This window comes from Maricaulis sp., assembly GCF_030149515.1.
Lineage (GTDB): Bacteria > Pseudomonadota > Alphaproteobacteria > Caulobacterales > Maricaulaceae > Maricaulis.
This window is the reverse complement of sequence record NZ_JASBRI010000013.1, coordinates 56,124-110,600: the sequence shown is the minus strand read 5'-3', so window position 1 is coordinate 110,600 and position 54,477 is coordinate 56,124. Positions and strand designations below refer to the sequence as shown.

The 54,477-nt window shown below is 65.4% G+C and carries 60 protein-coding genes and 1 tRNA gene (2 of these 61 running past the window's edge); 32 read left to right on the top strand and 29 right to left on the bottom strand.

Features of this window, described 5'->3' with window-relative positions; translation table 11 throughout:
• Positions 1-490: the 3' end of a porin gene (locus tag Q1U94_RS05780; protein WP_300542647.1), read on the top strand. Its footprint begins 737 nt before the window's first position; the window shows 490 of its 1,227 coding nt (coding positions 738-1,227); its start codon lies off the left edge, out of view; the stop codon is at positions 488-490.
• 153 nt (positions 491-643) lie between these two features.
• Positions 644-1,036: an NtrZ family periplasmic regulatory protein gene (locus Q1U94_RS05775; protein WP_300542646.1), complete on the top strand. Its 393-nt coding sequence runs from the start codon at positions 644-646 to the stop codon at positions 1,034-1,036.
• On the opposite strand, the gene Q1U94_RS05770 is transcribed toward Q1U94_RS05775, so the two are convergent.
• Positions 1,008-1,643, bottom strand: a complete 636-nt coding sequence (locus Q1U94_RS05770; RefSeq protein WP_300542644.1) for a thiamine phosphate synthase — start codon at positions 1,641-1,643, stop codon at positions 1,008-1,010. The two genes, Q1U94_RS05775 and Q1U94_RS05770, sit on opposite strands and share 29 nt — an antisense overlap.
• Here Q1U94_RS05770 and Q1U94_RS05765 point away from each other — a divergent pair.
• Complete coding sequence (locus tag Q1U94_RS05765) at positions 1,642-2,319, top strand: YggS family pyridoxal phosphate-dependent enzyme (RefSeq protein ID WP_300542643.1); 678 nt, start codon at positions 1,642-1,644, stop codon at positions 2,317-2,319. The two genes, Q1U94_RS05770 and Q1U94_RS05765, sit on opposite strands and share 2 nt — an antisense overlap.
• Positions 2,320-2,323: 4 nt before the next feature.
• On the opposite strand, the gene Q1U94_RS05760 is transcribed toward Q1U94_RS05765, so the two are convergent.
• Entirely contained in the window at positions 2,324-2,824 is a 501-nt protein-coding gene (locus tag Q1U94_RS05760) for a L,D-transpeptidase family protein (protein WP_300542642.1), read from the bottom strand.
• A 255-nt stretch (positions 2,825-3,079) separates the two neighbouring features.
• Between Q1U94_RS05760 and Q1U94_RS05755 the strand changes: the two genes are divergently transcribed.
• Positions 3,080-3,766 carry a response regulator transcription factor gene (locus tag Q1U94_RS05755; RefSeq protein WP_300542640.1) on the top strand — a complete coding sequence of 229 codons (687 nt, stop codon included), beginning with the start codon at positions 3,080-3,082 and terminating at the stop codon, positions 3,764-3,766.
• Between the two features lie 9 nt (positions 3,767-3,775).
• On the opposite strand, the gene xth is transcribed toward Q1U94_RS05755, so the two are convergent.
• The 6 genes from xth to Q1U94_RS05725 all read right to left on the bottom strand — a co-directional run bounded on the left by xth (position 3,776) and on the right by Q1U94_RS05725 (position 10,414).
• Entirely contained in the window at positions 3,776-4,588 is an 813-nt protein-coding gene (xth, locus tag Q1U94_RS05750) for an exodeoxyribonuclease III (RefSeq protein WP_300542639.1), read from the bottom strand.
• A gap of 24 nt (positions 4,589-4,612) precedes the next feature.
• Positions 4,613-5,221, bottom strand: a complete 609-nt coding sequence (locus tag Q1U94_RS05745) for a hypothetical protein (RefSeq protein ID WP_300542637.1) — start codon at positions 5,219-5,221, stop codon at positions 4,613-4,615.
• Positions 5,222-5,524: 303 nt separating this feature from the next.
• Entirely contained in the window at positions 5,525-6,205 is a 681-nt protein-coding gene (locus Q1U94_RS05740; RefSeq protein ID WP_300542635.1) for an outer membrane lipoprotein carrier protein LolA, read from the bottom strand.
• 46 nt (positions 6,206-6,251) lie between these two features.
• On the bottom strand, positions 6,252-7,094 hold the full coding sequence (locus Q1U94_RS05735) for a hypothetical protein (protein WP_300542634.1): 843 nt from the start codon (positions 7,092-7,094) through the stop codon (positions 6,252-6,254).
• A gap of 96 nt (positions 7,095-7,190) precedes the next feature.
• Entirely contained in the window at positions 7,191-7,895 is a 705-nt protein-coding gene (locus tag Q1U94_RS05730) for a glutamine amidotransferase (RefSeq protein ID WP_300542633.1), read from the bottom strand.
• 113 nt (positions 7,896-8,008) lie between these two features.
• Positions 8,009-10,414: a DNA translocase FtsK 4TM domain-containing protein gene (locus Q1U94_RS05725; protein WP_300542631.1), complete on the bottom strand. Its 2,406-nt coding sequence runs from the start codon at positions 10,412-10,414 to the stop codon at positions 8,009-8,011.
• A 107-nt stretch (positions 10,415-10,521) separates the two neighbouring features.
• On the opposite strand from Q1U94_RS05725, the gene Q1U94_RS05720 reads away from it, so the two are divergent.
• Positions 10,522-11,796, top strand: a complete 1,275-nt coding sequence (locus tag Q1U94_RS05720) for a UbiH/UbiF/VisC/COQ6 family ubiquinone biosynthesis hydroxylase (RefSeq protein WP_300542629.1) — start codon at positions 10,522-10,524, stop codon at positions 11,794-11,796.
• Here Q1U94_RS05720 and Q1U94_RS05715 read toward each other — a convergent pair whose 3' ends face one another.
• The 5 genes from Q1U94_RS05715 to Q1U94_RS05695 form a co-directional block, all read right to left on the bottom strand.
• Positions 11,797-12,315 (bottom strand): DsrE family protein, encoded by a 519-nt coding sequence (locus tag Q1U94_RS05715; protein WP_300542627.1) that lies wholly within the window; start codon positions 12,313-12,315, stop codon positions 11,797-11,799.
• Positions 12,316-12,401: 86 nt separating this feature from the next.
• A complete protein-coding gene (locus tag Q1U94_RS05710; RefSeq protein ID WP_300542626.1) occupies positions 12,402-12,704 on the bottom strand; it encodes a DUF971 domain-containing protein in 303 nt (100 codons plus the stop codon).
• Complete coding sequence (locus Q1U94_RS05705; RefSeq protein ID WP_300542624.1) at positions 12,704-12,904, bottom strand: Trm112 family protein; 201 nt, start codon at positions 12,902-12,904, stop codon at positions 12,704-12,706. The genes Q1U94_RS05710 and Q1U94_RS05705 overlap by 1 nt, the downstream gene beginning before the upstream one ends.
• Before the next feature lie 10 nt (positions 12,905-12,914).
• Positions 12,915-13,829, bottom strand: a complete 915-nt coding sequence (gene trxA / locus Q1U94_RS05700) for a thioredoxin (RefSeq protein WP_300542622.1) — start codon at positions 13,827-13,829, stop codon at positions 12,915-12,917.
• A 61-nt stretch (positions 13,830-13,890) separates the two neighbouring features.
• Positions 13,891-14,412, bottom strand: coding sequence for a prolyl-tRNA synthetase associated domain-containing protein (locus Q1U94_RS05695; RefSeq protein WP_300542620.1), 522 nt, complete (start codon positions 14,410-14,412; stop codon positions 13,891-13,893).
• A gap of 121 nt (positions 14,413-14,533) precedes the next feature.
• On the opposite strand from Q1U94_RS05695, the gene Q1U94_RS05690 reads away from it, so the two are divergent.
• A tRNA-Gly gene (locus tag Q1U94_RS05690) sits at positions 14,534-14,608 on the top strand.
• A 46-nt stretch (positions 14,609-14,654) separates the two neighbouring features.
• Here the strand turns inward: Q1U94_RS05690 and Q1U94_RS05685 are convergent.
• From Q1U94_RS05685 to Q1U94_RS05675, 3 genes are all read right to left on the bottom strand, one after another.
• Positions 14,655-14,816, bottom strand: a complete 162-nt coding sequence (locus tag Q1U94_RS05685) for a hypothetical protein (RefSeq protein WP_300542618.1) — start codon at positions 14,814-14,816, stop codon at positions 14,655-14,657.
• A 194-nt stretch (positions 14,817-15,010) separates the two neighbouring features.
• Positions 15,011-15,397 (bottom strand): helix-turn-helix transcriptional regulator, encoded by a 387-nt coding sequence (locus Q1U94_RS05680; RefSeq protein WP_300542617.1) that lies wholly within the window; start codon positions 15,395-15,397, stop codon positions 15,011-15,013.
• A gap of 7 nt (positions 15,398-15,404) precedes the next feature.
• Positions 15,405-16,391, bottom strand: a complete 987-nt coding sequence (locus tag Q1U94_RS05675) for a LysR family transcriptional regulator (RefSeq protein WP_300542616.1) — start codon at positions 16,389-16,391, stop codon at positions 15,405-15,407.
• Between the two features lie 77 nt (positions 16,392-16,468).
• Between Q1U94_RS05675 and Q1U94_RS05670 the strand changes: the two genes are divergently transcribed.
• The 4 genes from Q1U94_RS05670 (at position 16,469) to Q1U94_RS05655 (ending at position 23,666) form a co-directional block, all read left to right on the top strand.
• On the top strand, positions 16,469-17,107 hold the full coding sequence (locus Q1U94_RS05670; protein WP_300542615.1) for a hypothetical protein: 639 nt from the start codon (positions 16,469-16,471) through the stop codon (positions 17,105-17,107).
• Positions 17,104-17,706 carry a GNAT family N-acetyltransferase gene (locus Q1U94_RS05665; protein WP_300542614.1) on the top strand — a complete coding sequence of 201 codons (603 nt, stop codon included), beginning with the start codon at positions 17,104-17,106 and terminating at the stop codon, positions 17,704-17,706. Before Q1U94_RS05670 ends, Q1U94_RS05665 begins: the two co-directional genes overlap by 4 nt.
• Positions 17,703-18,248, top strand: coding sequence for an isochorismatase family protein (locus tag Q1U94_RS05660; protein WP_300542612.1), 546 nt, complete (start codon positions 17,703-17,705; stop codon positions 18,246-18,248). Before Q1U94_RS05665 ends, Q1U94_RS05660 begins: the two co-directional genes overlap by 4 nt.
• A 540-nt stretch (positions 18,249-18,788) precedes the next feature.
• Complete coding sequence (locus Q1U94_RS05655) at positions 18,789-23,666, top strand: NAD-glutamate dehydrogenase (protein ID WP_300542611.1); 4,878 nt, start codon at positions 18,789-18,791, stop codon at positions 23,664-23,666.
• Here Q1U94_RS05655 and Q1U94_RS05650 read toward each other — a convergent pair.
• The 7 genes from Q1U94_RS05650 to htpX form a co-directional block, all read right to left on the bottom strand.
• Positions 23,657-24,505, bottom strand: coding sequence for a dienelactone hydrolase family protein (locus tag Q1U94_RS05650; protein ID WP_300542609.1), 849 nt, complete (start codon positions 24,503-24,505; stop codon positions 23,657-23,659). The genes Q1U94_RS05655 and Q1U94_RS05650 overlap by 10 nt on opposite strands.
• Positions 24,506-24,599: 94 nt before the next feature.
• Positions 24,600-26,195 (bottom strand): bifunctional phosphoribosylaminoimidazolecarboxamide formyltransferase/IMP cyclohydrolase, encoded by a 1,596-nt coding sequence (purH, locus tag Q1U94_RS05645; protein WP_300542607.1) that lies wholly within the window; start codon positions 26,193-26,195, stop codon positions 24,600-24,602.
• A 57-nt stretch (positions 26,196-26,252) separates the two neighbouring features.
• On the bottom strand, positions 26,253-28,160 hold the full coding sequence (locus tag Q1U94_RS05640) for an SDR family NAD(P)-dependent oxidoreductase (protein WP_300542606.1): 1,908 nt from the start codon (positions 28,158-28,160) through the stop codon (positions 26,253-26,255).
• Positions 28,157-29,923, bottom strand: coding sequence for a heparinase II/III family protein (locus Q1U94_RS05635; protein ID WP_300542605.1), 1,767 nt, complete (start codon positions 29,921-29,923; stop codon positions 28,157-28,159). Before Q1U94_RS05635 ends, Q1U94_RS05640 begins: the two co-directional genes overlap by 4 nt.
• 5 nt (positions 29,924-29,928) lie before the next feature.
• Positions 29,929-30,588: a ribulose-phosphate 3-epimerase gene (gene rpe, locus Q1U94_RS05630; protein WP_300542604.1), complete on the bottom strand. Its 660-nt coding sequence runs from the start codon at positions 30,586-30,588 to the stop codon at positions 29,929-29,931.
• 70 nt (positions 30,589-30,658) lie between these two features.
• A complete protein-coding gene (locus Q1U94_RS05625) occupies positions 30,659-31,957 on the bottom strand; it encodes a transcription antitermination factor NusB (protein ID WP_300542602.1) in 1,299 nt (432 codons plus the stop codon).
• A gap of 52 nt (positions 31,958-32,009) precedes the next feature.
• Entirely contained in the window at positions 32,010-32,906 is an 897-nt protein-coding gene (gene htpX, locus Q1U94_RS05620) for a zinc metalloprotease HtpX (RefSeq protein ID WP_300542601.1), read from the bottom strand.
• Between the two features lie 59 nt (positions 32,907-32,965).
• Between htpX and Q1U94_RS05615 the strand changes: the two genes are divergently transcribed.
• The 3 genes from Q1U94_RS05615 (at position 32,966) to Q1U94_RS05605 (ending at position 34,205) form a co-directional block, all read left to right on the top strand.
• On the top strand, positions 32,966-33,193 hold the full coding sequence (locus Q1U94_RS05615; RefSeq protein WP_300542600.1) for a DUF1674 domain-containing protein: 228 nt from the start codon (positions 32,966-32,968) through the stop codon (positions 33,191-33,193).
• A complete protein-coding gene (locus tag Q1U94_RS05610; protein ID WP_300542599.1) occupies positions 33,183-33,614 on the top strand; it encodes a hypothetical protein in 432 nt (143 codons plus the stop codon). Before Q1U94_RS05615 ends, Q1U94_RS05610 begins: the two co-directional genes overlap by 11 nt.
• A gap of 72 nt (positions 33,615-33,686) precedes the next feature.
• Complete coding sequence (locus Q1U94_RS05605; protein WP_300542598.1) at positions 33,687-34,205, top strand: hypothetical protein; 519 nt, start codon at positions 33,687-33,689, stop codon at positions 34,203-34,205.
• A 1-nt stretch (position 34,206) separates the two neighbouring features.
• Here Q1U94_RS05605 and pyrF read toward each other — a convergent pair whose 3' ends face one another.
• Entirely contained in the window at positions 34,207-34,917 is a 711-nt protein-coding gene (pyrF, locus tag Q1U94_RS05600) for an orotidine-5'-phosphate decarboxylase (RefSeq protein ID WP_300542589.1), read from the bottom strand.
• A 187-nt stretch (positions 34,918-35,104) separates the two neighbouring features.
• On the bottom strand, positions 35,105-36,376 hold the full coding sequence (gene glsA, locus Q1U94_RS05595; protein WP_300542588.1) for a glutaminase A: 1,272 nt from the start codon (positions 36,374-36,376) through the stop codon (positions 35,105-35,107).
• A 115-nt stretch (positions 36,377-36,491) separates the two neighbouring features.
• Here glsA and Q1U94_RS05590 point away from each other — a divergent pair, with 115 nt between their 5' ends.
• From Q1U94_RS05590 to Q1U94_RS05575, 4 genes are all read left to right on the top strand, one after another.
• On the top strand, positions 36,492-37,724 hold the full coding sequence (locus Q1U94_RS05590) for an argininosuccinate synthase (RefSeq protein WP_300542587.1): 1,233 nt from the start codon (positions 36,492-36,494) through the stop codon (positions 37,722-37,724).
• A 171-nt stretch (positions 37,725-37,895) separates the two neighbouring features.
• Positions 37,896-39,035, top strand: a complete 1,140-nt coding sequence (locus tag Q1U94_RS05585; RefSeq protein ID WP_300542585.1) for an ATP-binding protein — start codon at positions 37,896-37,898, stop codon at positions 39,033-39,035.
• A gap of 51 nt (positions 39,036-39,086) precedes the next feature.
• Positions 39,087-39,716, top strand: a complete 630-nt coding sequence (locus Q1U94_RS05580) for a histidine phosphatase family protein (protein ID WP_300542584.1) — start codon at positions 39,087-39,089, stop codon at positions 39,714-39,716.
• Positions 39,716-40,174, top strand: coding sequence for a low molecular weight protein-tyrosine-phosphatase (locus tag Q1U94_RS05575; protein WP_300542583.1), 459 nt, complete (start codon positions 39,716-39,718; stop codon positions 40,172-40,174). Before Q1U94_RS05580 ends, Q1U94_RS05575 begins: the two co-directional genes overlap by 1 nt.
• 3 nt (positions 40,175-40,177) lie before the next feature.
• Here the strand turns inward: Q1U94_RS05575 and thpR are convergent, their stop codons facing one another.
• The gene (gene thpR / locus Q1U94_RS05570) at positions 40,178-40,717 is read right to left on the bottom strand and encodes an RNA 2',3'-cyclic phosphodiesterase (RefSeq protein ID WP_300542581.1); all 540 of its coding nucleotides are present in this window, start codon (positions 40,715-40,717) and stop codon (positions 40,178-40,180) included.
• A gap of 169 nt (positions 40,718-40,886) precedes the next feature.
• Between thpR and Q1U94_RS05565 the strand changes: the two genes are divergently transcribed.
• Positions 40,887-41,657, top strand: a complete 771-nt coding sequence (locus Q1U94_RS05565) for a Bax inhibitor-1/YccA family protein (RefSeq protein WP_300542580.1) — start codon at positions 40,887-40,889, stop codon at positions 41,655-41,657.
• Positions 41,658-41,721: 64 nt separating this feature from the next.
• On the opposite strand, the gene Q1U94_RS05560 is transcribed toward Q1U94_RS05565, so the two are convergent.
• The gene (locus Q1U94_RS05560; protein WP_366917265.1) at positions 41,722-42,012 is read right to left on the bottom strand and encodes a DUF2794 domain-containing protein; all 291 of its coding nucleotides are present in this window, start codon (positions 42,010-42,012) and stop codon (positions 41,722-41,724) included.
• 348 nt (positions 42,013-42,360) lie between these two features.
• Here Q1U94_RS05560 and Q1U94_RS05555 point away from each other — a divergent pair, with 348 nt between their 5' ends.
• Genes Q1U94_RS05555 through Q1U94_RS05525 form a run of 7 tightly spaced genes read left to right on the top strand, consistent with a single transcriptional unit; the run spans position 42,361 to position 48,850 of the window.
• Positions 42,361-43,098, top strand: a complete 738-nt coding sequence (locus tag Q1U94_RS05555; RefSeq protein WP_300542578.1) for an ABC transporter ATP-binding protein — start codon at positions 42,361-42,363, stop codon at positions 43,096-43,098.
• Complete coding sequence (locus Q1U94_RS05550) at positions 43,098-43,838, top strand: ABC transporter permease subunit (protein WP_300542576.1); 741 nt, start codon at positions 43,098-43,100, stop codon at positions 43,836-43,838. The genes Q1U94_RS05555 and Q1U94_RS05550 overlap by 1 nt, the downstream gene beginning before the upstream one ends.
• Positions 43,835-45,679 (top strand): GldG family protein, encoded by a 1,845-nt coding sequence (locus Q1U94_RS05545; RefSeq protein ID WP_300542574.1) that lies wholly within the window; start codon positions 43,835-43,837, stop codon positions 45,677-45,679. The genes Q1U94_RS05550 and Q1U94_RS05545 overlap by 4 nt, the downstream gene beginning before the upstream one ends.
• A complete protein-coding gene (locus tag Q1U94_RS05540) occupies positions 45,676-46,725 on the top strand; it encodes a DUF4340 domain-containing protein (protein ID WP_300542573.1) in 1,050 nt (349 codons plus the stop codon). The genes Q1U94_RS05545 and Q1U94_RS05540 overlap by 4 nt, the downstream gene beginning before the upstream one ends.
• Complete coding sequence (locus Q1U94_RS05535; RefSeq protein WP_300542571.1) at positions 46,715-47,101, top strand: VOC family protein; 387 nt, start codon at positions 46,715-46,717, stop codon at positions 47,099-47,101. Before Q1U94_RS05540 ends, Q1U94_RS05535 begins: the two co-directional genes overlap by 11 nt.
• 58 nt (positions 47,102-47,159) lie before the next feature.
• Positions 47,160-48,161 (top strand): helix-turn-helix domain-containing protein, encoded by a 1,002-nt coding sequence (locus tag Q1U94_RS05530; protein ID WP_300542569.1) that lies wholly within the window; start codon positions 47,160-47,162, stop codon positions 48,159-48,161.
• The gene (locus Q1U94_RS05525; protein ID WP_300542568.1) at positions 48,158-48,850 is read left to right on the top strand and encodes a DJ-1/PfpI family protein; all 693 of its coding nucleotides are present in this window, start codon (positions 48,158-48,160) and stop codon (positions 48,848-48,850) included. Before Q1U94_RS05530 ends, Q1U94_RS05525 begins: the two co-directional genes overlap by 4 nt.
• Here Q1U94_RS05525 and Q1U94_RS05520 read toward each other — a convergent pair.
• Positions 48,847-49,713 (bottom strand): PfkB family carbohydrate kinase, encoded by an 867-nt coding sequence (locus Q1U94_RS05520; RefSeq protein ID WP_300542567.1) that lies wholly within the window; start codon positions 49,711-49,713, stop codon positions 48,847-48,849. The genes Q1U94_RS05525 and Q1U94_RS05520 overlap by 4 nt on opposite strands.
• Positions 49,714-49,760: 47 nt before the next feature.
• On the opposite strand from Q1U94_RS05520, the gene Q1U94_RS05515 reads away from it, so the two are divergent.
• From Q1U94_RS05515 to Q1U94_RS05505, 3 genes are all read left to right on the top strand, one after another.
• Positions 49,761-50,609 carry a CoA ester lyase gene (locus tag Q1U94_RS05515; RefSeq protein ID WP_300542566.1) on the top strand — a complete coding sequence of 283 codons (849 nt, stop codon included), beginning with the start codon at positions 49,761-49,763 and terminating at the stop codon, positions 50,607-50,609.
• An 85-nt stretch (positions 50,610-50,694) separates the two neighbouring features.
• On the top strand, positions 50,695-51,048 hold the full coding sequence (gene arsC, locus Q1U94_RS05510; RefSeq protein ID WP_300542565.1) for an arsenate reductase (glutaredoxin): 354 nt from the start codon (positions 50,695-50,697) through the stop codon (positions 51,046-51,048).
• 167 nt (positions 51,049-51,215) lie between these two features.
• Complete coding sequence (locus tag Q1U94_RS05505; RefSeq protein ID WP_300542564.1) at positions 51,216-51,569, top strand: hypothetical protein; 354 nt, start codon at positions 51,216-51,218, stop codon at positions 51,567-51,569.
• 7 nt (positions 51,570-51,576) lie between these two features.
• Here the strand turns inward: Q1U94_RS05505 and Q1U94_RS05500 are convergent, their stop codons facing one another.
• Positions 51,577-52,518, bottom strand: coding sequence for a hydrogen peroxide-inducible genes activator (locus Q1U94_RS05500; protein ID WP_300542563.1), 942 nt, complete (start codon positions 52,516-52,518; stop codon positions 51,577-51,579).
• A gap of 123 nt (positions 52,519-52,641) precedes the next feature.
• Between Q1U94_RS05500 and Q1U94_RS05495 the strand changes: the two genes are divergently transcribed.
• From Q1U94_RS05495 to Q1U94_RS05480, 4 genes are all read left to right on the top strand, one after another.
• Entirely contained in the window at positions 52,642-53,193 is a 552-nt protein-coding gene (locus Q1U94_RS05495) for a peroxiredoxin (RefSeq protein ID WP_300542562.1), read from the top strand.
• Positions 53,194-53,345: 152 nt separating this feature from the next.
• Entirely contained in the window at positions 53,346-53,867 is a 522-nt protein-coding gene (locus tag Q1U94_RS05490) for a carboxymuconolactone decarboxylase family protein (RefSeq protein WP_300542560.1), read from the top strand.
• A 131-nt stretch (positions 53,868-53,998) separates the two neighbouring features.
• Positions 53,999-54,295: a hypothetical protein gene (locus Q1U94_RS05485; RefSeq protein ID WP_300542559.1), complete on the top strand. Its 297-nt coding sequence runs from the start codon at positions 53,999-54,001 to the stop codon at positions 54,293-54,295.
• A 103-nt stretch (positions 54,296-54,398) separates the two neighbouring features.
• Positions 54,399-54,477, top strand: partial view of a dicarboxylate/amino acid:cation symporter gene (locus Q1U94_RS05480; protein ID WP_300542558.1) — the start only. Its footprint extends 1,196 nt past the window's final position; 79 of the gene's 1,275 nt are visible here — the first part of the coding sequence; the start codon lies at positions 54,399-54,401; the stop codon falls past the right edge of the window.

Genomic DNA, 54,477 nt, shown 5'->3' with positions numbered 1-54,477 from the left:
CCCGGTCTTCGACGATGTCTTCGAGCTCGGCGTGCACTATGCGATCCGCCGGGGCGGGCATGAATGGGAGGCCAGCGTCTCCGCGGCTAAGGGCGAGGATGCCACCGGCCGCCCCGGATCCGGCGCCCTCGAATCCCTCGATGCCGGTCTGTCATGGACCCGCGGTGCCTGGTCCGCGGGCGTACGCGGGCTTGCGGCCAACAATGGTCTTGGGAACGACAGGGGCTACACGGCGTGGGCTGTGTCCGCAGGGTATGAGACGGGGCCCTGGCTGTTGACGCTGGAGCATGCGGATTTCAGCGACAATGCGGTGCATGTCGACGGGGATAGCTGGCAGATCGGCGGATCCCGCCTGATAGGGCAGCGCTGGATAGCCGGTGCCGGTGTGCAGACGATGACCCGGTCCGGGCCGGTCGCGGTACCCGGCGGGCGCGGTCAACAGGACCGCGACACGCTTGGCGGGTTTTTCGAACTTGGCTGGCAGTTTTGACAAATCCGCCACAGGCCGCCGGATTTTGTATGTGCGGCGGCAGAATCTTCTTGGGGTGGATCCGGCTGATGCGATAAATTGGACCCGTGTGAGGGAGATGTAGCCATGCGTCGGCGGGCACAACCGTTTGACATGATTGGTAGAAAAGCGTCCGTGGCCGTTCTGGCGACGGCCCTCTGCCTGTGCACTGCACCGGCCATCTCCCAGGAAGCCGATGCGCCGACCGAAGCGGAAACTCCCTGGTACGAAGCCTTCACCCTGTCGATGAACGAGGCGCCGCATCCCGGACTGGCGGAAATCGAGACGTTCGACTGGCAGCCGTCCGGCGGCCGCTGGGGTATCACGCTGGGGATTGAGGAACATTCCGACACCCGGTTCCAGCGCGACGATCTCTCCGCCGGTGCCTTTGTCAATCTGGGCGATCGCTTCCGTCTCGGTGGCGAACTGCGCTTTGCTTCGCCGGACAGCGAATATTTCACCCTGCGCGAGCGTGACGAGGACCGGCGCGAGCCGGAAATCAAGTTCGAGTCGGCCCTGCGCTTCTGATCGCGCCGACACAGGCAATTCCCGAAAAACCGAGATTTTCAAGCCGCGCCGCCGTCTGCGTATTGACGCCGCCGAGTGCGTAAACCGGAAGTGCGGCCCGCCGTGCGGCGGCGGCGGCGGCCCACAGCCCTTTCGCGCGCCCGGCACTGGGGCTGGCACTTGGAAAAACGGGCGAAAACAGCGCGGCATCCACCCCTGACGCCCGGGCCCGGGCCAGCGCGAGCGGCGAATGCGCGGCTGACGTAAAGGGCCGGCGGTCGCCGCGGCAGCGCCGGGCAAAGGCCTGGGCCAGCCGGGTCTCGGGCCAGTGCAAGCCGGCCGCGCCGATCGCGTCAGCCAGCTCGGGATCGGCGGAAACCAGCAGGACGAGGCCGCGTTCACGGGCGATGGAGGCGAGTGCGCGGCCGGTCTCGAACCGGTCATCGGCGCCGAAATGCCGGTAGATCAGACCGCTCCCGGGCTCCAGGCCCGCGGCATACCCGGCCGCGTCCGGTGTCCGGGCGGGATCGGTCAGCGCAATCAGGGGCGGCAGGGCGCCCGCCGCGCTGCCGCGAACCCGCATGGCCTGTCTTGCCAAGCGTTGCACTGCGTCATATGGCGGCGTCATGACTGCCTCCTCCGATATCGCCCGCCGCCGCGCGGCCCTCATGGACACGATCGGTGACATCGCCCGCCAGGCCGGGCGAAAGCCGAGTGATATCACCCTGGTGGCGGTCTCGAAACGCCAGAGCGATGCCCGTATCGACGCGGCCCTGACCGCGGGCCAGCGGGTTTTCGGCGAGAACCGGGTTCAGGAGGCCCAGGCACGCTGGCAGGACCGGCGCGGTCACTGGCCTGACCTCGAATTGCGGCTGATCGGCCCGCTTCAGACCAACAAGGCTGCGGAGGCGGTCGCGCTTTTCGATGTGATCGAAACCCTGGACCGGGACAAGCTGGCCAGGGCACTGCGCAAGGAGATGGACGCGCAGGGCCGCACGCCGCGCCTGTTTGTCCAGGTCAATACGGGTGAGGAGGAACAAAAGTCCGGCGTGCTGCCGGCGCAGACCGCCGGTTTCGTGGCCCGCATGCGCGAGCAATACGGGTTCGATATCGACGGGCTGATGTGCATTCCGCCCGTCGAGGAGCCCGCCGGTCTTCACTTCGCCCTGCTGGCCAAGCTCGCCGCCGAAACCGGCCTGGCGCGGCTGTCCATGGGCATGAGCGCGGACTTCGGGACCGCTGTATCCCTGGGCGCCACCTCGGTGCGGGTGGGCACGGCCCTGTTCGGCAGCCGCGAAAACTGACGCCTCAGGCAATCGTCAGTGTGTCCCCGGGTCTGGCCGCCGCCAGGAGCGTCCGGACATCCTGCGGGTCCAGCGCGATGCAGCCCTGCGTGGGTTCGTAATCGCCCCGTTTGCAATGCAGGAAGATGGCCGATCCGGCGCCGGGCACCGGCGGATCGTCATTGTGACCGAGCACCAGAACCAGATCGTAGAGGCCGTCCTCGCGCCAGAGGTCTTCATGGGATGCGGGATAGGGCTTTCGAACGGGCCGGTTATAGGCCGGGTCGGCCGGGTCGTCGCACCAGCCGTCATCGGGACGGATCGCCCGCACCGGCAGCGCCGTTTCCGGCAGGTCGCCGCGATCGGCCCGGAACAGCACGCGGCGCAATGCATAGCGCCCCAGGGGCGTGGCGCCGTCGCCTTCACGCTTGTCTGACGCCTCCGTGATGCCGCCCTTGCCCAGGGCTGCGCGTACGGTGCGGCCACCGAGTTCGAACTGTCCCGTGCGGGTGACTTGCCAATCCATGAGGCCAGCTTAGATGGAAGAGAGGTGGTCGGCGAGGAACGCGTCGTGCGGGCAAAATGCACACAGGCATCCTCCTCGCCTCCCCCACCACGGATGGGTGTCCGGCAGGCGGACTCGGGCCGTATCAAGCAATTCCGGGACCAGAATGGGAATGATAAATACAAGGCCGGCCGGTGCGACAGAGCAGTTCTTGCCGGGCAATTTCTGCCGGCCGGCAGGATTTGCCTTGCGAAACGAAATGGGCATGATCGTCTCATGAGTGCACAAAAATCGATTCTGATCGTCGATGACGACGAGGATCTGCGCGAGGCTCTGGTAGAGCAGTTCGCCCTGCACGAGGAATTCCGGACGCTCTCTGCAGCAACCGCGGGTGACGCGATGTCCCTGGCGAAGGCGGAACGCGCCGATGTCATCCTGCTGGATGTGGATCTGCCGGACATGGACGGCCGCGAGGCCTGTCGTCTGATGCGCAAGAACGGCATTTCCTCGCCTATCGTCATGCTGACCGCGCAGGACACGGATGCCGACCAGATCCTCGGTCTGGAATCGGGCGCCAACGACTACGTCACCAAACCGTTCAAGTTCTCGGTCCTGCTGGCGCGGGTGCGGGCCCACATGCGATCGCACGAGCAAAGCGAGGATGCGGTCTTCCAGATCGGTCCCTACGAGTTCCGTCCGGCCATGAAACTCCTGCTGACAAGCGAGGAGAAAAAGATCCGGTTGACCGAAAAAGAGACCAATATTCTCAAATATCTCTACCGGGCCGGCGGCAAGCCGGTTCCGCGCGACGAGCTGTTGCACGAGGTCTGGGGGTACAATCCCGCGGTGACCACCCACACGCTGGAAACCCATGTCTACCGGCTGCGCCAGAAAATCGAGCCGGATCCGGCCCATGCGCGGCTGCTTGTGACGGAAAGCGGCGGATACCGGCTGCAGAGCTAGGTCTTGAGGCTAGCCTGCGATCTGCAGCACCACCGGTGCGTGGTCGGACGGCTTCTCCCAGCCACGCACGTCTTCCCAGATCCGGAACGCCTCGCGGCCGCCGGCCAGGGCTCGCTCGCGCACGGCCGGGGCGGCCCAGATGTGGTCGAGGCGGCGGCCGCGATTGGCCTTGCGCCAGTCACGGGCACGATAGCTCCACCAGGAATAGAGCTTCTCCTCCATCGGCACGAGTTCGCGGGCGATGTCAGTGAAATTGCCGGCAAGGCGGATGCGTTCCAGCGCGTCGGTTTCCACCGGTGTGTGGGAGACGACCTTGAGCAATTGCCTGTGCGACCAGACGTCGTGCTCATACGGAGCGATGTTGAAATCCCCCACCAGCACCAGCGGCGGATTCTCGGCCGAACGGCCTTTGAAATAGGCTTCGATGCGATCGAGGAAGGCCAGCTTGTGGGCAAAGCGCGGATTGACCGCCGGATCGGGCTCGTCACCGCCGGCTGGAATATAGAAATTGTGCAGCTCGATGCCGTCGACCGTCACACGCTGGTGCCGGGCCTCCGACTTGGGGCACAGCGCCTCGTCGGACAGGTCGTCCAGCGGAAGTTTGGAAGCGATCGCCACACCGTGCATCCCCTTCTTGCCGCGCACATGGAAATACCTGAACCCCATCTCCCGGAACTCGGCCTCGGGAAACTGCTCGTTCTGGCACTTGATTTCCTGCAGGCACAGGACGTCCGGATCGGCCTGGCGCACCCATTCGGCCACGAGCGGTGCGCGCAGGCGCACGGAATTGATGTTCCAGCTGGCAAGGGTCAGGGCGGTCATCGGCAGGTCCTGTCAGGTCAAATGTCAGAGAATGTTGTAGGTTGCGCCGGCCAGGCCGACCGGCCAGCGGCCGCGCGCAAAAAGCCGCCAGCGGGCCAGGAAGGGGTGGGGCGGTTCGTCGCCCTCGGCTTCGGCGAGGACAACCAGAGCGGCGCCGTTGGCCGCCTGGGCCAGAGCCCCGGCAGCGGCGTGAACGAGGGTCATATCCTCCACATCGGCTACGGCAGCGGCATCCTCGATCGCGTCGCGGGCCGTGTCGCCGGTCTTCTGGGCGACCAGGGCCAGGGCGGCGCCGACGGCCTGTTCGTCCAGCCGTTCCAGAGCGCGCGAGACAAGGCCCGTGCGCAGCATTTCCTCGGCTTCCCAGCCCATCGGATCGGTATCGAGACTTTCCGCCGCTCCGGCCGCCTCGTCCCAGCCGGACAGGAGGGCGGGTTCCGCCTCGGGAAAGCCCAGACCGTCGAGATAGGTACGGGCGAGGTCCTTTTCGCGATCGTCCAGCGGTTCGCCCAGGCGGGAGAACCAGGTGTTCGCGTTGAGGCTCTCGGCAAAGGCCTTGGCCTTGTAGAGGAGCGGGATTTCGTCGAGCAGGCGCGGGATGTCCGCGTCTTCGGGGTCGTCGGTGAATTGCATGGATCGTATGTAGCGAGCCCGGGAGGGAATGCACAGGGGGAAGACCTGAATTCGCCGCCTGGATGCAAATTGCGCCCGGTCTCGAGGGGGAGGAGACCGGGCGCAAAGCCGTGCGCGTGATTTTTCAGCGCAGCGCCGGGAGGGGATCAGTCCGGCGCGACTGAGGTCAGGATCTGCAAGCGGGGGGACGACGCCGATCCATTTGCCTCTCAGTCAGCGTTACAATAACGCCACAGCGCCCCGGTTTCTGCAAATAAAAAATGAGAAAGAATTTGCCTGTGATGAAAAAACATCAGTGCGATGTCAGCGCCCCCGGCGGGAGTCGCGGCGGTCCTCAGCTTCCGGGATCACGAAGAGGCGCGGATTCAGGCGAACTCCGGTCTCGACATCGCTGAGGCTGACACGGGTTATCTCGCCCAGCGCGTCGGTCACGAACCATTCGCGCAATTCGTAGTCGGGTTCGGCGAAGACGAACATGATCTCGCCCTGCATGTCTCCGCTCGGATCGCGCAGGGTCAGGTACAAAAAGCCGTATTCGCTTTCCAGCCCGACAATCTCGGCATCTTCGGCGATGTCGATATCGCCCTTGAGGAGCCACCAGAGCGGGGTCGAACGCAACGGGACCCGGTCGACGGTTTCCAGCGCCCGGTCCTCGATTGCGACTGTGGTGCCATCGGCAATGACGCGGATCGGACTGGGGTCGTCATACTCGAACCGCAGCCGGCCCGGCCGTGCCATGGACAACACGCCGCCGGCCGCCGACCCGTCGGGTGCGACCTGGTTGAACCGGGCGCGCAGTGTCCCGATCGAATTGAGATAGGCGTTGATGTCCGCGAGTACGGCATCCCGGTTCAGCTCCGGTTCGGCCTGAACCTCCGGCACTGTTGACGGATCGGCTGGAACTGTCCGTTCGGACGCAGGCGGTTCACTGGCCGGAAGGGCATCCTGCTGCAGCAGGGCGAGGGAGAAGAGCAGCGAAATCATGCGCGCAAGCTGGCCCGGGATTTTGTCCTGAGCAAGGCCGCAATGTTCATTCCGGCGTCATCGGTGCGGAGGCCTGTTCCGGACAGCCGATACGCCAGGCCGAGACGGCGCCGGGTTCCCAGTGGGGGATTAGGAGACGACCGTCGGCAATGAAGATGTCGTTCATCATCACCGGTTCGTCGCGCCGGTCGAAAATCAGCTCCCGGCCGCGGTCTGCCCGCCAGAACCAGACCTGTCCCGGCCACTGGCTGATGACATAGCCGCTGCGCGTCGCCCGCGCGATCCCGTCCGCATCGGGCAGCCCGTCTGCCAGAACGCGCAGCGACCGGTCTGCCCAGTCCACCGCAAGCAGGGTGCCGGCCCCCATTGTGGTGACAAGCAGGCGTTCCGGCTCGGCCAGCAGCCCGTTGACACCATCCAGCGCGTCGTCTTCCAGCCAGATCGACCAGCTGCCGTTCTCGAATACATAGATCCGGCTGCCGCGGCTGTCGGACACGAAAAGCCGTCCGTCGTGAACCGCGATGTCGTTGAGTGCGTTGGCTCCGGTGACGGTGTGGCGGGCAAGAACAGATCCGTCGGGAAATGCGATCTCGACGACTGCGTCGATGTCGGTGACGAAAAATCGCCCATCCAGGATCGCCAGCCCCTTCGGGGCGTTGAGGCCGGAAACCCAGTTCCGGACGACAATCTGCCCGTCCGCGTCCAGCCGGGCCAGATAGCCCTGACCATTCCGTTCGGTTCCCCCGCCGCTGACATTGGAGACCACAAATCCGCCCCGGCCGTCAGAGATAACGCTCTCCGGGTTGTCCAGTCCGCCGGTGTGCCAGAGCCGGGTGAAATCCGGGGTCTGGGCCGCCAGGCAGAGGCCGGTGACGATGGAAGTCAGCATGTGTGTCCCCCTCGCTTTGCGGCAAGTTTAGGTCACGGCCGGACACAACAGGGCTAAATCCGGGTCAGGATCGTCACAAGCCCGTGAGAAATATTGTCAGGCGGGTAATGCGAGCTCGGCCAGCCACGCCCGCGCGACCTCACCGGCCTTCTTCGCCAAACGCGGGCCGTAGAGCTCCGCATCGCGCCGCAACTGGGCGATATCCGTGCCGGCCGCGGCCAGCTCGGCGGCGTGTCCGATCAGCCAGGGCTCGATCGGCCCGGCCCCGGCCTCGGGGTGGAACTGAAAGCCGAGAGCATAATGGCCGAGACTGAAGGCCTGGTTTTCGCAGACATCTGTCAGGGCCAGGTGCGTTGCCCCCTTCGGCAGGTCGAACGTGTCGCCGTGCCAGTGCAGCGTCATCGGATCGTGGGCGAAGGGGGCGAGACAGGAATTGTGGCCCGAAACGGTCAGTTCGACCGGACCGAATCCGATCTCGCGCACCCTTGCCGGATAGATCCGCGCGCCCGCAGCGCGTGCGATCAGCTGGGCGCCCAGACAGATGCCGAGCGTGGGACGGCCGGCTGCGAGACGTTTCTCGATGACGGCCAGCTCGGTCTTCAAGACAGGATAAAGAGCGTCCTGGTCGGCCCCGATAGGTCCGCCCAGGACGATCAACAGGTCGGGGTTGGCGCGGGCGAGATCGTCCGGATCGCCACTCGCATCCCAGTATTTCAGCGCGTAGCCCGTATCGCGCAGGGCGGGTGCAAAGGCCCCGGCGTCCTCGAACGCCACATGACGAATGGCGAGTGCCGTGCGCATTGTGTCCTCCCGGTCGTGTCGGCAGCGACTGGCACCCGGGCGGTGGCCGGGGTGCAGATGCCGCGAGCCCAGTCTACGCCCGGCGCGGCTTGCGACAAAGTCCCGCGGGCGCCTTACGCCCCCTCATTTTCCGGCAGGAAAATCTCGCGGCGGCCGGCATGGTCGGCGGGGCCGATCATGCCTTCTTCCTCCATCCGCTCGATCAGTGTCGCCGCACGGTTATAGCCGATCTGCAGGCGGCGCTGGATATAGGAGGTCGAGGCCTTGCGGTCGCGGGCAACCAGGGCCACGGCCTGGTCGAACAGGTCGTCGCCCGAGCCTTCATCGCCGCCGCCCAGGCCGGGAATACCGTCCTCGTCGTCATCGCTGCCGGCCGTGACCGCATCGAGATATTCCGGCGCGCCCTGCTTCTTCAGGAAGGCGGCGACATCCTCGACCTCGCGGTCGGAGACGAAGGGGCCGTGCAGGCGGCGCAGACGACCGCCGGAGGCCATGTACAAGAGGTCGCCCATGCCCAGAAGCTGTTCGGCGCCCTGTTCGCCGAGAATGGTGCGGCTGTCGATCTTGGAGGTGACGGAATAGGAGATCCGGGTCGGGAAATTGGCCTTGATCGTGCCGGTGATGACGTCCACCGAGGGGCGCTGTGTGGCCGTGACCAGGTGGATGCCCGCGGCGCGGGCCATCTGCGCCAGGCGCTGGACCGCCGCCTCGATCTCCTTGCCGGCGACCATCATCAGATCGGCCATCTCGTCGATCACCACGACGATATAGGGCATCTTTTCCGCGTCGATCGTCTCGGTCTCGAAAACCGGTTCGCCGGTTTCCTTGTCATATCCGGTCTGGACCGTGCGCGAGAGCGCTTCGCCGGTCTTGATCGACCGGGCTACCTTTTCGTTGAAACCGGACACATTGCGCACGCCGATCTTGGACATGCGCAGATAGCGGCTTTCCATTTCCCGCACGGCCCATTTCAGCGCGACGACGGCCTTCTTCGGGTCGGTGACGACGGGGGTCAGTAGGTGCGGGATGCCGTCATAGACGGAGAGTTCCAGCATTTTCGGATCGATCATGATCATCCGGCACTCTTCCGGCGGCAGCCGGTAGAGCAGGGAAAGGATCATGGCGTTGATACCCACCGACTTGCCCGAGCCGGTGGTCCCCGCGATCAGAAGATGCGGCATGCGCGCCAGATCGGCAACGAAAGGCTCCCCGCCGATGGTTTCGCCCAGCGCCAGCGGCAGCTCCGCCTTGGCCTCCTCGAAGGCCTTGGAATTGAAAAGCGCGCGCAGGAAGACGGTTTCGCGCCTGGAATTGGGCAGTTCGATCCCGATCGCATTGCGCCCCGGCACCACGGCCACGCGCGCGGCCGTGGTGGACATCGACCGGGCGATATCGTCGGCCAGATTGATGACACGCGAGGATTTGACGCCAGGCGCGGGCTCGAACTCGTAAAGCGTCACGACCGGGCCGGGGCGTACCTGGACGATCTCGCCTTTCACACCGAAGTCCGAGAGGACGCCCTGGAGAAGTTCGGCATTCTGGCGCAGCGCCAGCTCGTCGACGGCATCGTTGCGCAGGGCGGGCTTGGTCAGAAGGTCGAGACGGGGCAGCTTGAAACCGTCGGACTTGACGAAGGGCAATGCGCCCTGGGCCTCCCGGACATCGCGGCCGGACGGTTTCGGCTTGCGCCCGGCGGCCACCCGCACGGACTGGCCGGGCATGTCTTCCGGTGCACTCGCCTGTGCGGAAGCCGCGCCGCCGTCTTCCGCGGCCCTCATGGCGCGGCGCAGCACGGGCTCTTCGCGTACCGGCGCGGCCTTCGCTGCCATGTCTTCGCCTTCCCGGCGCAGGCCCGAGACGCGGCCGAGCAGGGTATCGGCCCAGACCCGCAGCGTGGCCCAGACGAGCCCGGCAGCATCGACGGCCGCCGTCAGGTCATGCGAGCGAAGACCGAAGGTGAAGAAGATGCCGGCGATCGAGAGGATGAGTGCGAAGGCGGCGGCAATCCCCGTGGGCGCCGGCAGTTCGAACCGGGCCGGTAGGGCAGCCAGCGCGTTCAGGAGGATGTCGCCCAGGGCCCCGCCCAGGCCCGAGGCAAAGGGCCAGGCATTGGGCACGGGCAGCGCGCTCACTGCCGCTGCAAACCCCGCCGTGCCGATGGCCGCGAACACCCAGCGCAGTCCGGCGACGGAGCGGGTGCGAGGCCGGGGAATGCGCCAGATCATGATGCCGCCCCAGATGGCCAGGGCAATGGCGGGCCCCCCGGCCGCCCAGCCCAGCGCCTGCAGAAGTGTGTCCGACACGGAGGCGCCCGGGCGGCCCATCCAGTTGCGGATCTCGCCATCGGCCGCAACATTCCAGCTGGGATCGAGCACATTGTGCGACAGGAGCGCCGCCAGCAGGAAGAGGCCGGCGGCCAGCATCATGCTGCCGAAGAGCACATCGAAGAGGCGAAGACGCCAGCGGGGCTTGGACGCACGCTGTCCGGCCCCGGCGTCGGTGTCGGCTTTCCCACTCATGCTACTGTCACTACCCCTCAAGTCTTCCCGCGCGGTAAACAGAGGTTAATACCGCTGCGGCGGACTGCCCGCTTTTCTCGCTACGCAAACCCCGTATGGTGCGTTCCATGACAAGCGAACCACTCTTTGATGGCGATGTTGTGATCGCCGGCGGCGGTCTGGCCGGTTTGACCCTCGCCCTGGCAATGGACCAGGCCGGGCTGAGCGTCGCCGTGGTCGACGCGCTGGAACTCTCCGAGCAGCTGGCGCCGGAATTCGACGGCCGCGCCTCGGCCCTGGCCTATACCTCCTGGCGCATGTTCGAGGCGCTCGGCGTGGCGGAGCATCTGCACGAGCACGCCCAGCGGATCGAACATATTCTGGTCTGCGACGGCCGGCCCTATGGCGGGACCAGGCCGGGCGGACCCGGCCCGCACACCCTGCATTTCGACCGCCGCGAAATCTCCCCCGGAGAGGACGGCGAGCCGCTGGGCTGGATGGCCGAAAACCGGCGCTCGCGCCAGGCCCTGGTCAGGGCCTTGCAGGCCAGGCCCGCGATCAGACTCTTCGCTCCGGTCAAGGCAGATTGCTATGAACACTGCCAGGGCGGGATCGATCTGGTGCTGGAGGACGGTGCACGGCTCAGCGGCAAGCTTCTGGTGGCCTGCGACGGGCGGTTTTCGCGCCTGCGGCGGCAGGCCAAGGTGCGCACCACCGGCTGGTTCTACGGACAAAAGGGCATCGTCGCCACGGTGCGCCACGCCGAGCCGCACAATGGCACGGCCTATGAATACTTCCTGCCGGCCGGGCCCTTCGCCATCCTGCCACTCACCGACAATCGAGCCTCCCTGGTCTGGACCGAAGCCGACACTGTCGCCGATGCACTGAAAGACGCACCTGACGAGGTTTTCCAGCAGGAGCTCGAAGACCGGTTCGGGGATTTTCTGGGCGAGGTGCGCGTGGAGGGGCCGCGTTTCACATATCCGCTCGGGCTGACCTATGCCGAGGAATTCTGCGCCGACCGGATCGCCTTTGTGGGCGATGCCGCACGGGGCATTCACCCGCTGGCCGGCCAGGGCTTCAATCTGGGCATCCGCGACGCCGCTGCACTGGCGGAAGTTTGCGGTGAGGCAAAGCGTGTGGGGCTCGATATCGGCGCCGTCACAACGCTGCGCCGCTATGCCGACTGGCGCAAGTTCGACAGCGCCACGCTGGCGGTTGGCACGGACTTCTTCAACCGATTGTTTTCCAACGATTTCGATCCGCTCCGCCAGATCCGGGGTCTGGGTCTCTCGCTCGTCGACAAGATTCCGCCGGCGCGCCGGTTTTTCATGCGCCAGGCCGGCGGTGAGACCGGCGATCCGCCCCGGTTGCTCAAGGGGCAGCGCCTGGATGCGGCGTGATCAGAACGGGTTCAGGGCATAACCCTCGCTGTGCAGAACGGCGTGTGCAGTCATGGCCGAGAGCGCAAGACTGACACCGGGCTGGAGATCCTCCGGCGTCACATCGTACCAGGCCGCGCTCTGACCGCAGACAATGATCTCGACGCCGTGTTCGTTCAGCGCTGCAACCAGGCCGGCATTGGCTTCGCCGTCCCCGACTGTGACATCGTGAACAGCGGCGCCATGAATGACGACCGCGACGTGGATGTCTTCGGCGGGGATGCCGGCGGCCGCATGCATGTTCAGGAAGCGGGCGGCGCTGGTCAGCGTGCTGTTGAGTTCGCCGGTCTCCGCCCGCGTCGAAATGTCGAAACGGATCCTGAGAACTGTGCCTTGCGGTATCGGCCGATCGTAGTCGACTTCGGCCACGGGCCCGAATTCGGGGATCAGGATGCCGGGTTCGAAAGCGTCCGGGCCGGCCAGGGCGGCGCCGGTCAGCGCGCTCAGCGAAACGAGGGTGGCAGATGCGAGACGGAACATGAGGCACTCTCCTTGTGGACGGGCCAATCTAGGTCGACTCGGCCAACATGTCGCCTGCTGCCCGCCGCCGCCGGCCCGCGTCCCGGCTAGTTGCCGCTTTCGCCCAGCGCGTGGAGATAATCCCAGGTGAAAAGACCGGAATCGTGACCGTCGTCGAAAATCAGGCGCACGGCATAGCGGCCGACAGGTTCGGCTCCGGTGACAAGGACATTTTCCTTGCCGGTGACGGTCTTTTTCTGGTCCGGACCATGACCCTGAACCTCGGCGCTGGGGCTTTCCACCCGCAGTGTCTCGAAGGGGATGATGCACGCCTTGCCGTCATCGAAAGCAACGTGCAGCGCCTTGTCGGTCTTTGAAAATCGAAGCTCGGTCGGCCAGGGCCTTGCCATCAGTCGCGCTCCAGCTTGCGCGCCTCGTCGGGAAGCATGATCGGAATCCCGTCGCGGATCGGATAGGCGAGGTTGGCGCCTTCCGAGATCAATTCCTGGGCGTCGCGATCATAGGTCAGCGGTCCGCGGGTGACCGGGCAAACCAGGATTTCCAGCAGTTTCGGATCGACGTCCCGGCGTTTCGTATCGGCTTCGCTCATCGCCATTTCCTCACGAGAACAGGATCGCGGACAGGCGCCGGCGGCCTTCGCGGGTCACTTCGCTCATCGGTCCGGCCGCGTCGAACACTTTCAGGAGCAGGGTGCGCGCGGCCTGATCGTTCCACTCTCTGTCGAGCGCGGTAATGGCGATCAACTGATCGACGGCGCCCTTGTGATCGCCGGCGCCGACCAGGGCCTCGGCGAGGTCATATCGCGCCTGCAGATCGGACGGATTCTCGCCGACCTTCGCCTTGAGAACGGCGGTTTCGCTGTCGTCGACGGGTTGGCCGGCGGCAAGCTCCAGCGCGGTCCTGGCGGCCTCCACGGCCGGATCGTCGGCCCGGTCTTCGGGAACGTGGCCGAGAATCTCGCGGGCCTTGTCGGTATCGCCATTCTTCAACCAGACGCGGGCAAGGCCTGCCAGGGCGCCGGGATGGCCCGGATCCGCCTGCAACACCGCCGCAAAATCCTGCGAAGCCCCGCCCAGATCGCCGTTTTCCATGGCGGCCAGGCCACGCTCGACCGTGCCCTTCAGCTCGGCCTCGCCCGGACCCTTGCCGGAGATGCGCTGGATGAAGTCCTTGATCTGGCTCTCCGGCAGCGAGCCCATGAACCCGTCGACCGGCTGGCCGTCCTTGAAGGCGAATACGGCCGGGATGGACTGCACGCGCAATTGCTGCGCGATGCCTGGATTCTCGTCGATATTGATCTTGACCAGCCGTACCTCGCCGCCGGCATCGTGTACGGCCTTCTCGATCACCGGTCCCAGCTGGCGGCACGGACCGCACCAGGGCGCCCAGAAATCGACGATGACCGGAACTTCACGGGACGGTTCAACCACGTCCTGCATGAAGGCCTGGTCGCTGGATTCCTTGACCAGTTCGTCCGGGGCGGCGGCGCTGTTGAGGCCGAAATTCTCGGTCATGACCGTATCCTTGTTGTATGCTGGCCCCTAGTTGGACGTGTCGGCGGCGCGATGCAAGGCGTCACTGCGCCGCGGCATCCTCGTCGTGCAGGCGCGCGAAATCGAAAATCTCCACTGCATGCCCGGTGTCCTCGGCAAAACGGATCAGATCGCTGCAGCTCACGGCGGTCGTCGCATCATTGGAGAGCGGATGAAAATTGACGGGGTCGTGCCGGGTCAGGGCTTTGTCGAGCACGAAACGGACCCGCCCTTTCGTATCGTTGATCAGGGCGAAGGCGGTCACCGAACCGGGGCGCACACCCAGCGTTTCGTAGAGCACGTCTTCCTTTCCGAAGGAGAGCCGGCCGCAGTTCAAGTGCCGGTGCAGCCGGTTGATCCGAACCTGGGTTTCGCCGAGCGCAGAAACCAGCACGATCTCCCCCTTCTTGTCGGCGAGGAAGAGATTTTTGGTATGCCCGCCGGGCATTTGCGCCTTGATCGCCCGGCCTTCCTCGACGGTGAAGACGGGCGGATGATCGACCGTGGAATGGGCGATGCCCAGGGCGTCGAAGCGGGCGAAAAGATCAGTACGGGTCGCAGGCATGATTCTGTTGAAGCGCGCTGCGCCGCGATGTGCAAGTCGACGGAATCAGGTGCTTGCAATTATCCGGCGTTTGCGCGATATACCCCGCTCCCCGGCGGGGCCTTGCCCCCGTCTTTCGTGAGCGGGCGTAGCTCAGGGGTAGAGCGTCACCTTGCCAAGGTGAATGTCGTGAGTTCGAATCTCATCGCCCGCTCCATTTTCTCCTAGTTTCGACAGTTCGGACCCGGCCTGCAGGGGCGGCGCTAAGACAGCGATAGCTCGCGCAGGCGGACATAGAGTTCGTGGCGCGGGTCCCTGTAGCGGACCGCGGGCTTGCGGCCGGGTGCGAGCAGATGGGGCAGGCCGAGGCGTACCAGGGCCGATCCGGGCATCTGCGGCCTGAAAGAGTTGCGGTGGGCTTTCATGGCGGGCCTCCCTGGGTTGACGGGAAGCAGTATTCCGCTGCGTCAAGGCACAGGCAGGACCGCAGGGTGACGATTTCGCGGCTGCACCGTTCATCTGGCGCACAGAAAGACACGCCGGCCACAAGCCGGCGTGTTCCGCCTCTCAACCGAGATAGGGATGTGGATTACCCGGCGGCAGGCGCCGGGAATCCGGACTAGGAAGCCAGCGAACGCAGCAGGTCGATGACGCGGCGGCGGACGGTCTGGTCGGTGATCGCCGAAAAGGCCGAGGCCAGGGCGAGGCCGTCCGGGCTGGCGATGAAATCGTACAGCGTGTCGGAATCATTGCCCTTGAGTTCGGACGAACCGTCTTCTTCGAGGCCTTCGAAGAAGTAGGACACGGGAACTTCCATCACCTTGGCGACATGGAAGAGGCGGCTGGCCCCGATCCGGTTGGTGCCGCGTTCATACTTCTGGACCTGCTGGAAGGTCACGCCCAGCTTTTCGCCCAGCTCGGACTGACTCATTCCCATCAGGCTACGGCGCAGCCGCAGACGGGCTCCGACGTGCTGGTCGATACTGGTAGGGCCCCTGGCGCTCATGGCTTCCTCACGGTTGTGGTCTTATAACGTCTATGTCGCAGAACTCGCTCGGGTGACAGAATTCTTCGCGAAACCATGGATTGTTTTTACGATCGAACAGGTCCGCAATCCAGTCACCTACACACTTTATTCTGCCTATTTCCTGGCTTCCAGGCATATATTTGAGCCAGAATCTGATGTCCTCGTGGAAATCGTAGTCCAGAACAACGAGTTCCTCCGGATACAGAGCGGCCAGGTAAGTTGGCGCCATGGCTATGCCTCCACCATGGCGGATGGTTTCAAACAACACCGAACTGAGATCTGTCCGAAAGGAATATTTAATAAGCGAATCCGCCGCTTCGGCCTGCTGGCCCCAGAGAGCCAGGGACCGATCATACTGTTCGAGTGTCAGAAAACGCAGGTTCATCACGTCGGTAATCGAGCGCGGCGCACCGTAGGTGGTGATGAATTCCCGCGAGGCCACCGGCATGTAATGTAGCGTGCCCAACAGGCTTGCCTGTGTATCCATGGCCTTTTCAGGCACAAAGGTGATGGCCAGTGACGCGGCATTCTCGCCGGTCGTGGCGGACTGGTCGCCCACGAGTTTCAGATCTATGGCCGGGTGCGCCCGTTGAAACTCGGGAATGTGCCGGGCCAGCCAATAGGTCGACAGCCCGTCCGGCCCCCGCAGCACCACCTGCCCGGCCAGCGCCCGGTCACGGCCTGCAACCCGGGTTTCGAGTTGCTGCGCGGAACGCTGCATGGTCAGGACGTAGTCGAGTGCAGTCTCGCCGGCAGGCGTGAGCACAATGCCGGCCGCCCGGCGCTCGATCAGCTGGCTGCCGAGGCGGGCCTCCAATTGCCGCATGCGCTTGGATACGGTGGATTGCTGGCAGCCGAGTGCCGCCGCGGCCGCACTCATCGAACCGGTCGACGCCACCGCATGGAAGATCTGCAGATCGTCCCAGTCGAACAGGTTTCGCCGCAGATCGCTCTCTGATTCCTGACTGATCACTATTCCAACTTTGACGAAGTCGCGAACTGCGCGCGGTGTTAACGAACGAGTAACCAATATGACAACGAGGACGGACAATGCCGACTCAGCAGGGTCAGCTTAACCACGCCGATGCGGGGTTTCAATTTCCGCTCGACCGGCTCGACCGTGCCTTCGGATCCTTGGACTTCGAGCCGGTCACGCTGGACCGGATCGAGGAATTCCATGCGCTCGCCGACGAGCTTATCGACGGGGAAATCGCCAGTGCCGAGGACATTGCGCGCGTCCAGGGCTGGACGCGCCGCTCCTTGCACATGCGTGTTTGGAATGGCCGCCCTGACGGATTTGTTGCATCCATTCCGCTAAGCCAGAAAGGCGTTGACGCGCTTTTCGCCGGCAAGTTCGGGTTTGCCAATGCCGAGCGCGACTGGGTCTGCGGGCTGGAAGAAAAAGCGGCCGCCCTGCTGTCCTGGGGCCTGGCAGGCCGTAATCCGCATGCCCAGGCGGCGGCTCTGCGCGCACTGCTCGTGGGATGGCGGGGTTTCTATTCCGACGTCCGTGTCTATGCGCGCGCGCGCTCGACGGAAGGCAAGGCGCTCATGCGCCGGCTCGGCTTCGAGATCTGCGGATACCCGGATGGCGTTAGTCCCTTGTACGGCAGCACCGGTTTCCCGGAGAAGCTGGGCGGGATGCTGTTGAAGCGTACGGTGCTGGGCGAATGGGAGACAGCCTCGTGAAAAACGTGATAGCCGACAGTCTGAAAGTGACGGTCGCGCGAACGCTCGACCAGGTGGTCATGGCGATGACACTTCGCGGCGTCATCTATCTGGGCGAGCAGCAAGCTCCCTACACCGAGGAGTATGACGGGAACGACCTGGTCGGCGCTTCGCATCTGATCGCCTGGAAGGACGAGGAGCCGGTCGGCGTGCTGCGTCTGCGCTGGTTCGCCGATTTCGCAAAGGTGGAGCGCGCGGCCGTGCTGGAACGCTATCGCCGCGACGGGGTCATGCGCCTGTTGATGCAGGAGGCCCTGCGCTATGCCGCCCGGCGCGGCTATCGCAAGGTGATCGGCCATGCCCAGCTCAACCGGGTGAAGTATTGGCGTACGCACGGCTTTCGCGTGCGTGAGGACCGGCCTCATTTCTTCTTTTCCGACTATGAATATGTCGAGATCGAGCGCAAGCTGGTGCCTCCGGCCAATGCAATCACGGACGCGACCGATCCCATGGTTCTGATCCGTCCGGATGGCGACTGGGACCGGCCCGGACCGTTTGACCGCTCACTGGAGCGGTTGCAAAACTCGGCCGGGAAGAAGAAAGCCGAGGAGGCTGCATGATATCCGCCGCACCCTGCCTGATCCTGCTCGATTGCCAGCGCGACCAGGTTGAGCGCCCCGAGGGGGGGATCGATCCGGAGAACCGCGATGTCATAAAGCGTATCGCACGCCTTCTCCAGCAGGCGCGCATGGACGGCTGGCCGGTCTTTCACTGCCAGTACGCCGGGGAGCAGCCGGCTGCGGCGCGCACGCCCATCGATGCCCTGCGTCCGAATGCCCGCGAACCCGTATTCGTGCGCCGCGGCCTGTCGGCCTTTACCGACAGCTATTTCCATCAGGTCCTTGCGCGCAATGCCGGCCGCACCTGTCTTCTCGTCGGTTTCTCGGCACCGTTTTCGGTGCTGGCGACGGTTTTCGATGCGCAGACCCGCGACCACGAGCTGAATGTGGTGCCGGAGGCGGTTGGTACGCTGGCGGTTGCCCCGCGCACGGTCGGGGAAACCCGGGCTATGGCGTTCGACCTTATTGGCCGGCTGTCACCCACGACGGACTGGGACAGCGTGTCGCAGGCCTGGCTGCGCGCGCCGGTCCAGGCCGAATAGCCTCACGACAGTGTGACCGGTGACGGGCTTCCGTCCGTCCGGATATGCGCCATATCACCGGCGTGGCTGGCATCCTGCGGCCGCATGGCTGTGGAGGATATCTCGCGAATGGCCCGGTCCACCTCATTGACGATCGCCCGTGCGATTTTGACGATTTCTGTGGTGGCGTGGTCTTGGATTCCGCCCGCGGATTTCTACATAGGATAACAGAGTGGCCACCCCGCTGCGTTCTCCTCCCCTCGAACGGGCGGATGAGGGGCTGCTCACGACGATCAGGCCTCAAAAGAGCGTCCCCCCAGCCTGCCATTGAGGTCTGCCAGGCACCGCCGGGTTCCCCCTGTCCCTACCCGGCGGTGCCGCTTTCGTCACAGGAGTTCCTGCCCTGACAAAAAGAATGGCTTGTTTGCGTTTTCAACGGCGTAGACGGCTTGCGCCATGAGAAAACAGGTCTAGGCTCGCCCCATAACCACAACAGACCACAGGGAGCGCCACATGGGGGCGGTCGTCGGAGTCGCGCACGCGTATTCTCGCGATGAGTTCATGCAGGCCGCGCGATCGCGCTGGCAGGACCTTTACGGCAGCGAGTGCGGAGAAACGGGGACATCTTTCTTCTCCCAGATCTATGACGACGCTCTGGCGGAAGACCTGGAACAGGTTGCCGCCGCCGATCTGGCGGCGATGTGCGTCGATTTCTGGAAATATGGCCAGATGCGCGCCGGCGAGGACATACTGGTGCGCATGCGTCCGGCAACCCGTGCGAACGGTTCGGAACTGCCGCGCGACGTGCTGGAAATCATTGGCCGGGACCGGCCTTTCATCGTCGACTCGGTGATGGGCGAAATCGGGGCCCAGGGTTATGACATCCTCGCCATGTTCCATCCGATCGTGCAGGTCCGGCGGGACAATGACGGCACCCGCATCGACGAGGGCGGGCGCTGTCTGGCGGAATCGATGATCCAGGTGCATCTGCCGCCGCTGGACGAGCTGTCGCGGCGAACCCTGATCGAGGGCGTTACGGCCACTCTGGACGATGTCCGCGTGGCGGTTGAGGACTGGGCCGACATGCGCGCGCAGATGGACGAGGCGATCGCCCATCTCGGCCAGGCCAGCACCAATGCCTCTCCCGAGGAACTGGCGGAAGCATGCGAATTCCTGCGTTGGCTGCGTGACGACCATTTCGCCTTCCTGGGCTGCCGCGTTTACGACTTTGAAGTCGATGACGACGGCGCCATGGCCCAGCGCCATCCACGGGTTCGCCCGGAGACCGGGCGCGGCGTGTTGCGCGATCCGGAGCGCCATGTCTTGCGCAAGGGGTCCGAGCCGGCCGTCCTGACCCCGGCGATCGAGACTTTCCTGCGCGAACCCAGCCCGATCATCGTCGCCAAGGCCAACATGAAGTCGCGCGTCCATCGCCGCGTCTACATGGACTATATCGGTGTCAAACGGTATCGCGACGATGGCGCCGTCATCGGCGAGGCACGGTTTGTCGGCCTGTTCACTGCCGAAGCCTACGACCAGAGCGCGTCCCAGGTGCCGCTGATCCGCCGCAAGGTGCGCCGCGTGCTCGAACGCGCCGGCAAGACGCCGGGCACGCACTCGGCCAAGAAGCTGCGCAACACGGTCGAGAACTATCCGCGCGACGAACTGTTCCAGACCGACGAGAACGATCTTCTGGAAATCTGCCTGGGTATTCTCCACCTGCACGACCGGCCGCGCACCAAGCTCTTCATCCGGCGCGACCAGTTCGACCGTTTCGTGTCGGCTCTGCTCTTCGTACCGCGGGACCGCTATAGTTCGAAAGTGCGCGAGCAGGCGGGCGAGGTCATCCGCGAGGCCTTTGGCGGGCGTCTGTCCGCCTTCTATCCCCAGTTCGGCGACGGATCGCTGGCGCGGGTACACTACATCATCGGCCTCAATCCGTTCGACCATCCCGAACCCGCCATTGACGAGCTGGAACGCCGCGTGGCGCGTCTGGCGCGAACCTGGGAAGACGATCTGGAAACCCATGTGCGCCGCAATGCGCCCGAGGCGATCCGCCTGCGCATGCCGGCCTATCAGGACGCCTTCAAGGCCGGTTATCGCGAACTCTATGACCCGGAAGAGGCGCTGGCGGATGTCACCAAGCTGGAAAGCCTGGATTCGTCCGACAAGGTCGCCGTGCGCGTCTATCGCGAACCCGAGGACAGCGAGATCGAGCTGCGGCTGAAAATCTACCGGGTCGGCAAACCGGTTTCGCTGTCGCGTGTCATGCCAGTGCTGGAGAATCTCGGCCTCTACGTGGTCCAGGAGACCGGCTTCCCGGTCGATCGCCGCTGCGAGGACGGCCAGGGCGTCGACCGGGCCTATGTGCACGATTTCGAGATGAAATCGGACGCGCTCAAGGGACAGCCGCTCGATGCGCTGGCGCCGATCCTCGAGGACGCGCTCCTGGCGATGGCGGATGGCCGGGCCGAGGATGATGGTTTCAACCGGCTGATCGTCGAACTGGGCGTGACCTGGCGCGAGGCCGCCTTCCTGCGGACCTGCGCGCGTTATCGCCAGCAGACCGGGCTCGACCCGTCCCAGGCGATCCAGGAGGAGGCGCTGGCGGCCTGCCCGGATATCGCCCGTGGCCTGCTTGAACTGGCCCGTGTCAAATTCGATCCCGAATTCTCGAGGGACCAGAAGGAACGCTCCGACGCGGTCTGGAACGTATCCGACAAGCTGCGCAAGGCGCTCGACGATGTTGCGAGCCTTGACCACGATCGCGCACTGCGCCGCATCTTCCATCTGATCGAAGCCACGCTGCGTACCAATTTCTACCAGCGTGGTGCGGACGGCCTTCCCAAGGCCCGGATTGCCATCAAGATCGCCAGCGAGCTGCTGGAAGAGTTGCCGCTGCCCAAGCCTTACCGGGAGATCTTCGTCTGGTCGCCGGATGTGGAAGGCGTGCACATCCGTTTCGGCCCTGTTGCGCGCGGCGGCCTGCGCTGGTCGGACCGGCGCGACGATTTCCGCACCGAGGTACTGGGCCTGGTGAAGGCGCAGCAGGTGAAGAATGCCGTCATCGTGCCGGTCGGGTCCAAGGGCGGTTTCTATCCCAAGGCTCTGCCCCGCAATGGTACGCGGGACGAGATCTTCGAGGCCGGCCGAGAAGCCTACAAGACCTTCATCCGTGGCCTTCTCGATCTCACCGACAACATCGTCGACGATGTCGTGGTACATCCCCAGGCCACGGTGTGCTGGGACGATGAGGACCCCTATCTCGTGGTCGCCGCCGATAAGGGCACGGCGACCTTCTCCGACACGGCGAACGGCCTGGCGACGGACGAGTTCGACTTCTGGCTCGGCGATGCCTTCGCCTCGGGCGGGTCGGCCGGCTACGACCACAAGAAGATGGGTATTACTGCCCGCGGTGCGTGGGAATCGGTCAAGCGTCATTTCCGTGAGATGGGCAAGGACATACAGACCGAACCCTTCACCGTGATCGGTGTCGGTGACATGTCCGGCGACGTGTTCGGCAACGGCATGCTGTTGTCCAGGCAGATTCGCCTGATCGCCGCCTTCGACCATCGTGACATCTTCATCGATCCCGATCCGGGCGATCCGGAGACGATGTGGACCGAACGCAAACGGCTGTTCGACCTGCCGCGTTCGTCCTGGCAGGACTACGACAAGTCGCTGATTTCAAAAGGGGGTGGCGTATTCTCGCGGAGCGCCAAGTCGATTCCGCTAACGGCGGAAATGAAGGCCCTGACCGGGCTCGACAAATCGTCAATCAGCCCGACCGAGCTGATCCATGCCCTGTTGAAGGCCGATATCGAACTGCTCTGGTTCGGCGGGATCGGCACCTATGTGAAAGCAACGCACGAACAGCACTGGGAAGTCGGCGACAAGACCAATGATCACCTCCGGGTCAATGCCGACGAGGTCCAGGCCAGGGTGATCGGTGAGGGCGCCAATCTGGGATTCACCCAGGCGGCGCGGATCGAATATGGCCGTCATGGCGGTCGCGCCTATGCCGATTTCATCGACAATTCGGCCGGCGTCGACAGTTCCGACCACGAGGTCAATATCAAAATCCTGCTGCGTCCGATGGTGCGCGGCGGCGACATGTCGCGCGCTGATCGTGACAAGTTGCTGGAGTCCATGACCGACGATGTCGCGCGGCACGTGCTCAGGCACAATTACGACCAGACGCTGGCGCTTTCCATGGCAGCGCATACGGCTGTGGCCGATCTCGATGCGCATGAGCGTTTCATGTTGCGCCTCGAGGAGCTGGGCCAACTCGACAGGGAGGTCGAGGGTCTGCCGTCGAGCGAGGGGGTGCGTGCCCTGAAGGCGCGGGAACAAGGCCTGACGCGTTCGGAACTGGCCGTGCTGACCTCCTATGCCAAGATCACCCTGTTCGATCAGCTCGTGGCCTCGGACGTGCCGGACGATCCGCACTTCAAGGCCATGCTGACAAACTATTTCCCCGAGGCGCTTCACAAACTCTCCGATGCGATGGAAGGCCACCGGCTGAAGCGGGAAATCGTCTCCACCGTGCTGGCCAACCAGATGATCAATCTGGGCGGGCCGACCTTTATCCACCGCGCCATCGACTCCACGACCGCCACCGTCCCGGCAATTGCGCGGGCCTTTGAGGCCGGGCGCGAAATCTTCGGTTTTGCCGAGATGACCCAGGCCATCAATGCGCTGGACAACAAGGCGCCGGCGGCGGTGCAGATCCAGCTGCACGAGGAGATCATCCGCCTTCTGCGCCGCCAGACCTATTGGCTTGTCCGGCGCGGGCGCAACCAGGCCGCCGCCCGGAACAATTCCATTTCCGACGTCATCGCCTCCTACCGGCCCGGTGTGCAGGAATTGCGCTCCATGGTGCACGAGATCATCTCGGAACATGAGCGGCGCGGCGTCAAACAGCGCAAGCAGGCCTTTGTCGATGCGGGGGCGCCGGCCGAATTGGCCCAGGCTGTTGCGGAATTGCGGCCACTGACATCCTCGACCGATGTCATCGACATGGCCAATGACCATGACTGGCCGCTGGCCTCGACATCCTACATATACCACGCCACCGGTGCCCGTTTCTCCTTCGACCGGTTGCGCGGACTGGGCCAGGACGTGTCGTCCAACCTGCACTGGGACCGGCTTGCCGTGCGGCGTCTGATGGAAGACTTCTACGCCAGTCAGCAGGCGATCACAGCTTCGGCGATGCGGTTTGCCCAGCAGGCGGGCGGCTCGTTGTCGGCGGGGATTGAACAGCCGTCGCGCGACTGGGCCGATGCGCTGATTGAAGCCTGGAACACGGTGAATGAGGAAGAGGCCGGCCGGGTCGACTCGGTGCAGCGCCAGCTCGATGAGTCGGGCGGCTGGACACTGTCCAAACTCTCCATCGCCTCGACCCAGCTCGGTGAAATGGCGGCCGTCGCTCAGCCCTGATCGAAGGCACTGCCGAGAATCTCGACCAGGTGTTTGCGGGCGCGGCCGGCGGCATCTGCATCATACTCCATACGCGGATCGGGCGGCTGGTCGGGCTCGTCGAAGGCATGTGTGAGCCCGTCCCAGAGCGCGTAGTCCACGCGTACACCGGCCTGCCCGGCCCGTTCGAACAGGCGCACGCAATCGCCGGCGGGGGCCACCACATCGTTTCCCGCTAGGATCGCATGGACCGGAATATCCGGATCCAGATCGCGCCCGTCGGTGCGGACGGGAAATCCGCAATAGGGGTAGATCAAAATGGTGGTGCGCACATGGTCGGGCAAACTCACACCCTCCCCTTCCAGCGCTGCCGGCCGCTGTTCTGCGCCCGAAAACCCCAGCGCGTCCAGAATGGTCCAGCCGCCGTGGCTCCAGCCGATCAGGGCCAGGTTCGCGCTGTCGATGCGCGGATCGGCAGCCGCCAAGGCAATGGCGGCGTGCACGTCGGCCGCCCGTTCCTGACCCCACAGGCGCAGGGCGGTGCAGACCTGGCTCATCGCTGCGAAACGGCCTATTCCGCGGGCCGCGTTCGATCCGACAATCATGACACCGTAGCCGGCGTCCAGGACCGCTGCCGCATAGTCCTCCTGCACCTGCCGCAATCCGCCGCACCCGTGAAACATGACAAGCGTCGGCACGGCGTGCCCGGCACCGGGCGGGATGCGTATACTGACGTGGCCGGTGAGCAATTCACCCTGCTGAGCGAGACTGCGGCGGGGCACAGACCAGCCGGCGGCATTGCCCGCAGCACAGGCCGCGAGACCTCCGACCGTGACGGTGAGACCACAGAGGCCGGCCACTATCAGGCTTCTCACACGCATGATGCGAGCTTGTCGGCCTGCGGCCGTGGCGGTCAACGCTAAACGGATCCACCAGCAGGGCGAGATCGGCGCTTCAGTGCCGGAAGTGCCGCATGCCGGTGAACACCATGGCGATGCCGGCTTCGTTGGCGGCGGCGATCACTTCGTCGTCGCGGATCGATCCGCCCGGCTGGATCACGGCGGTGGCGCCGGCTTCGGCTGCGGCGTGCAGTCCGTCGGCGAAGGGGAAGAACGCATCGGACGCGCAGACCGATCCCTTAGTCCGCGCCTCGTCCCAACCGTGCTCGGCAGCGGTGGCCTCGGCCTTGCGCACGGCCAACCGGGCCGCCTCGAGACGGCTCGTCTGGCCCATGCCGATGCCGGCAGTCGACCCGTTTCGGGCATAGACGATGGCATTGGATTTGACGTGCTTGACGATTTTCCAGGCGAACAGGAGGTCGGCGAGTTCGGCCTCGGTCGGCTCGCGCTCGGTCACCGTCTTGAGGTCGTCCAGCGAAATCATGCCGGTATCGCGTTGCTGGACCAGCAGTCCTCCGGCTACCGTCTTGGTCATCCAGCCGCCCCGGCCCGGGTCGGGCATGCCGCCGGTCAGGAGTACGCGCAGATTGGACTTGCCGGACAATACAGCCAGTGCATCCTCGTCGGCTTCGGGGGCGACCACGACTTCGGTGAAGATCTTGACCAGCTCACCCGCGGTTTCCGCGTCCAGCTTGCGATTCATGGCGACAATGCCGCCGAATGCGGAAATCGGATCGGCCGCGAAAGCCCTCTCGTAAGCCACGGCGAGATCGTCGTGCATGGCCACCCCGCAGGGATTGGCGTGCTTGACGATCACCACGGCCGCCTTGTCGGACGGGTCGAACTCGCCGGCCAGCTCGAAGGCGGCATCGGCGTCGGCCAGATTGTTGTAGCTCAGCGCCTTGCCCTGAACCTGCCGGGCCGTGGCGATCCCGGGCCGGTCTTCCGGCGTGGCGTAGAATGCGGCTTTCTGATGTGGGTTTTCGCCATAGCGCAGCGGCTGGGCCAGCGCACCGCCAAAGGCACGCCATGCGGGAGCCGGTTCGCCCAGTTCCTCGGCGAACCAATTCGAGATTGCCGCATCGTAGGCCGCAGTCCGGGCATAGGATTTGGCCGCCAGCGTCTGGCGCAGCGAAAACGGGACCGCACCTTCGTGTTCGCCCATGGCCGCAATCACGGCGTCGACGTCTTCGCCGTCGGTACACACGCATACCCAGGCGTGGTTCTTGGCGGCAGCACGGATCATGGCCGGGCCGCCGATATCGATATTCTCGACGCAGGCGGCATAATCGCCACCCTTCGCGACGGTTTCCTCGAACGGATAGAGATTGACGTAGAGCAGGTCGATATTGGGAATGCCGTGTTCCGACATAGAGGCGCGGTCTTCGCCATTGTCGCGCCGGCCCAGAAGCCCCCCGTGAACGCGCGGGTGCAGCGTCTTGAGGCGGCCGTCCATCATTTCCGGGAATTCCGTGACCTCGGAAACGTCCTTCGCCGCGATGCCGGCGTCGGTGAGCGCCTTCAGCGTCCCGCCGGTGGAAAGGATCTCCACCCCGGCATCGGCCAATTGGCGGCCGCGCTCGACCAGGCCGGCCTTGTCGGACACGGAAATCAGGGCACGACGCACGGGCGCAAGTTCAAGGTCGGACATTGTCGGGACTCCGTTCGGTCAATCCGGATGTGCGCGGCGAGGTATCACGCCGGGCGGTCAAGTCAATCCGGCGGACTCGCGTGGACGCAGGGCACACAGGGTTTCCAGCGCCGCAGTCGCAGGCTCGCGGTGCCCGGACTCGGCAGACTGAAGCAGGGTATCGAGCGCCTGGGCAACCATGTCCGCATCGAGCGTCGGCCCCGTAATCGACCAGACGCCGTCGACCGACGTCGCATCGCGGCTTTCGAAATCGTAGACAAGGCTCTCGTGCCGCTTTTCGCCGGGACGCAGGCCGACGATGGAAATCGCGCCCGGCACGTCCGGATCCCGTCCGCGCAGGCGCAGCAATTGCCGCGCCAGGCGCAGGATGGAGATGGGTTTGCCCATGTCGAGGACATAGAGCGCCCCGTTCAGAGCCGGGTCGAACGCTGTCTGGGCGGCGGCGTCGAGCACGAGGCCAGAGGCCTCTTCCACGGTCATGAAATAGCGGGTGGCCTCCGGGTCGGTCACGGTAACCGGATCGCCGGCCTCGATCTGACGCTCGAACAGCGGCACCACCGAACCGGTCGACCCCAGGACATTGCCGAAGCGAACAACGCAGATCCGCGTGTCCGATCCGTCAGTTGCCGCGGCGCGGGCATAGAGCTCGGCGGCGCGCTTGGTGGCGCCCATGATGTTGCTGGGATTGACGGCCTTGTCGGTCGAGATGAGGGCCACGATCCGGGCTTTGTGGCGTTTGGCGGCCTCGATCGTATTCACGGTGCCGATCACATTCGTGCGCACGGCCTCTCCGGGATTGAGCTCGCTCATCGGCACGTGCTTCAGTGCAGCCGCGTGCAGCACGACGTCCGGCTTCTCCTCGCCGAACACGGTATCCAGCCGGTCGGTATCGCGAATATCCCCGAGCACGGCACGCCAGGCGATCCGGGGGGCGCGGCGGGTGAATTCGAGATCGATCTCGTAGAGATTGGCTTCCGAGGCGTCGAAGAAGATGAGTTTTTCCGGATTCAGTGTTGCCGCGAGACGCGCCAGCTGCGATCCGATCGTGCCGCCGGCTCCGGTGATCAGCACCCGTTTGCCCTCGATCAGCGGCCGGGCCGGTTCGAGATTGGGCGGCCGGGGGGGACGGTTCAGCAGGTCGGCGGCCTCGACAGGTGAAAACGCCCCGGGGCCGTCGGCCGGACGGGCGCGAGAGAGTTTGGCACCTGTTTGCGCGGCTATCCGGATGAGTTCGTTGACGATCTCGACATCGGTCACCGTCCCGGCCAGAACCAGGCGGGGCGGTTCCGCCTCTGCGCGGGCCAGGCGTTCCAGTGCGGGCTCTATGGCCGACATGCCGCCAAGTACCGGAACGCCGCGAATGGCGTGGCCGGTCAGATCGGACTGCGGTTCGATAAGCCCCTTGGGCCGGAACGGCGCCGATCCGTTGCGCCGGATGATATCGCGCAGCGCGTCGTCGAGCTCGGCCTCGGTGCCTACAAGGATCGCGGCCGGCTTGGACCGGTCCTCCACTTGCAGGACGCCCCGCAGGCCCTGCGTGCGCAAGGCCGCGACGAGAAAGCGCGGCGCCAGCAGCAGGCCGATGAGGATGGGAATGTCGATCAGGATCGATGTGCGCGGGAATCCGTCCAGACGGTTTATCAGGAACAGGACCGGCAGGAAGACAAGATTGGCGACAAGTGTCGCCCGGATGACCCGGGCCGCGTCGTTGAGAGCGGTATAGCGCCACAGACCCCGATGCAGGCCTTCGATCGGAAAGACGAGGGCGCAGGCCAGCGCGAATACGGCAACGGACTGCAGCAGGACCTGGTCCGGCGGATCGGTGGGTTCGAAACGATAGCGCAGATGGACGGCGGCCCACATGGAAAACGCACCGGCCGCGAGGTCGAACAGGGCCACAGCGACCATGGACAGCTGGTTGCGGGCAGCGGCGGTATCTTTCATGCCGGGCCGTGGCTTGGTCATCCGGTTTCCCCCCCTGCGCCCCCGATCCGGCCTAGGCGCTGAAAAGCCCAGCGAACACGATTGGGCGGTCGGTCCCCGGCGCCGAACGGTTCTGCTTCTCCATGTATTACTATCTGGCTGGCGCGTTGTGGAGGTGCTCCGGCTGCCAAATACACTGAACGCTCCAATCGGATGGGTCCGCCATCGGTCCGGAAACGCCAGCCGTCGCCATTGGGTTGCACCAGAAGGGCGCTCATCGAATCGCGCGACAGGGACGCGCGTACGCTGGGATGCAGATGGAAGCGGATGGCGAAGCGCCATCGCACCTCGACATCCTCCGGAGGACCATCGGAGACCGGCCGGAACAGGGCATCCTCGCCGCGCAGATCGCCGCCGTCGGCGGCCAGGAATACACGCCGGCGGTGCGACAGGCCGTATTCCTCGCGATAGCCTTCGTGCACGCCCTCCAGCCAGATGCCCATCTCCTCCTCATTGCGCCGTGCGGTGACGGAGTGGGGCGCGGTTGCCAGGCGCGGTCCCAGAAGGTCGCGCTGCCAGCCGGGCGGGAAGAGGCGGGCGGAGGAGGTTTCGTCCAGGGTGAGGGTGGAATGGGCGGCGGTGGCCCGCACGGCCTCCCGCCAGTTGGACGGCTGATCGCCGTGCCAGCCGCAATTCACGACCAGGCGTCCGCCGGGCGTGCACAATTCGAAGGCCAGTGCGCTGGCATGGGCCCCTGTGCTCAGCGGGCCGCGCGGGGCCTGCCCCACATCGACGAGGATGGTGGCACCGCCGGCCTCGGCGCGGTGATAGCCGGAATGCGGGGCAAAACCGAACGGCCGGGCTTTGGTGTCATCCTGCGCGAGAACCGCGTCCAGGGCCCGGCGGTCGCCTTCGCCGCCGCCGTGGAAACTGGCCAGCCCACCGTCCGGCAGGCGGAAAAAGCGCGCCATCGGGGCCAGCCGATCCATGGCGCGGCCGATTTCAGGAGGAAGGTCGACGCCGGCAGCCTCGGCGGCATCGCGCACTGTGACCAGATCGATCAGCGCTTCGGCGCAGGCCCGTGGCGAGCGCGAGAGGTGGCCGCCATCGGGCAGAATCTGGCGCTGAACCTCGCGTGCGAGTGCCTGCAGGCCGGCGCGTTGCAGCGCGGCCTGGCGCGGCAGGCACAGTCCGCTCAGCGACAAGGCTGCCGCGCAGCGCAGTCGCACGGATCCGTCATGGGCGATCGGCAGGGAACGCTGCAGATACCGGGCCTGGCGCAACAGCGCGCGAAAGCGCGCCTGGCGATGCTTCTTCGGCTCGCCGGTCTCGTTGAACAGGACAGCTCCGCAGCGCAGCCAGTTGAGCAGACGATGCGACAGGACGCCATGCGACCAGGCGAAACTGTTCCAGCGGCCGAAGCCGCGAACCCAGCTGTCGACCATAGCGCGCGCGCTGGAGGCGCTGTCATCGTCGTCCACGGCGATGCAGTCGCGCAGCCAGCCGAACCCGTGCAGCCGCCGGGCAAAGGCCCGCGTCGGCGCAGGGTGATGCCAGGCGTGAACCGGATCGTCCACGCCGAACGTCTCGCCGGCCAGGGCGAAGCGGCCCGTCATGATGGCAGCTCCGCGCACCGGATCGGCTGCGTAGAGATCGGTGGGTATGACGGTCAGTTCGGCCGGAATACCGGTCAGGTCGTGCAGGCCGGAGGGCAGGCCGATGGCATTGAGCGTGGAGGACGCTTCACGCCGCATCGCCATCACGGTGGCGCCGGCATAGTCGGACAGACGCACCGTACGAGCCATGACGGTCAGCCGCGCAAGGCTTTGATATTGCCGGAATAGGCTGCCGGACCGCCCTTGAAGACGGCGGACCCGGCAACGAGGGCATGGGCTCCGGCGGAACGGCAGGCCTTGGCGGTGTCCGGATTCACACCGCCATCGACTTCGATCGTCGTCGTGAGCCCGCGCTTGTCGATCGTTTGCCGCAAGGTTTCGATCTTGCGCAGCTGGTTGTCGATGAAACTCTGCCCGCCAAAGCCCGGATTGACGCTCATCACCAGGACAAGATCGAGCTCGTCGAGGACATAATCGACAATGTCCGGCGGGGTCGAGGGGTTCAGCGCCGCACCGGCCTTGGTCCCGCAGCTGCGAATCTTCTGTACTGTGCGGTGAAAATGCGGCCCGGCTTCCGGATGAGCCGTGATGATGTCGGCGCCTGCATCCACGAAAGCGTCGATATAGGGGTCGACCGGAGTGATCATCAGATGCACGTCGAAGGGCTTTTTGCTGTGTGGGCGCAGCGCTTTCACGACGCCCGGGCCGATGGTCAGATTGGGCACGTAATGCCCGTCCATGACGTCGACATGAATCCAGTCGGCGCCGGCTTCGTCGATGGCGCGGACCTCTTCGCCCAGCTTGGCGAAATCGGCCGACAGGATCGACGGCGAGATGATCGTGGATGTGCCCATGCCGGTTCCGATAACAGCGGGACCTGACGGGCGCAAGCGATGCTCGTCACGGCCGGCGCTTTTGCCGATGTCAGGTACGCTTTTCGAACCGGGCGGCGAAAAACCCGTCCATGCCGCCCCGGTCGGCCCAGAGCGCCGGGGTCAGCCGCAATCCGCCCTCCGGCGTGATCGCCTCGGCGAGGCCCGGCACTTCGCCGTCCTGGATCGCCACCGGTTTCAGATCCTTGCGATTGCGCAGCAGCGCAGCTGCAAACTGCTCACCCTCTTCCGGCTGCAGCGAGCAGGTGCAAATCACCAGCCAGCCTCCGGGGCGCAGCATGCGTGTCGCGGCTCCAGCCAGTTCCAGCTGGAGTTTCGCCATGCGCTGGACATCGCCGGGCTTCTTGATCCAGCCGGCTTCGGGATGGCGCCGCATGGTGCCGGTCGCGGTACAGGGCGCATCCAGCAGGACTGCGTCGGCTTCGCCCTTGGGGCGGAAACGCCGCACATCCTCTGTCGCGACGGAGGCGCGCAGTCCGGTGCGGGCGAGATTGTCGCGCAGGCGTTTCAGCCGGCTTTCATTGCTGTCCACCGCGGTTACACGTGCCCCCAGGGCTGCGAGCTGAAGCGTCTTTCCGCCCGGTGCGGCACACAGGTCGACAACATGCCGGCCGGGTTGCACACCCAGAAGCGTAGCGGGAATGGCGGCCGCGGCATCCTGGGCCCACCACGCCCCCTCGCGGAAGCCGGGAAGTTGGGTCACATCGCCGATCTCGCGCCGGCGCAGCGTGCCGTTTGGCAGGATTTCGGCCTCCAGCGCCTCCGCCCAGCGTTCGCGTTCGGCGGCATCCTTGACCGTCAGGTCCAGCGGCGGCGGCTGCATCTGGATGCCGGCAATGCGCGAGAGCCCGCCCGGCCCGTAGGCCTTGCGCCAGCTGCGCGCGATCCAGTCGGGAAGACTGTCGCGCGGGGCGGTGCGTGCGGCGATGTCGCGGCCTTCGCGCACGATACGACGCAGAACGGCATTGATAACGCCTTTCAGGCCATAGGTCTCGGTACTGTCTTCGCAAAGCGCGACCGTGGTCGAGACGACGGCGTGCGGGGCGCCCTCCATCCACAGGAGCTGGGTCGCGCCGGTAACCAGCAGCGCGGCGGCCGGTTCGGGCATTTCATGCAGCGGTTTGGCGAGGAATTGCGCCAGAACGTGGCGGGTCTGGCCCAGGCGGCGGAAGGCGGTCGCCAGGATGGCCCGCGCGAACGCCCGGTCCCGGTCGCTCATTGAGCGATAGCCGGGTGCGTGTTCCAGCGCCGGTTCCAGCGCGCGGCGATCGCGCAATATGGTGGCATAGGCCAGGGCGGCGCAGCGCCGCGGAGCAAATCCGTCCTTCATCCGGCGGGAGCTAGCACGGGCCGCCCGGCCCGTCTAATCCCCGTGCCACGCGCTATCCCCAAGGCCCGCGCGGTGCCCAGGGACCCGATCGAACGGCAGCTGCCGCCCCGGCCATTTCGCGCAGTTTGGCGATCCGGTTGGCCGTATCGGGGTGGGTGGAGAAGAGATTGTCCATGTTCTGCCCGTTGAGCGGGTTGATGATGAACATGTGCGCCGTAGCTGGATTGCGTTCCGCGCCGGCATTCAGCGTTCGCCGCGCCGTACGCTCGACTTTCTCCAGGGCGCTGGCCAGTGCCATCGGTTTGCCGAGGATTTCCGCGCCGACACGGTCGGCCTCGTATTCGCGGGCCCGGCTTATCGCACTCTGCACCAGCATCGCGGCCATCGGCGCAAAGATCATCAGGGCGATCGTGCCAATGATGCCGGCTCGGTTGTTGCCGCCGAAGAAGAGGGCGAAATTGGCCAGCATGCCGATTGCGCCGGCCAGGGTCGCCGTAACGGTCATCGTCAGGGTGTCGCGATTTCTTATATGCGCCAGCTCGTGTGCCATCACACCCTGGATCTCCTCCCGGTCGAGCCGGGCCAGGAGGCCGGTCGTGGCGGCGACGGCGGCGTGGTTCGGGTCACGGCCGGTGGCGAAGGCATTGGGCTGATCGGTCTCCATCACGAAGACGCGCGGTACCGGCAGGCCGGCCCGCCGGGCCAGCGTCTCGACGTCCGCCGCATACTGCCGCAGTTGCGGATGACGCTCGTCCGGGCCGATTTCCCGGGCGCCATGCATGCGCAGCACCATGTCGGCGGAGTTCCACCAGGCAAACAGGTTCATGACGGCGGCGGCGACGAGCGCGACCAGGGCCCCGGCCGGGCCGCCGAGCAGGTATCCGATACCCATGAACAGCGCCGTCATCCCGGCGAGCAGGAGAAAGGTGCGAAGCGAATTGGCAGTCATCGTGTTGCGAGCACTCCCGTGATATTGGCGAATACGCCGCTGCGGACTAGATAGATGGTATGACCCAGACTGAACGGCAAGACGGGACGGGTGCCTCCCCGATCCCCGCCAACGCGGCGCCGGGCAAGACGCTGACACCGGCCGCCCGCCGGGCCCTGGAAGAGGCCGAGGCGCGGCGTGCCGCGGCCGATGGGCAGGATACGCCTGTCGAGCTTGGCGGCCGCAAGGGACCGGAACCGACCCGGTTCGGCGATTGGGAGAAGAAGGGTATCATCTGTGATTTCTGACACGCCGGCGACAGCCCGCTTCCGGTTCGACCACGAGCGGGAAATTGTCGAGATCATCTGGTCGGGGGCGCTGTCCGCGGAAGCGGTCATGCGCATGCTGGACCAGCTTGCGGCGCATCCGGAATGGAAACCGCACTACAATCGTTTGGTCACCTATACGAGCGAACTCGCGCCGGGCCATGTCGATTTTGAAGCCTTGCAGGCTTTCAAGCGCGTGCAGGACAGGTGGCACGCCGAGCATATTCCCGGCGAATTCATCCATGCGGCCAATGTCTACACACTCGATGCGATGGCGGCGCTCGTGCGGGTCTGGGAAGTGCTGACCGAAAAGGGCCCCTATTTCCAGGTGCGCGGTTTCCGGACACGTGAGGAAGCCGTTGCATGGCTCGAGTCGGTCAAGGGTATTGCGCGTCCCGTTTGAACGGCAACGTCCCGGCTCGCCCGAGGCGCGCAGACGCTTAGCGCTGCCACATTCCTGCGCTAGTGTGCCGGGATGGCACAGTTTTGCAGAATTGCCCTGGCCGGCCTGACCGGCGCCGTGCTGAGCGGTTCGGCCGCGACGGCCCAGCTTGCGCGCCCGGACCGGGAATGCACGCCCGAAGAGATCGAACTCGCTCTGGCCGGGGACTATTCCGGGCCGCCCTGCCGTTTCACACAGATGCCGCCTGGTGCCCGTCCCGCGCCGACAGAGGCCCGTCTTGCCGGTGCGCCGCCGCGGAATGAGAGGCCGGTCCCGCAGGCCCGGCCGGTGGCGGAACGGATCCACTCCGGCCCGGCGGAGGCGGCCGTCGCTCCCGCGCGCGTAGTGCTGGACGACAATTTCTTCGCCTCCAGCCTGGCGGGCGGTGTGGAACGGCCCTACCGGCCGCTCTACAGCTATCGCGGCATCATTCTGATCGCGGCAGACGGCGAAGTGCGCACAGGCTTTGCCGGTCTGGGGCATCGCATCCGCACGGTCAGGGCGATCGACGCACCGGCCGTCCGCCCTCCCCGGGCCTATCCCTACAACTAGATCAGGCTGCAACCGGCGGAATACCGGCCATCTCCGCCACGATGGCACGGGCGGCGGCGGCCGGGTCCTGTGCGGCATTGACCGGACGGCCGATGACCAGATGTGTGGCCCCCTGCCCCAGCGCCGAGGCCGGTGTGGCCACGCGCTTCTGGTCGCCGGTTTCCGCACCGGCCGGCCGGATACCCGGCGTGACGATCAGGAAGCCGTCGCCGAAGCGCTGGCGGATTGCGGCGGCCTCGTGAGCGCTGGCCACAACGCCGTCGACACCACACTCCAGCGCCTGTTCCACGCGCCGAAGCACCAGGTCGCGTGCGCCGAAGGCATAGCCCATTTCGGCCAGCATGGCGTCGTCATAGCTGGTCAGCACCGTGACGCCGAGAATGCGCAGCGGCGAGTCGTCCCGGCCGGCGACAGCAGCCCGCATGACCGGTGGCTCCGCATGCACGGTCAACAGGTCGGCGCCGCCTGTCGTGATCGATCGCGTGGCCTTCTCCACCGTCGCCGGAATGTCGTGCAGCTTAAAGTCCAGGAACACGTCCTTGCCGGCCTGTTTGAGACGCTTGCCCAGTGCCATCCCGCCCACAGGCAGAAGCTGGAGGCCGATCTTGTAGAAGCTGACGGCGTCGCCAATGGCCTCGGTTATGGCCCAGGCTTCGTCGGTCGTCGGCGTGTCCAGCGCGACAATGAGGCGGGGGTCGGATGTGCGTGACATGGCGGTCTTCTAGGCCGAGTTGCCGGAAAAGATCAAGGACAGGCGAACCCCGCCGAAGGCAGAGGCGGAGGGGCCGTAGAGGGCGCGGCGTCAGGGCCAGCGCTGTAGTGGCGGCGGGAAGGACGGGAAACAGGGTGACATCCGGCGCCGGCAGCTCCTCTGTCGCGCGGCGAGCCCGCCTCGGCCGTCAATCCGTGGCCACTCCGGCGAAGATGTGAAACGGGTAGTCCTCCACGAGGCGCCGCGAGAATTCCACGCCGCGTACCGAATTGCCCTGCCGGTCGAGCCGGGGTGACCACAACGCGAAACCGGCCACGCCCGGTACGACGATCATCAACCCGCCGGATACGCCGGACTTGGCCGGCAGGCCGACTGTGAACGCATATTCGCCGGAATAGTCGTACATGCCGCAGGTCAGCATGAGCGACAGCGTGTTGCGTACGATGCGGCCGTCGACGACGCGATGGCCGGTCAGCGGACATACGCCGCCATTGGCCAGCATGGCCGCGACGGTGGCCAGTCCATCGCAATCGAGTGTGAGCGCGCATGTGCGAAAATACAGGTCCAGCGCGGTGGCCGTGTCCGTCCCCTCCGGAAAGGCGTCATGCTCGTCCATGAGCTTGACGAGCGAGAGATTGTGCGTGGCGTGTTCCGCCTCGGAGCGGTAGACGATTTCGTCGAACCCGCATGCGCGCCCGCCTGCGGCCGACGCCACAAACCGGCGCACCAGCTCGGCTCTTGCTGCCGCGGCCTGCGAAGGCCGGATCAGGGCTGCACACATGATGGCGCCGGCATTGATCATGGGATTGTGCGGCCGGTTGTCCGGATCCAGGGCCAGTTCGTTGAAGCGCCGGCCGGACGGCTCACGTCCGACGTGGCGATGGACCAGGCCTTCCCCGTTCAGGGCGAGTGCGAGAGCATAGTTGAGGGGCTTCACCACCGACTGCAGGCAGAAGGGCGTTTCCGCATCGCCCAGGCGCAGCCGCTGCCCGTCCAGCGAGCACAGGGCGAGACCGAAGGCGTCGGGATTCTGGCGGGTCAGTTCCGGGATATAGTCGGCCAGCGCTCCGTGACGGTTCTCCCGGGCATAGGCGAAGAAGTTGGTGACGCGGTGGGCGAAGTGACCGAAATCCGCGATGGCCAGTGTCCCGTCCAGGGTCCGCTCGGCCAGGCGTACGGCGTCAGCCGACATGTTGGCCGGAAACAGGTCCGGCGCGAGCGGACGGGACGGCCCTTCCAGCAAGGCGGCCAGACCGGCGAGGCGGGGCAGGTCGAGATCGACGCCCTGGCGTTGCAGGGCTTCCGTCAGTTGCCGTGTGGTCCCGACACCCATCTTCCGCGCCGTGTGGCAGAGCCGGCGCAGGCGCGCCCTGATCGCATCGGCGCTTTCGCGGTCATGCTCGAAACGGGCGCGGCGGCCGCGAAACCGGGTGAAACGGGAAAGGCCGGGTCGAAACATGCGGCGAGCATGGCATGCGCAGCGGCGCTGTCCAGCAGCGGCTGCGGAGCACGAAGCGCTTGCACCGGCATGAATCAGGCGCTACCCGCTGGAAAACTCGAAAAGGACGTGCGCCATGCCAGCCAAAAAACCGGTCAAGAAGGTCGTTCTTGCCTACTCCGGCGGTCTCGACACCTCGGTCATCCTGAAATGGCTGCAGGACCACTATGATGCAGAAGTCGTGACCTTCACCGCCGATCTGGGCCAGGGCGAAGAGCTGGAGCCGGCGCGCAGGAAGGCCGAAGCGGCCGGTGTTTCGGAGATCTTCATCGAGGACCTGCGCGAGGATTTCGTGCGCGATTACGTTTATCCGATGGTGCGCGCCAACGCTGTCTATGAGGGCCTCTACCTGTTGGGAACCTCGATCGCGCGGCCGCTGATCGCCAAACGCCTGGTCGAGATTGCCCATGCCACGGGGGCCGATGCCGTGGCGCATGGCGCGACCGGCAAGGGCAATGACCAGGTCCGGTTCGAGCTGGGCGTCTATGCGCTCGATCCCGATCTGCGCGTGATCGCGCCCTGGCGGGAATGGGACCTCAATTCACGCACCAAGCTCATTGCCTATGCCGAAGAGCACGGCATTCATGTCGCCAAGGACAAGCGCGGCGAGGCGCCCTTCTCGGTGGATGCCAATCTCTGGCACACCTCCTCGGAGGGCAAGGTGCTGGAGGACCCGGCCGAGGAAGCCTCGGATATCGTCTATCAGCGCACGGTCGACCCGGTCGAAGCCCCGGATACGCCGGAATACGTCACGATCAGCTTCGAGCGCGGCGATGCCACGGCAATCGGCGGCAAGCCCCTGTCTCCAGCCACACTCTTGACAGAACTCAACGAGCTGGGCCGCAGGCACGGCATCGGACGCCTGGATCTTGTGGAAAACCGTTTCGTCGGCATGAAGTCGCGGGGCATCTATGAGACGCCCGGCGGCACGATCCTGATGGCTGCCCATCGCGGCATCGAACAACTCGCACTCGACCGCGGTGCTGCGCATCTCAAGGACGAATTGATGCCGCGCTATGCCAAACTCCTCTACGAGGGCTTCTGGTTCTCTCCCGAGCGCGAGATGCTGCAGGCGGCGATCGACAAGAGTCAGGAGCATGTCACCGGTGAGGTGCGCCTGAAGCTCTACAAGGGGTCGGTCAATGTGGTCGGCCGCTCATCCGAACACTCGCTGTATTCCCAGGCCCATGTCACCTTCGAGGAAGACGAGGTCTACGATCAGAAGGACGCGGAAGGCTTCATCCGCCTCAACGCCCTTCGCCTGCAATTGCTGGCCCGGCGCAATCGCCGGCTTGGCCGCAATGACTGAACGGGCATCCGGGGGCGATGAATGAAAAATTCGTTGTGGCCGCTCAGCGCTTTACAGAACCCGTTCCGGGGTTAACGCTTCTCGCCATTCGCCGTGCGAGAGTTAAGATTGTGTAAAGGGGGGCAGTCTAGCGTCGTGGCATCAAGGGTTTCCCTGAAGGGCGGGTGACGCATGCACTCGGTCCTGTTGACCAGTTTGCTGGATATCCTGTTCGTGGCGGCGGCGATCGTGGCGATCGTTTACCTGTGGCGCAATGCCAACGCCTTTCGCGTTGCCGGTGCCATGCGGGGCATACAGCTCCTGACGGTCGGCATTGCGATCTGGGCGCTCTATCACTTCATTGACGTGGCCATCATGCTGGGCGGGCCCTTTGTCTTTCCCCAACCCCGGGTGAGCGAAATCAGCGGCGTCTTCCAGGAGCGTATCCGCTGGTTCACCGATGCCGCCGCCACAGCCTTCCTGCTGACCGGCTTCGTCGCCCTGGTTCAACGACTCGCCAGCTTCCTGACGTCCCTGCGAAGCTCGACCGATGCCCTGGCTCATGAACTGACATCGCGCGATACGCTCGAGGCCGAGCTCAAGACCGAAGCCCGGGCCGAGCGCGAATACCGGCGCTCCAAATCCGAGTTTCTCCTCGGACTCAGCCATGAACTTCGCACACCCCTGAACGGTATCCTCGGCCTCGCGAGCCTACTGTCCAACACAGATCTGGACCGCGACCAGCGCAAGCTTCTTGGTACCCTTGAACAGTCCGCGCAGACCATGCTGGGCCGTATCAGCGATGTGCTCGATCTCTCCCTGCTGGAAAACAATCGTGTCGAGCTGCGTTCGCAACCCTTTCAACCGTCCGATATCGCACAGGGTGTGCTGGCCCTGTTCGAACCTCTCGCCCGCGCGAAGGGCGTTTCGCTGTCCTGCGACTGCTCTGCCGACGACGGTATCAACGTGATCGGCGACCCGGCCCGCATCAAACAGATCCTGACGCATCTTGTCTCCAATGCGTTGAAATTCACCTCTCACGGGTCCGTCGTCATTCGCTCGGCGTTCGATCCGATCGACAGCGAGCATGTGAGGATCACGTTTTCCGTGACCGATACCGGGATCGGCATGTCTCCGGACTTGCTTGCCCAGGTCCGCGAGGGACCGGCCCTGCGTACCGGTACCGAGGCCGGGGTGGGGTTGTCGATATGCTGGCGCCTGGCGCGGCTGATGGATGGCCGGCTGGAATTCGACAGCGCTCCCGATCAGGGAACGACCGTTTCGGTCGGACTGGTTGTCCAGACCGAGCCGACCGACACCGACGAGGACTGACGCCTGCTAATTGCGGGTCCGGGATTTCGACCGCCATCAGGGGATACTGACATGTTGCTGACTGTCCTGGCAGAGATACTATTGGTTGCGCAGCCCGTGCCCGACGCACCTTATGACCGCCCGCAATTGTCCGCCCTAGCACCGGTCGAAGTGCGCGCCGCTCTGGAAGCGGCAGACCGGCATGTCCTGGTCGTGCGGCATGCCCGCAAGATTTCCCCGGATTGCAATGGTATGGAGTGTCCGCTCAGCCCGGAGGGCGAGGCCATGGTGGCACGCCTGGCAGACCTTCTGGGCGAGGCCCCGGTCGGTCGGGCCTATGCGAGTGCGGCCTGCCGGACCCGGCTGACGGCGGCTGCGGGCGGCGTCGAAGTCGTTGCCCACCAGGCGGTTGACGGATATACGGCCGGCTGCACGCCGGGTGAAACGGTGTCCCGGCAGCGCAGTGCGGCCTTTGCCGAAACACAGGGGTCACCGGTGCGCTGGACCCTGGCGGCCGAACACTCCAATACGACATGCCTGTGGCTGAGCGCGTTCGCGGGCCCTGATGCCGCCCGGGATGGCGGTTGCATCGAGGGGCGCCTGCCGGACACGGCCTACGGCGATATCTTCTGGCTCTACCGGATCGACGGCGACTGGCGGTTGACGGTGCTGGAAGACGCGTTCGACCTGGCAGCCGAGTAATGCGGGTACTTTTTGTGTGCACCGGGAACATCTGCCGCTCACCCACCGCGGAAGCAGTGGCGCGTGCGCGCGTTGCGGCACAGGGACTGGACTGGGACGTCGATTCCGCCGGAACGGGCGACTGGCACGCCGGCGAAGCGCCCGACGCCCGCGCCGCGGCCGCTGCCCGGCATCGCGGCTATGATCTGACCGCCCTGCGGGCGCGGGCGGTGACGATCGAGGATTTCCAGTGCTTCGATCATCTCATTGCCCTCGATGCCGGGCATGAAGCATTCCTGCGCCGCATGGCGCCGCCCGGTTCGGCGGGCGCTGTGTCGCGCCTGTTGGACTGGACCGGGGAAACGCCGCATCGCGATGTGCCCGATCCCTATTATGGTGCGGACGGTGAATTCGAGACAGTACTCGACATGGTCGAGGCCGGCGTTGACGGGCTGATTGCCGGGCTGCGGCCGGCCTGAGGGTCAGGTCAGCGGATAGTCGGCCTCAACCTGGTAGATGTTGGCAGCGCCGCGCGTGATCCAGCTGGAATAGAGACTGAAACGGGTCACCTGCCAGGCCTCGGTTTCCAGATCGGCGGTGCGCTGGACGAAGCGGTTGACCTTGTCGACCGGCGAACCGGTCAAATAGGCGATTGTCATGTGCGGGTGGAACTTTCGCGGTTCCGGCTTCAGCCCGGCCCGGCGGGCAGCCCGCTCACACTTGTCGTTCAGCCAGTTCAGTGGCTCCGGCGTGTCCACGCCGAGCCACAGGGCGTGCGGATCGGCCTTTCCGAACCAGCCGGCGCCCTTGAGCCGGAGCGGGAAGGACGCCATCTGGATATTCGCCAGCTCGGCATCGAGGTCCTCGGCCACACGCTCATCGATCTCGCCGAAGAAGCGCAGCGTGATGTGGAAATTCTCCGGCGGCCGCCAGCGCGCACCCGGCACGCCCTTTTGCAGACGGACAAGTTCGGCCCTGATCTCCTCGGGCACGGCGATGGCGGCGAACAGTCGAAGGGTCATGGATCGGGCTCCGCTTGCGCGAGCCCTAGGCCAATTCGGCCGGGGTTTGCAATCGCCGATGGAGGGACTCGGCGGCTGGCCGTCCCGCCTTGCCAACTGGTCCTGCGACCCCGATATTGTACAGCAAAGCGCCGCAAGGGCGCTCATGCAGTCGAAAGAGACACAGACAATGAACGATTTTTCCCGCACCTATACCGGTGCGCCCAGCATGGACATGTCGGTCGATGCCGGCCTGCGCAAATTCATGCTCGGCGTCTACAACAAGATGGGTCTGGGGCTCCTGATCTCGGCGGCCCTGGCCTATGCTGTCGGCACGGTGACACCGCTCACCGCCCTGGTCTGGGGTACGCCGCTGCTCTTTGTCGTGCAGTGGGGCCCGCTGGCCATCCTGTTCGGCTCGATGTTCTTCATGCGTAACCCCTCGCCCACGGGCAGCGCCATTCTCTACTGGTCCATTGTTGCGCTGATCGGCACCGGACTGAGTGTCTGGGTGGTCATGGCCGGAGGTGCCGCACCGGAAGGCGTGACCACTGCGGGCGGACGCACGCTCGCGATCAGCTGGGCCACGATCGTGCAGGCCTTCACCATCACGGCGGGCGCCTTTCTGGGCCTGTCGGTGTTCGGCTACACCACGAAGATGAACCTGCAGCCGATTCAGAGCTTCCTGTTCATGGGCATTATCGGCGCCGTCATCCTGGGCATCCTGAACTTCGCCTTCTTCCATTCGGCCGGTCTGGAACTGCTGCTGCAGTTCGGCATCCTGCTGCTCATGGCGGGTGTCACGGCCTGGCAGACCCAGGCGCTGAAAGTGACCTACTATCAGATCGCCGGCGACCAGCGTTCCATGGCGGTGCTCACCAATATGGGCGCGCTGAACCTCTACATCGCCTTCGTGAACATGTTCCAGATCATCCTGTCGCTGCTCGGCAGCCGGGAGTGAATTCCGGACGCCACAAGGCCACAACAAGAACCCCCCGGAGTTTGCTCCGGGGGTTTTCTTGTGCCTACTCGATGACGTGGAAACGCTTCTTGTCGAAGATCTTCAGCACCTGGGCCAGTTCGTGGCCGCGCTTGAGGATCTGCCCCCCCATGGCGACGATCCGGTACATGCCCTGCTTGTGGGCATCAGCCGGAGCCTTGACTACCGAATACATCGGCACTTCGCTGTGCCGCCTGTAAATCGAGAATACGGCCCGGTCCTTCAGCCCGTCGATGGCGTAGTCCCTCCATTCTCCGCGCGCAACGAACTGTCCGTACAGCCTGAGGATGGCATCCAGTTCCCGCCTGTCCCACATGACCGCCTGTCCAGCCGTTTTCGCGGTTTGGGCATTGGCTTTCACACGCATTCTCCCCTGGGTTGAATCATCCCGCTCAGCTTACAAACATTTCACGCGGTGCCGCAAAGTGGCCACATTCTCGGCACCTTGCCGCCATACCGCAGCGCCACCGTCCACCAGGTCGGCCGGTCGCGTCAACGCTCCGGATCCTGGTTATAGACAGCCCCCCCAGCCCCCCCGGGTCACGGAGCGGCGAACCGGTCGGCACCCGATTCTTTCACGAAAATGATAACTTGCCTTGGCTCTGGCCAAGCCGTGCGAGCCGCGCTAACGCTAGGACCGTCACTTTGTGAGACCTGCTCGCCCATGCTGGTTGCCGACCGTCTGATCAAGGATTTCGGACCGCATCGCGCTGTCGCCGATGTCAGCTTCTCGCTGGAGCGTGGCGAGGTGCTGGGTTTTCTCGGCCCCAACGGGGCGGGCAAGACGACCACGATGCGCATGCTCGCCGGCGGTCTGGAACCGGACGGCGGCAAGGCGACAATCGCCGGCTATGACTGCATCGCCGATCGTCTCGAGGCCCAGCGCCGGCTCGGCTATCTGCCGGAAGGCGCGCCGGCCTATCCGGCGATGACACCGCGCACATTCGTTGCGTTCTCGTTGCGCGCACGGGGATTTGCTGGAGATGCGCTGAAACGCGCAAACGCGATGGCACTGGATCGGGCCAGCCTGGGCGATTATGCCGACCAGCCGATCGGCACGCTGTCGAAGGGGTACAAGCGCCGCGCAGCGTTGGCCGCAGCGATCGCGCACGATCCGCCTGTTCTTGTTCTCGATGAGCCCACCGACGGGCTGGACCCGAACCAGAAGGACGGTGTGAGGCAGCTGATCCGCGACATGGCGCCGGACAAGGCGATCATCATATCGACCCACATACTCGAGGAAGTGCCTGCGGTGTGCAGCCGTGCCATCGTCATCGCGAATGGCCGGCTGTTGTTCGACGGATCTCCACGCGAACTGGCCCAGACCGTTCCGGCGGGCCGTATCGAGGACGCGTTCCGATCCCTCACGGCGCCTCGCCCCGGAACGGAGGCGGCCGCCTGATGCACACGCTTTTTGCGGTCTACCGGCGGGAGCTGGCTGCCTATTTCCTGACGCCGCTGGCCTATGTCTTCATGGCGGTGTTCGCCTTCACGGCACCGGCCTTTGCCTTCCATGTCGGCCGCTTCTTCGACACCAACAGGGCCGATCTGGCGCCCCTGTTCGACTATTTGCCCTGGCTCCTTGTCGTATTGATGCCGGCGCTGGCCATGCGGTCCTGGGCCGAGGAGCGCGACCGTGGCACCCTGGAATTCCTGATGGCCCTGCCGATTCCGCTCTGGGCTTCGGCGGCGGGAAAATTCCTGGCGGCGTGGTCCGTGGCGGCCCTGGCGCTCGTGCTGACCATGCCGATGTGGGTTGCGGTCAACTATCTGGGCAGCCCCGACAATGCCGCGATCGCGACCGGCTATCTCGGTACGCTGCTGCTTGCAGGCGGCTATCTGGCCGTAGGACAGGCGCTATCGGCGACGACGGCCAATCAGGTCGTGGCCTTCGTTCTGGGCACCGGAGCGGCCTTCCTGCTGACCATGGCCGGCCTTCCCTTTGTGCTCTCGGCCCTGGGCCAGAATGCCCCTGCTGCAGTGTCCGAGTTCGTGGCGGGCCTGAGCGCGCTCGATCACTACAACGCCTTTCGTCACGGCGTGATCGGCCTGCCCGACCTTGTCTATTTTCTTGGCCTGATTGTGGTCTCGCTGACGATTGCCGGCGTCCTGATCGCCGAGCGGCGCGGGGGTGGCCGATGAAGCGCAGCCTCTACATGCCGTTGATGGTGATCAGCCTGATCGTGCTCTTCCTGGCCGGCAACCAGATCACAGGTCATGCCTTCCGGTCCTGGCGCATCGATCTTACGGCCGGCGGGCTCTACCGGCTGTCGCCGGGCACGCTGGACGTGATGGACCGGCTGGCGGAGCCGGTGGAGTGGCGCTTCTACTATTCCCGCGCCGAGGCCGCGCAATACCCGGCCATTCGCGCCTATGCGACGCGGGTTCGCGAAATGCTGCAGGCCTATGCGGACCGGTCAGGCGGCCTGATCCGCCTCGTCGAGATCGACCCCGAACCCTTCTCCGCCGACGAGGATGCGGCCCTGGCCGCGGGATTGACGGCGGTGCCGGGGGAGAGCGGTGAGTCCCTGTATTTCGGCCTCGTGGCCCGGAATTCCGTCGATGACGAGGCGGTGATCGACGTCTTCCGGGAGGATTCCGAGGCGCGACTGGAGTACGATCTCACCCGGGTGCTCGCCGATCTGGAACGCCCGGCCCGGCCGCGCCTGGCGATTCTGACCAGCCTGCCCATTTCGCCGGAGGACGGGGCTCCAAACCGGTTCGTGCGCGAGCTGGCGGGAGCTTACGAGCTGATCTGGGTCGAGCGCGACTTCGACAGTCTGCCGGATGCTGAGGCCCTGCTGATCCTGCATCCGGGCGAGTTGACCCAGGGCCAGCTCTACCTGGTCGACCAGTATGCCCTGACCCATGGCCGCGTGCTTGTCTTCCTCGACCCGCTGGCCCACATGGCGATGCGTCCCGGCCCCGACGGTCTGCCTCCGATCAATGCCCGGCGCGCCTCCGACCTTGGTCCGCTGCCGGCGCGCTGGGGGCTGGCCTACGACCCGCAGACCGTCGCCATGGACCGCGCGCTGGGCCTGCCGGTCGAGATCGTCGAGAGCGACGGGCGCGCCCGCCGCCGTGCCTATCCGCTCTGGTTCTCTGCCGGGGCGGAGGAGCTGTCGGATGCCGACATAGCCACGGCGACGCTCGATCTTGGCGTGAATTTCGGCTCGCCGGGGCGCCTGGAAGCGATCGGGCTGGAACATGTTTCGGTCACGCCGCTTGTCACTACGAGTGCCGAGGGCGCACTTCTGGACGTCGATGTCGCTGCCGGTGCGCCGGGACCCGACGCGCTGTTGCGCGACTACCGGACGGCGCCGGAGCCGCTGGTCCTGGCCGCCCGCGTCTCCGGCGCGATGGACACCGCCTTCCCCGACGGTCCGCCGCCGGGCGAGATCCTGTTCAGTCCGGCCGATCATGTGGAGACCGCGCCGGCACCGGTCGACATCACCATTGTCGCCGATGCCGACTGGCTGGACGATACCTATTACGTCCGCAACGATCCGGCGACCGGCGAAAGCCTGGTTGCCGACAATCTGGTCCTGGCGATGAATCTCGTGGACATGGCGGCGGGCGATCCCGCCCTCATAGGGCTGCGCTCCCGCACACCCTCCTTGCGGCCGATGACACGGGTGGAGCGGCTGCGGGACGAGGCCGAGGCGCGCTATGTCGAAATCCAGAACGCGCTGGAAGCGGAAATCGCGGAGGCCGAGGCCCGGCTGGACACGCTGACGGGATCGGGGCGGGCGTCGGCCTTTCTGTCGGGATCCGATGCCGCCGGCCGCGAAGAGGCGGAACGCCTGCGCCGTCAGATCGCCGAAACCCGCGCCGAGCTGCGCGCGGTGGAACGTGATTTTCGCCGCGATATCGATGCGTTGAACGCCAGTCTGCAATTCTGGACCATTGGCGTACCGCCGGCCCTGGTTATCCTGGCCGGGCTGGCCGGTGCCGTGGTGCGCCGCCGCAGGAGAGCGCCATGAGCCGGCCGATGGACCGCCAGCGCATGCATCATCTGGCCATAGCGGCAGGCGCGGCCGCGCTGGCGCTTGTTCTCGCCCTGGCGCTCACCTGGTTCCAGGCCCGGCAGGTCTGGCAGCCCGATGTGTCGGGCCCAGTGCTGCCGAACTGGCCGGAGGCGGTTTCCCGGGCGGCAGCGATCGAGATCGACAGTGCGGGGGATCATTTTCGCCTGCAGCGTACGGCGGCGGGATGGGCCATGCCCAGCCGGGACGACCATCCGGTGCAGACCGGACGCCTGGCCGAGCTGGATACCTATCTTGCCCGGCTGACCTATGCCGGAGCGCGCACCTCCGATCCGGACAAGCACGCCAGGCTCGGCCTGGCTGCCGGAGGTGAGGATGCGGGAACACGGGTCACGGTGACAGGTTCAGACGGGACGGTCCTGGCCGACATCGTGCTGGGCCGCGAACGCGAAGGTCAGATCTATGTCCGTTTCCCCGGGCGCGACCGCACCTATGCGGCCGAACCGGGCGAGACTGCAGCCGCCCTGCCGGAAATCGCGGATGCGGCCGACTGGCTCGACCTCGACTTTCTCGAACTCGGCCAGAATGCGATCGCGCGAACCGTCATTACGCCGGAAACGGGGCCTTCCTACGTGCTGGAACGGGCCTCGCCCTCGATCCGCAATTTCGCCCTGCGGGAGCCGGCCGGATGGCGGCCGATCACGGCGGCGGCGGGCAATGGTCCGGCCAGTGCGCTGGCGCGCGTGCGCTTTCGCGACGTCCGCGCGGCCCAGCGCCTGAATGGCGAGGTGGTGGCGCATCATTCCGCGGAAACATTCGGCGGGCTGCGTGTGTCGGTCGATGTGATGGCCCTGGCCGATACGCGCTGGGCCGTCATCTCGGCGACGGCGCTGAGCGACGACGCTCAGGCCGACGCCGAGACCCTGAATGTGGCGGCGGAGGGATGGGCCTTCCTGCTGTCGGACCTGACGCTGGACCGGCTGATCCGGCCGCTGGATCAGATTGCCGACCCGCGACCGGAAGACCGAGACGATGCGCCTTAACCAGATCACCTTGCCGGTCAGCGATATTCCGCGGTCGAAAGCCTTCTATGAAAAGCTCGGCTTTCGCCTCCTGGTCGACAGCCCGCATTATAGCCGTTTCCTCGCGCCGGAGGGCGACACCACCTTCTCCATCCACGTCGAGTCCGGGCCGATCCACGCCGGGGCCGTGATCTATCTGGAATGCGAGGATGTCGATGCACGTCACCGCGAACTGGCGGCCCTGGGAATGGCCTTTGACTATGCGCCACGCGATGAACGCTGGCTGTGGCGCGAAGCCTTGCTGCACGATCCCGACGGCCACCCGATCAAGCTCTATCACGCCGGCGAAAACCGGATCGATCCGCCCTGGCGGGTGGGGTCGCAGGATAGGGCGTGACCCGATTTGCCCCATGAATGGCCTTTAGGCCACGACGAAGTGAGTCTAGTCTGGCGGCATGAACGCGCCAGAGACCCTGCTTTGCCTGACCTTTCCTGGTTTTCAGCTGCTCGACCTGACCGGCCCCTATGCCATGTTCGCAGCCGCCAACCGGCTGGCGGGCGCAACGCTCTACACACTCAAGACCGCGGCGCCGCAGGCGGGGCCGGTGGAGAGTTCCTCGGGCCTGCCGGTCATTGCCGACTGTTCGGCAGGGGCCGCCTGCGCGCTCGTTTCACCGGCCGTTACCGTGCTCGCCGCCGGCGGTGAGGAGGTGGGGTTGCGCGCGGCCCTGAAGGACCCGGGCCTGGCGGCGCTTGTTGATGCCGGGTTCGAGCGCGCCGGCCGCATCGCTTCTGTCTGTTCGGGAGCCTTCCTGCTCGCCGCGTCGGGGCGTCTGTCCGGGCGCCGGGTGACGACGCACTGGCGCTCGGCCGCGCTGCTGCAGCGTCTCTTTCCCGACATCGCCGTCGAGCCGGACGCCATCCATATCCGCGACGGCAAGGTATGGACCTCGGCCGGCGTTACGGCCGGCATCGATCTCGCCCTGGCGATGATCGAGGCCGATCACGGCCGGGACCTCGCGCTGGCCGTGGCGCGGGAGAATGTTGTCTATCGCATCCGCTCCGGCGGCCAGGCGCAATTCTCCTCCGATCTCGCCGCACAAGCTGTGGACGACCGCCGTCTGGCCCGCCTCGCCGAGGCGATCCGCATGCAGCCGGAGCGCGACTGGTCGGTGGCGGCAATGTGCGACGAACTCGCCGTGTCGCCGCGCACGCTCAGCCGCCTTTGCCGCAGCGAGATGGCGACCTCGCCCGCCGTCTTCGTCGAACGTGTCCGGATCGACGCCGCCCGGGCCCTCCTGGTGGAGACCCGCGGCCGCATCGACGCCATCGCCCGTGCCGCCGGATTCGGCACGCACCAGCGCATGGATCGTGCCTTCATGCGTCAGCTCGGCATCTCGCCCAGCGGTTACCGCACCCGTTTCCGTTCCCCCCTTCCCGAGGAGACCCAAGCATGACCGATGCCTTGAAGATTGGCTTTGTGCTGTTCGACGATCTCACCCAGCTCGACTTTACCGGACCGCTGCAGGTGCTTTCGCGCCTGCCCGGGGCCGAGGTCCACCTTGTCGCCAAATCGCTTTCGCCCGTACGCACAGATTGCGGCCCCTTCATCATGCCCGACACGAGGCTGGCAGACTGTCCCGGTCTCGACCTGATCTGCATTCCCGGCGGATTCGGTGTGGATGCGGCCATGCAGGACGGGGAAACCGTCGACTTCGTGAAGCGCCAGGCGGCCGGGGCGCGCTATGTCACCTCCGTGTGCACGGGAGCCTTCATACTCGGTGCGGCCGGCCTGCTCGAAGGCCGCAAGGCGACCACCCATTGGCGCTATCATGACTATCTGGCCCGTTTCGGAGCCGAGCCCGTCAAGGCGCGGGTGGTTCGAGACGGCAATCTGTTCACCGGCGGCGGCGTGACGGCCGGGATCGATTTCGCGTTCACGATCGCGGTTGAAATTGCGGGCGAGATGATGGCGCAGGCGATCCAGCTCGGCCTGGAGTACGATCCCTGTCCGCCGGTCGACAGCGGTGCTCCGGAGAAGGCGTCGGAACGGGTTCGCGCCGGTATCGAGCAACGCTTCGCGCCGCGGATCGAGGCGTTCGAACAGGTAGTGGACACGGTTCTCGCCCGGCCGGAGACTGCCTAGAGCGCCTCGGCCTCGAAGGTCATCAGGGGCTCGCGCAACAACGCCGCAGCGGCGACGATGGGCAGTTCCGGCGCCTGCCACTCGTGCGCGCGCTGCACGACGGACACGGTCGCCGCGACGGCATGCTCGAGCGCCGGTTTGGGACCGGCGCCACCGGTAATGGCGGCAATGAAGGCGGCTGTGAGAATGTCGCCCGTGCCCTTGGGTGCGTTGGGAATACGGTCGTGCGTGACCAGCCAGGCTTCCTGGCTGTCGACATACATCACCCCGATCTGCCCGTGCCGGGGCAGGGACGAGACCAGGGCAGGACAGCCGGTCGACTGGGCCGCGCGGACCATGGAGGCAAGATCGGTCAGTTGCCGGCCGGTGATGTGGCCCAGTTCGAATGCGTTGGGCGTGATCAGGTCGGCACGGGTAATGAGCTGGTCCTTGATCCCCGCGGCGATGGCCGGCGGCACGTAGAGCCCGCCCGGCGCATCGCCCATGATTGGATCGACCACGACAATCGGTTCCGGAGCGAAGGCTTTCACGCCCTTGTTTGTCCGGCGCCCCTTGCGCACCACGTCGATCACGGCTGCGGTATCGAAGATCTGGCCGACATCGGCAAAATAGCCGGTCAGCACGATATCCGTGATGTCCAGCAGGCCCTGATCGGAAATCCCCGACAGCACGCTTTCGAACATGTCCTGCTCGACCGGTCCGCCCCCGGGTTCGCCCCAGCCCGGCTGGCGTCCATAAAGCACGGTGGGGACCAGCATGGTGTCGATATTCGCGGCGTTGAGCACGCGTTCGGAAACCCCGCCTCCGACCCGGGATGCGGCCACAAGACTGGAAAGGATCAGCGCCAAAGGCATGGGTTTCATGCTATATCCGATTTTCCCATCCGCTAAAGCCCTCCCGACACGCCTTCATGCGCCGACTGATCCGTTCCGCTCTCTTCGTTCCGGCCTCCAAGCCGCGTGCCGTCGACAAGGCCGCCCATGTCGGCGCCGATCTCCTGATCCTCGATCTCGAGGACGCTGTCGGCCCGGAGGAAAAGGAGGAGGCGCGCAGCGGCGTCGATACGGCGATGGATATCTGGTCCGCCTCCGGCGCGATCCGGGCCGTGCGCATCAACGCGCTGGACACGCAATGGGGCCAGGCCGATCTGCGCGTCGCTGCCCTGGCCGATGCCGTCGTCCTGCCCAAGGTCCAGCAGGTCGGCGACCTGCACGAGGCGCGCTCCGCGCTCAGCACGCACGGCACCTCCATCCCGATCTGGGCGATGATCGAGACACCGCTGGCGCTGATGAATCTGGGGGGTATCGCCGGCGCCACGGGAACCGGCCTCGCCGGGCTGATCGCCGGTACCAACGATCTGTGCAAGGAATTGCGCTGTTCGGCCGAACAGGACCGGCTCGCCCTGGTGCCGCATCTCGCCCACATTGTCTGTGCCGCGCGTGCGCGCGGGCTTTATGCCCTTGACGGCGTCTACAATCATTTCCGCGATCCCAAGGGGTTCCGCGCCGAGGCCGAGCAGGGCCGGGCCCTGGGCTTTGACGGCAAGACGCTCATCCATCCCGGACAGGTCGATCTCACCCATCTCTATTTCGGCCCGACCGCGGCGGAGCTGGAGCGCGCAGCGCGCATCGTTGCCGCGTTCGCCGATCCGGAAAATGCCGGCAAGGGCGTGATTTCGCTGGATGGCGACATGGTGGAGAGACTGCATCTGGATGCAGCCCGGGCCTTGCTGTCGGCGGCCGGGGACAACGATACCTAGAGCTCCGTACTCCAATCAAATGCAGGTCCAGACTTGATGTTGTGTACCAAGACCGGCTTTGATCGCTCGACTTGAGGGATGTGAAATGAGCGATTCGACGACTATCTGGCACAATCCGCGCTGTTCCAAATCGCGCCAGACGCTGGCCTTGCTGGAGGCGCGTGGCGGCGATCTCACCGTTCGCGAATACATGGACGACCGGCCCAGCGTGGCCGAACTCAAGACCGTGCTGAAACAGCTCGGCTATACCTCCGCGCACGAATGGCTGCGCAAGAATGAGGCGATCTACCGAGAACTCGGGCTCAAGGCCGTTGAGGACGAGGAGGCCGTGCTCAAGGCCATGTCGGAAAACCCCAAACTGATCGAGCGCCCCGTCGTGATCTACAACGGCAAGGCCATGATCGGCCGCCCGCCGGAACAAGTGCTGGAACTGTTCTAGGCCCGCTCGCCGTTCATTTGCCCGTCCGGGGTTTGTTCCGGGATGCCGGTGTCCGCGCGACATTAGGCACAGGCCGGCCCGGTGCGGCGTTTACGAAACCGGCTGCATCCTTAGTGTGGGTCCCCGGGCCGTGATTCGCCAACGGGAGTGCGTGGCCGGGAGAAGTCATGCGTATTGCGATTATCGACGACGATCCGGTGGAACATGTCATCTTGCGGGAATTGGGCGGGACCCAGTCGCCGGACGCCGAGTTCGACGGGTTCACCCGGCTGGACGATTTTCTCGCCGCAGGACCCGAGCGCTACGACCATGTCTTTCTGGACCGCTGCCTGCCTCCCTATGAGGATTATGGCGACACGCTTCCCGCATTGGGGCAGAGCGGTTATGCGGGGCATATCATCCTGATGACGGCCGACGCGCCGCCGGTCGATACCAGTGGCTATCGCTTCCGCGTGACCGGACCGGTCGACAAGATCGCACTTCTGGAACCCGGCCGGCTTGCGGCCTGCCTGCAGGCCTGACAAGGGGTTAGCTGGGCGCCGGGGCTTCGGTGGCGGTTGCCGGTTCGGCCGCGGGCGCGACAAGGCTTTCGCGGATCGCTTCGCCCAGCTGGATTGCCTCATCCGCCCGGGCCGACCCCTTGCGCCACGCCATGCCGATTTCGCGGCCGGCGACCGGCGGTTCGAAGGGCCGCACGTCCAGCTCCATCCGGTCGACCAGGCCCGCATCCACTGCCATGCGCGGCAGGAGGGTGGCCCCAAGACCCGATTTCACCATGTGCACCAGCGTATGCAGGCTGGTGGCGGCAAAGTCCGACCGGGCGGTCCCCGTCGAGCACGCCGCCAGGGCATGATCGCGCAGGCAGTGACCGTCCTCGAGCAGAAGCAGGGGTTCTTCCGCGAGATCGTCGGGGTCCAGCGAGCCTGCGCCGGACAGGCGGTGACCGGGTGTGCAGGCAAACAGGAACTCATCCGACCAGATCGAACGGGTCTCGATCATCGAGGCCTCGTAGGGCAGGGCCACGAGTGCAGCGTCCAGCCGCCGCTCGCGCAGCGCATCGAACAGGCGTTCTGTGAGGTCTTCGCGCAGAAAGATTTCCAGGCGTGGATACTGGGTGCGCAGTGCCGGCAGGACGCGGGGCAGGAGGAAGGGGGCGATGGTGGGGATCACCCCCAGCTTGAAGGGGCCGCTCAACGGTTCGCCGGCGGCCTGGGCCGCGATCACCAGATCCTCGGCCTCGGCCATGACCCGCCGGGCCCGCTCCAGAACTGCCTCGCCGGCGGGGGTCAGCACTGCGCCGCGGGCACCGCGCTCGACCAGAACGGTGCCCAGTGTCATCTCCAGTTCCTTGATTGCCGCGCTCAGCGTGGGCTGGGTGACGAAGACGGCCTCGGCCGCCCGGGAAAAGCTGCCATGCTCGGCCAGGGCGATCAGAAACTGCAACTGGCGCAGTGTGGGGAGTGTGGACATGCTATAGATAATAACTATGGCTTTCCCAAAAACAATCCATTGGATTAATTTTGTGCAGCGCGGCATACGGACGGCATCTCAAGCGCCGGCGGCCGGCCGGCGACACCTCAAATGGAGAGTCATATGCTGGGTATTGGCGACAAACTGCCTGATTTCGAAGTTGTGGGCGTGAAGCCGGGCTTCAATGCACACGAGGAAAACGGCGAGAGCGCGTTCGGGCCGCTCACGCAGGAGAGCTTTCCGGGCAAATGGAAGGTCATCGTCTTCTATCCGAAGGACTTCACCTTCGTCTGCCCGACCGAGATCGTCGCCTTCGACAATCTCAAGGACGAGTTTGAAGACCGCGATGCCGTTGTTCTGACCGGTTCGACGGACAACGAGTTCTGCAAGCTGGCCTGGCGCCGCGAGCATCCCGACCTCAACAAGCTGGGTCACTGGCAGTTCGCCGATACGACCGGTTCGCTGGTCGACAGCCTGGGCATCCGCTCGCCGGAAGGCGTCGCCTATCGCTACACCTACATCGTCGACGATGAAGGCACGATCCAGCACGTCTATGCGACCAATCTGAATGTCGGCCGCAATCCGGAAGACACGCTGCGCGTCCTTGACGCCCTCCAGACCGACGAGCTGTGCCCCTGCAACCGCGCCGTCGGCGGCGACACGCTCGCCGCGTAGGCACGACCGACCCTGTCCGGCGGTGCGCCCCTCCAACCGCGCCGCCGGCTGCCCCGGAGCCGGCCCTCTGTGTGACCCACACGGCTCCGGGGTTCTTATCCTCCCGACATTGCAAATGCGACCTTGTCGCAAGCTAGCCATGGAGACGACCCGTGAGCTTCGACGCGCTGAAAAGCGACCTCCCCGAATACGCCAAGGATCTCAAACTGAACCTGTCCTCCCTGGCGCGCGAAACCGAACTCGACGACCAGAAGAAGTGGGGCGTTTTCCTCGCCTGCGCGCATGCGGTCGGCGAACCCAGGACGCTGGCAGCGATCCGCGCGGAGGCGGATGCCTATCTGAGCGCGGAAGCCGCGAACGCGGCCAAGGCGGCCTCGGCGATCATGGGCATGAACAATGTCTATTACCGCTTCCTGCACCTGTCGAAGAACAAGGAATACGGATCGCTGCCGGCCAAGCTGCGCATGAATGCGATAGCCAATCCCGGCGTGGACAAGGCGGATTTCGAGCTGTGGTCGCTGGCCGTCTCCGCGATCAATGGCTGTGGCCTGTGTATCGACAGCCATGAGATCGAGCTGCGCAAGCACGGCCTGACGACGGCGCAGATCCAGACTGCGGTCCGTATCGCTGCGACGGTGAATGCGGTGGCTCACGTTGTCGCCGCCGAGAGTTAGGTTCTGACAGTTTTGTCAAATTTTCAGGCTCGTTAAGAACCCGGCTCAGGGATTTGAATTCGGGCGGAAATACGGGTGCACAACGACCGGATTGCGCGCCCGTATAAATTCCGTATAATGAGTGTATGTCCATGATCGACCATACACTCGATCCGCTGCCCAAGCGCACCACGCGCACCGATGACGGTGAGCATGGCGGCCGTATGTGGTTTTCCAGGGAGACCATGTTCAAGGCGTCTCACTATGACGACGTGCCCTGGATCCGCATTGCTGCGCCGGCGGTCTTGTCGCTGGCGCTGGTCCTGGCCGGCCTGCTGACCGGTCCCGGTGCATGGAGCGGCGTGGCCCTGCTGATCGGCCTGTTCGGCAGTATACTCAGCCTCCCCGCCGCGATCCTCAAGGCGACCTACACGCCCCGCAAGGGCTGATACGGCCCCAACTCCGCAGTGCGATTGACGCTTCGCCCACACCCACTAGTGTGCGATCCGGCTTGGCGCGGCCGCTTGGCGTCGCGCGTAAGGGGAGGAAAGCATGGGCTGGTGGTTCAAGATCAAGCTGTGGCAGCGCGTTCTGGCGGCGCTGGCTCTGGGCCTCGTGTTCGGTCTGGCAA

Bases quoted from the DNA above. Each gene is read 5' to 3' on its own strand.
- Q1U94_RS05765 (WP_300542643.1), top strand. From the start codon at position 1,642: ATGACTGCCTCCTCCGATATCGCCCGCCGCCGCGCGGCCCTCATGGAC.
- Q1U94_RS05770 (WP_300542644.1), bottom strand. From the start codon at position 1,643: ATGACGCCGCCATATGACGCAGTGCAACGCTTGGCAAGACAGGCCATG.
- Q1U94_RS05760 (WP_300542642.1), bottom strand. From the start codon at position 2,824: ATGGATTGGCAAGTCACCCGCACGGGACAGTTCGAACTCGGTGGCCGC.
- Q1U94_RS05755 (WP_300542640.1), top strand. From the start codon at position 3,080: ATGAGTGCACAAAAATCGATTCTGATCGTCGATGACGACGAGGATCTG.
- xth (WP_300542639.1), bottom strand. From the start codon at position 4,588: ATGACCGCCCTGACCCTTGCCAGCTGGAACATCAATTCCGTGCGCCTG.
- Q1U94_RS05745 (WP_300542637.1), bottom strand. From the start codon at position 5,221: ATGCAATTCACCGACGACCCCGAAGACGCGGACATCCCGCGCCTGCTC.
- Q1U94_RS05740 (WP_300542635.1), bottom strand. From the start codon at position 6,205: ATGATTTCGCTGCTCTTCTCCCTCGCCCTGCTGCAGCAGGATGCCCTT.
- Q1U94_RS05735 (WP_300542634.1), bottom strand. From the start codon at position 7,094: ATGCTGACTTCCATCGTCACCGGCCTCTGCCTGGCGGCCCAGACCCCG.
- Q1U94_RS05730 (WP_300542633.1), bottom strand. From the start codon at position 7,895: ATGCGCACGGCACTCGCCATTCGTCATGTGGCGTTCGAGGACGCCGGG.
- Q1U94_RS05725 (WP_300542631.1), bottom strand. From the start codon at position 10,414: ATGAGTGGGAAAGCCGACACCGACGCCGGGGCCGGACAGCGTGCGTCC.
- Q1U94_RS05720 (WP_300542629.1), top strand. From the start codon at position 10,522: ATGACAAGCGAACCACTCTTTGATGGCGATGTTGTGATCGCCGGCGGC.
- Q1U94_RS05715 (WP_300542627.1), bottom strand. From the start codon at position 12,315: ATGTTCCGTCTCGCATCTGCCACCCTCGTTTCGCTGAGCGCGCTGACC.
- Q1U94_RS05710 (WP_300542626.1), bottom strand. From the start codon at position 12,704: ATGGCAAGGCCCTGGCCGACCGAGCTTCGATTTTCAAAGACCGACAAG.
- Q1U94_RS05705 (WP_300542624.1), bottom strand. From the start codon at position 12,904: ATGAGCGAAGCCGATACGAAACGCCGGGACGTCGATCCGAAACTGCTG.
- trxA (WP_300542622.1), bottom strand. From the start codon at position 13,829: ATGACCGAGAATTTCGGCCTCAACAGCGCCGCCGCCCCGGACGAACTG.
- Q1U94_RS05695 (WP_300542620.1), bottom strand. From the start codon at position 14,412: ATGCCTGCGACCCGTACTGATCTTTTCGCCCGCTTCGACGCCCTGGGC.
- Q1U94_RS05685 (WP_300542618.1), bottom strand. From the start codon at position 14,816: ATGAAAGCCCACCGCAACTCTTTCAGGCCGCAGATGCCCGGATCGGCC.
- Q1U94_RS05680 (WP_300542617.1), bottom strand. From the start codon at position 15,397: ATGAGCGCCAGGGGCCCTACCAGTATCGACCAGCACGTCGGAGCCCGT.
- Q1U94_RS05670 (WP_300542615.1), top strand. From the start codon at position 16,469: ATGCCGACTCAGCAGGGTCAGCTTAACCACGCCGATGCGGGGTTTCAA.
- Q1U94_RS05660 (WP_300542612.1), top strand. From the start codon at position 17,703: ATGATATCCGCCGCACCCTGCCTGATCCTGCTCGATTGCCAGCGCGAC.
- Q1U94_RS05655 (WP_300542611.1), top strand. From the start codon at position 18,789: ATGCAGGCCGCGCGATCGCGCTGGCAGGACCTTTACGGCAGCGAGTGC.
- purH (WP_300542607.1), bottom strand. From the start codon at position 26,195: ATGTCCGACCTTGAACTTGCGCCCGTGCGTCGTGCCCTGATTTCCGTG.
- Q1U94_RS05640 (WP_300542606.1), bottom strand. From the start codon at position 28,160: ATGACCAAGCCACGGCCCGGCATGAAAGATACCGCCGCTGCCCGCAAC.
- Q1U94_RS05635 (WP_300542605.1), bottom strand. From the start codon at position 29,923: ATGGCTCGTACGGTGCGTCTGTCCGACTATGCCGGCGCCACCGTGATG.
- rpe (WP_300542604.1), bottom strand. From the start codon at position 30,588: ATGGGCACATCCACGATCATCTCGCCGTCGATCCTGTCGGCCGATTTC.
- Q1U94_RS05625 (WP_300542602.1), bottom strand. From the start codon at position 31,957: ATGAAGGACGGATTTGCTCCGCGGCGCTGCGCCGCCCTGGCCTATGCC.
- htpX (WP_300542601.1), bottom strand. From the start codon at position 32,906: ATGACTGCCAATTCGCTTCGCACCTTTCTCCTGCTCGCCGGGATGACG.
- Q1U94_RS05615 (WP_300542600.1), top strand. From the start codon at position 32,966: ATGACCCAGACTGAACGGCAAGACGGGACGGGTGCCTCCCCGATCCCC.
- Q1U94_RS05605 (WP_300542598.1), top strand. From the start codon at position 33,687: ATGGCACAGTTTTGCAGAATTGCCCTGGCCGGCCTGACCGGCGCCGTG.
- pyrF (WP_300542589.1), bottom strand. From the start codon at position 34,917: ATGTCACGCACATCCGACCCCCGCCTCATTGTCGCGCTGGACACGCCG.
- glsA (WP_300542588.1), bottom strand. From the start codon at position 36,376: ATGTTTCGACCCGGCCTTTCCCGTTTCACCCGGTTTCGCGGCCGCCGC.
- Q1U94_RS05590 (WP_300542587.1), top strand. From the start codon at position 36,492: ATGCCAGCCAAAAAACCGGTCAAGAAGGTCGTTCTTGCCTACTCCGGC.
- Q1U94_RS05585 (WP_300542585.1), top strand. From the start codon at position 37,896: ATGCACTCGGTCCTGTTGACCAGTTTGCTGGATATCCTGTTCGTGGCG.
- Q1U94_RS05580 (WP_300542584.1), top strand. From the start codon at position 39,087: ATGTTGCTGACTGTCCTGGCAGAGATACTATTGGTTGCGCAGCCCGTG.
- Q1U94_RS05575 (WP_300542583.1), top strand. From the start codon at position 39,716: ATGCGGGTACTTTTTGTGTGCACCGGGAACATCTGCCGCTCACCCACC.
- thpR (WP_300542581.1), bottom strand. From the start codon at position 40,717: ATGACCCTTCGACTGTTCGCCGCCATCGCCGTGCCCGAGGAGATCAGG.
- Q1U94_RS05565 (WP_300542580.1), top strand. From the start codon at position 40,887: ATGAACGATTTTTCCCGCACCTATACCGGTGCGCCCAGCATGGACATG.
- Q1U94_RS05560 (WP_366917265.1), bottom strand. From the start codon at position 42,012: ATGTGGGACAGGCGGGAACTGGATGCCATCCTCAGGCTGTACGGACAG.
- Q1U94_RS05555 (WP_300542578.1), top strand. From the start codon at position 42,361: ATGCTGGTTGCCGACCGTCTGATCAAGGATTTCGGACCGCATCGCGCT.
- Q1U94_RS05550 (WP_300542576.1), top strand. From the start codon at position 43,098: ATGCACACGCTTTTTGCGGTCTACCGGCGGGAGCTGGCTGCCTATTTC.
- Q1U94_RS05545 (WP_300542574.1), top strand. From the start codon at position 43,835: ATGAAGCGCAGCCTCTACATGCCGTTGATGGTGATCAGCCTGATCGTG.
- Q1U94_RS05540 (WP_300542573.1), top strand. From the start codon at position 45,676: ATGAGCCGGCCGATGGACCGCCAGCGCATGCATCATCTGGCCATAGCG.
- Q1U94_RS05535 (WP_300542571.1), top strand. From the start codon at position 46,715: ATGCGCCTTAACCAGATCACCTTGCCGGTCAGCGATATTCCGCGGTCG.
- Q1U94_RS05530 (WP_300542569.1), top strand. From the start codon at position 47,160: ATGAACGCGCCAGAGACCCTGCTTTGCCTGACCTTTCCTGGTTTTCAG.
- Q1U94_RS05525 (WP_300542568.1), top strand. From the start codon at position 48,158: ATGACCGATGCCTTGAAGATTGGCTTTGTGCTGTTCGACGATCTCACC.
- Q1U94_RS05520 (WP_300542567.1), bottom strand. From the start codon at position 49,713: ATGAAACCCATGCCTTTGGCGCTGATCCTTTCCAGTCTTGTGGCCGCA.
- Q1U94_RS05515 (WP_300542566.1), top strand. From the start codon at position 49,761: ATGCGCCGACTGATCCGTTCCGCTCTCTTCGTTCCGGCCTCCAAGCCG.
- arsC (WP_300542565.1), top strand. From the start codon at position 50,695: ATGAGCGATTCGACGACTATCTGGCACAATCCGCGCTGTTCCAAATCG.
- Q1U94_RS05505 (WP_300542564.1), top strand. From the start codon at position 51,216: ATGCGTATTGCGATTATCGACGACGATCCGGTGGAACATGTCATCTTG.
- Q1U94_RS05500 (WP_300542563.1), bottom strand. From the start codon at position 52,518: ATGTCCACACTCCCCACACTGCGCCAGTTGCAGTTTCTGATCGCCCTG.
- Q1U94_RS05495 (WP_300542562.1), top strand. From the start codon at position 52,642: ATGCTGGGTATTGGCGACAAACTGCCTGATTTCGAAGTTGTGGGCGTG.
- Q1U94_RS05485 (WP_300542559.1), top strand. From the start codon at position 53,999: ATGATCGACCATACACTCGATCCGCTGCCCAAGCGCACCACGCGCACC.